The 57,671-nt window shown below is 39.9% G+C and carries 53 protein-coding genes and 1 riboswitch; of the genes, 34 read left to right on the forward strand and 19 right to left on the reverse strand.

Annotation, left to right across the window (positions count from 1 at the left end; genetic code table 11):
• Window positions 1-58 precede the first annotated feature (58 nt).
• Entirely contained in the window at window positions 59-1,006 is a 948-nt protein-coding gene (locus PSF27_RS00005) for an aminoglycoside 6-adenylyltransferase (RefSeq protein WP_272680607.1), read from the reverse strand.
• A gap of 277 nt (window positions 1,007-1,283) precedes the next feature.
• Here PSF27_RS00005 and PSF27_RS00010 point away from each other — a divergent pair, with 277 nt between their 5' ends.
• From PSF27_RS00010 to PSF27_RS00030, 5 genes are all read left to right on the forward strand, one after another.
• Entirely contained in the window at window positions 1,284-2,129 is an 846-nt protein-coding gene (locus PSF27_RS00010) for a hypothetical protein (RefSeq protein WP_272680608.1), read from the forward strand.
• 332 nt (window positions 2,130-2,461) lie between these two features.
• Window positions 2,462-3,502, forward strand: a complete 1,041-nt coding sequence (gene nadA, locus PSF27_RS00015; RefSeq protein WP_272680609.1) for a quinolinate synthase NadA — start codon at window positions 2,462-2,464, stop codon at window positions 3,500-3,502.
• Window positions 3,503-3,566: 64 nt separating this feature from the next.
• Entirely contained in the window at window positions 3,567-4,289 is a 723-nt protein-coding gene (gene pnuC / locus PSF27_RS00020) for a nicotinamide riboside transporter PnuC (RefSeq protein ID WP_206085314.1), read from the forward strand.
• Between the two features lie 352 nt (window positions 4,290-4,641).
• Entirely contained in the window at window positions 4,642-5,697 is a 1,056-nt protein-coding gene (aroG, locus tag PSF27_RS00025; RefSeq protein WP_272538835.1) for a 3-deoxy-7-phosphoheptulonate synthase AroG, read from the forward strand.
• A gap of 216 nt (window positions 5,698-5,913) precedes the next feature.
• Window positions 5,914-6,876, forward strand: a complete 963-nt coding sequence (locus PSF27_RS00030; protein ID WP_272680610.1) for a hypothetical protein — start codon at window positions 5,914-5,916, stop codon at window positions 6,874-6,876.
• Between the two features lie 44 nt (window positions 6,877-6,920).
• Here PSF27_RS00030 and PSF27_RS00035 read toward each other — a convergent pair whose 3' ends face one another.
• From PSF27_RS00035 to modE, 4 genes are all read right to left on the reverse strand, one after another.
• Entirely contained in the window at window positions 6,921-7,667 is a 747-nt protein-coding gene (locus PSF27_RS00035; RefSeq protein WP_272538833.1) for a hypothetical protein, read from the reverse strand.
• Window positions 7,668-7,828: 161 nt separating this feature from the next.
• A complete protein-coding gene (gpmA, locus tag PSF27_RS00040) occupies window positions 7,829-8,581 on the reverse strand; it encodes a 2,3-diphosphoglycerate-dependent phosphoglycerate mutase (protein WP_206085318.1) in 753 nt (250 codons plus the stop codon).
• 319 nt (window positions 8,582-8,900) lie between these two features.
• Window positions 8,901-10,379 (reverse strand): molybdate ABC transporter ATP-binding protein ModF, encoded by a 1,479-nt coding sequence (gene modF, locus PSF27_RS00045; RefSeq protein ID WP_206085319.1) that lies wholly within the window; start codon window positions 10,377-10,379, stop codon window positions 8,901-8,903.
• A 140-nt stretch (window positions 10,380-10,519) separates the two neighbouring features.
• The gene (gene modE, locus PSF27_RS00050; protein ID WP_272573434.1) at window positions 10,520-11,308 is read right to left on the reverse strand and encodes a molybdenum-dependent transcriptional regulator; all 789 of its coding nucleotides are present in this window, start codon (window positions 11,306-11,308) and stop codon (window positions 10,520-10,522) included.
• A gap of 231 nt (window positions 11,309-11,539) precedes the next feature.
• Here modE and PSF27_RS00055 point away from each other — a divergent pair, with 231 nt between their 5' ends.
• Window positions 11,540-11,692 carry an AcrZ family multidrug efflux pump-associated protein gene (locus PSF27_RS00055; RefSeq protein WP_004256731.1) on the forward strand — a complete coding sequence of 51 codons (153 nt, stop codon included), beginning with the start codon at window positions 11,540-11,542 and terminating at the stop codon, window positions 11,690-11,692.
• Between the two features lie 414 nt (window positions 11,693-12,106).
• Here PSF27_RS00055 and PSF27_RS00060 read toward each other — a convergent pair whose 3' ends face one another.
• Window positions 12,107-12,469: a hypothetical protein gene (locus tag PSF27_RS00060; RefSeq protein WP_272680611.1), complete on the reverse strand. Its 363-nt coding sequence runs from the start codon at window positions 12,467-12,469 to the stop codon at window positions 12,107-12,109.
• 244 nt (window positions 12,470-12,713) lie between these two features.
• On the opposite strand from PSF27_RS00060, the gene modA reads away from it, so the two are divergent.
• From modA to modC, 3 genes are read left to right on the forward strand one after another with little or no spacing between them, the layout of a single operon-like run.
• Window positions 12,714-13,496: a molybdate ABC transporter substrate-binding protein gene (gene modA, locus PSF27_RS00065; protein ID WP_272538842.1), complete on the forward strand. Its 783-nt coding sequence runs from the start codon at window positions 12,714-12,716 to the stop codon at window positions 13,494-13,496.
• 25 nt (window positions 13,497-13,521) lie between these two features.
• The gene (gene modB / locus PSF27_RS00070; RefSeq protein ID WP_206085323.1) at window positions 13,522-14,211 is read left to right on the forward strand and encodes a molybdate ABC transporter permease subunit; all 690 of its coding nucleotides are present in this window, start codon (window positions 13,522-13,524) and stop codon (window positions 14,209-14,211) included.
• Window position 14,212: 1 nt separating this feature from the next.
• On the forward strand, window positions 14,213-15,280 hold the full coding sequence (gene modC, locus PSF27_RS00075) for a molybdenum ABC transporter ATP-binding protein ModC (RefSeq protein WP_206085324.1): 1,068 nt from the start codon (window positions 14,213-14,215) through the stop codon (window positions 15,278-15,280).
• 102 nt (window positions 15,281-15,382) lie between these two features.
• On the opposite strand, the gene PSF27_RS00080 is transcribed toward modC, so the two are convergent.
• From PSF27_RS00080 to PSF27_RS00090, 3 genes are all read right to left on the reverse strand, one after another.
• Window positions 15,383-15,958, reverse strand: a complete 576-nt coding sequence (locus PSF27_RS00080) for a LemA family protein (RefSeq protein WP_206085325.1) — start codon at window positions 15,956-15,958, stop codon at window positions 15,383-15,385.
• A gap of 16 nt (window positions 15,959-15,974) precedes the next feature.
• Window positions 15,975-16,991, reverse strand: coding sequence for a hypothetical protein (locus tag PSF27_RS00085; protein WP_272680612.1), 1,017 nt, complete (start codon window positions 16,989-16,991; stop codon window positions 15,975-15,977).
• A 294-nt stretch (window positions 16,992-17,285) separates the two neighbouring features.
• The gene (locus PSF27_RS00090; protein ID WP_206085327.1) at window positions 17,286-18,104 is read right to left on the reverse strand and encodes a pyridoxal phosphatase; all 819 of its coding nucleotides are present in this window, start codon (window positions 18,102-18,104) and stop codon (window positions 17,286-17,288) included.
• Window positions 18,105-18,345: 241 nt separating this feature from the next.
• Here PSF27_RS00090 and pgl point away from each other — a divergent pair, with 241 nt between their 5' ends.
• Entirely contained in the window at window positions 18,346-19,332 is a 987-nt protein-coding gene (gene pgl, locus PSF27_RS00095) for a 6-phosphogluconolactonase (RefSeq protein ID WP_206085328.1), read from the forward strand.
• Between the two features lie 175 nt (window positions 19,333-19,507).
• On the opposite strand, the gene bioA is transcribed toward pgl, so the two are convergent.
• Window positions 19,508-20,776: an adenosylmethionine--8-amino-7-oxononanoate transaminase gene (gene bioA, locus PSF27_RS00100; protein ID WP_272680613.1), complete on the reverse strand. Its 1,269-nt coding sequence runs from the start codon at window positions 20,774-20,776 to the stop codon at window positions 19,508-19,510.
• 93 nt (window positions 20,777-20,869) lie between these two features.
• Here bioA and bioB point away from each other — a divergent pair, with 93 nt between their 5' ends.
• The 5 genes from bioB to uvrB all read left to right on the forward strand — a co-directional run bounded on the left by bioB (window position 20,870) and on the right by uvrB (window position 27,143).
• Window positions 20,870-21,907 (forward strand): biotin synthase BioB, encoded by a 1,038-nt coding sequence (gene bioB / locus PSF27_RS00105; RefSeq protein WP_206085330.1) that lies wholly within the window; start codon window positions 20,870-20,872, stop codon window positions 21,905-21,907.
• Window positions 21,907-23,064, forward strand: a complete 1,158-nt coding sequence (gene bioF / locus PSF27_RS00110) for an 8-amino-7-oxononanoate synthase (protein WP_272680660.1) — start codon at window positions 21,907-21,909, stop codon at window positions 23,062-23,064. The genes bioB and bioF overlap by 1 nt, the downstream gene beginning before the upstream one ends.
• The gene (gene bioC / locus PSF27_RS00115) at window positions 23,042-23,827 is read left to right on the forward strand and encodes a malonyl-ACP O-methyltransferase BioC (protein ID WP_272680614.1); all 786 of its coding nucleotides are present in this window, start codon (window positions 23,042-23,044) and stop codon (window positions 23,825-23,827) included. Before bioF ends, bioC begins: the two co-directional genes overlap by 23 nt.
• On the forward strand, window positions 23,820-24,494 hold the full coding sequence (gene bioD, locus PSF27_RS00120; protein WP_206085333.1) for a dethiobiotin synthase: 675 nt from the start codon (window positions 23,820-23,822) through the stop codon (window positions 24,492-24,494). The genes bioC and bioD overlap by 8 nt, the downstream gene beginning before the upstream one ends.
• Window positions 24,495-25,124: 630 nt before the next feature.
• Complete coding sequence (uvrB, locus tag PSF27_RS00125; RefSeq protein WP_206085334.1) at window positions 25,125-27,143, forward strand: excinuclease ABC subunit UvrB; 2,019 nt, start codon at window positions 25,125-25,127, stop codon at window positions 27,141-27,143.
• Between the two features lie 587 nt (window positions 27,144-27,730).
• On the opposite strand, the gene PSF27_RS00130 is transcribed toward uvrB, so the two are convergent.
• Window positions 27,731-28,639 carry a gluconeogenesis factor YvcK family protein gene (locus PSF27_RS00130; RefSeq protein WP_206085335.1) on the reverse strand — a complete coding sequence of 303 codons (909 nt, stop codon included), beginning with the start codon at window positions 28,637-28,639 and terminating at the stop codon, window positions 27,731-27,733.
• Between the two features lie 303 nt (window positions 28,640-28,942).
• Here PSF27_RS00130 and PSF27_RS00135 point away from each other — a divergent pair, with 303 nt between their 5' ends.
• The 8 genes from PSF27_RS00135 to PSF27_RS00170 all read left to right on the forward strand — a co-directional run bounded on the left by PSF27_RS00135 (window position 28,943) and on the right by PSF27_RS00170 (window position 36,720).
• Window positions 28,943-29,440, forward strand: coding sequence for an RNA polymerase sigma factor (locus PSF27_RS00135; protein WP_206085336.1), 498 nt, complete (start codon window positions 28,943-28,945; stop codon window positions 29,438-29,440).
• A gap of 2 nt (window positions 29,441-29,442) precedes the next feature.
• On the forward strand, window positions 29,443-30,372 hold the full coding sequence (locus tag PSF27_RS00140) for a FecR family protein (protein WP_272680615.1): 930 nt from the start codon (window positions 29,443-29,445) through the stop codon (window positions 30,370-30,372).
• Between the two features lie 121 nt (window positions 30,373-30,493).
• Window positions 30,494-33,163 (forward strand): TonB-dependent hemoglobin/transferrin/lactoferrin family receptor, encoded by a 2,670-nt coding sequence (locus PSF27_RS00145; protein WP_272680616.1) that lies wholly within the window; start codon window positions 30,494-30,496, stop codon window positions 33,161-33,163.
• Window positions 33,164-33,564: 401 nt separating this feature from the next.
• Window positions 33,565-33,705: riboswitch (molybdenum cofactor riboswitch) on the forward strand.
• On the forward strand, window positions 33,695-34,675 hold the full coding sequence (gene moaA, locus PSF27_RS00150; protein ID WP_206085340.1) for a GTP 3',8-cyclase MoaA: 981 nt from the start codon (window positions 33,695-33,697) through the stop codon (window positions 34,673-34,675). Its footprint overlaps the riboswitch before it by 11 nt.
• 26 nt (window positions 34,676-34,701) lie before the next feature.
• Window positions 34,702-35,178 carry a cyclic pyranopterin monophosphate synthase MoaC gene (gene moaC / locus PSF27_RS00155; RefSeq protein WP_206085341.1) on the forward strand — a complete coding sequence of 159 codons (477 nt, stop codon included), beginning with the start codon at window positions 34,702-34,704 and terminating at the stop codon, window positions 35,176-35,178.
• Window positions 35,178-35,423, forward strand: a complete 246-nt coding sequence (moaD, locus tag PSF27_RS00160) for a molybdopterin synthase sulfur carrier subunit (protein ID WP_272680661.1) — start codon at window positions 35,178-35,180, stop codon at window positions 35,421-35,423. The genes moaC and moaD overlap by 1 nt, the downstream gene beginning before the upstream one ends.
• A 2-nt stretch (window positions 35,424-35,425) precedes the next feature.
• Entirely contained in the window at window positions 35,426-35,878 is a 453-nt protein-coding gene (moaE, locus tag PSF27_RS00165) for a molybdopterin synthase catalytic subunit MoaE (RefSeq protein WP_206085343.1), read from the forward strand.
• Between the two features lie 134 nt (window positions 35,879-36,012).
• The gene (locus tag PSF27_RS00170; protein WP_206085344.1) at window positions 36,013-36,720 is read left to right on the forward strand and encodes a Bax inhibitor-1/YccA family protein; all 708 of its coding nucleotides are present in this window, start codon (window positions 36,013-36,015) and stop codon (window positions 36,718-36,720) included.
• A gap of 177 nt (window positions 36,721-36,897) precedes the next feature.
• Here PSF27_RS00170 and PSF27_RS00175 read toward each other — a convergent pair whose 3' ends face one another.
• The 5 genes from PSF27_RS00175 to cecR are packed head-to-tail and all read right to left on the reverse strand — an operon-like array spanning window position 36,898 to window position 42,647.
• On the reverse strand, window positions 36,898-38,004 hold the full coding sequence (locus PSF27_RS00175; RefSeq protein ID WP_206085345.1) for an ABC transporter permease: 1,107 nt from the start codon (window positions 38,002-38,004) through the stop codon (window positions 36,898-36,900).
• Window positions 38,005-38,012: 8 nt separating this feature from the next.
• Window positions 38,013-39,152: an ABC transporter permease gene (locus PSF27_RS00180; protein WP_272680617.1), complete on the reverse strand. Its 1,140-nt coding sequence runs from the start codon at window positions 39,150-39,152 to the stop codon at window positions 38,013-38,015.
• Window positions 39,149-40,888 carry an ATP-binding cassette domain-containing protein gene (locus PSF27_RS00185; protein ID WP_272680618.1) on the reverse strand — a complete coding sequence of 580 codons (1,740 nt, stop codon included), beginning with the start codon at window positions 40,886-40,888 and terminating at the stop codon, window positions 39,149-39,151. The genes PSF27_RS00180 and PSF27_RS00185 overlap by 4 nt, the downstream gene beginning before the upstream one ends.
• Before the next feature lie 10 nt (window positions 40,889-40,898).
• Window positions 40,899-41,894: a secretion protein HlyD gene (gene hlyD / locus PSF27_RS00190; RefSeq protein ID WP_206085348.1), complete on the reverse strand. Its 996-nt coding sequence runs from the start codon at window positions 41,892-41,894 to the stop codon at window positions 40,899-40,901.
• Window positions 41,895-41,954: 60 nt separating this feature from the next.
• Window positions 41,955-42,647 (reverse strand): transcriptional regulator CecR, encoded by a 693-nt coding sequence (cecR, locus tag PSF27_RS00195; protein ID WP_272680619.1) that lies wholly within the window; start codon window positions 42,645-42,647, stop codon window positions 41,955-41,957.
• A gap of 281 nt (window positions 42,648-42,928) precedes the next feature.
• On the opposite strand from cecR, the gene rhlE reads away from it, so the two are divergent.
• From rhlE to PSF27_RS00245, 10 genes are all read left to right on the forward strand, one after another.
• Complete coding sequence (rhlE, locus tag PSF27_RS00200) at window positions 42,929-44,269, forward strand: ATP-dependent RNA helicase RhlE (RefSeq protein WP_272680620.1); 1,341 nt, start codon at window positions 42,929-42,931, stop codon at window positions 44,267-44,269.
• Window positions 44,270-44,791: 522 nt separating this feature from the next.
• A complete protein-coding gene (locus PSF27_RS00205; RefSeq protein ID WP_206085351.1) occupies window positions 44,792-45,601 on the forward strand; it encodes a DeoR/GlpR family DNA-binding transcription regulator in 810 nt (269 codons plus the stop codon).
• Between the two features lie 84 nt (window positions 45,602-45,685).
• Window positions 45,686-46,366, forward strand: coding sequence for a D-allulose 6-phosphate 3-epimerase (gene alsE / locus PSF27_RS00210; protein WP_206085352.1), 681 nt, complete (start codon window positions 45,686-45,688; stop codon window positions 46,364-46,366).
• A 15-nt stretch (window positions 46,367-46,381) separates the two neighbouring features.
• Window positions 46,382-47,314: a ribokinase gene (locus tag PSF27_RS00215; protein ID WP_206085353.1), complete on the forward strand. Its 933-nt coding sequence runs from the start codon at window positions 46,382-46,384 to the stop codon at window positions 47,312-47,314.
• A 94-nt stretch (window positions 47,315-47,408) separates the two neighbouring features.
• Window positions 47,409-48,377, forward strand: a complete 969-nt coding sequence (locus PSF27_RS00220; protein WP_306803617.1) for a substrate-binding domain-containing protein — start codon at window positions 47,409-47,411, stop codon at window positions 48,375-48,377.
• Between the two features lie 78 nt (window positions 48,378-48,455).
• Window positions 48,456-49,970 (forward strand): sugar ABC transporter ATP-binding protein, encoded by a 1,515-nt coding sequence (locus tag PSF27_RS00225; protein WP_306803618.1) that lies wholly within the window; start codon window positions 48,456-48,458, stop codon window positions 49,968-49,970.
• 179 nt (window positions 49,971-50,149) lie between these two features.
• The gene (locus PSF27_RS00230; protein WP_375084316.1) at window positions 50,150-51,028 is read left to right on the forward strand and encodes an ABC transporter permease; all 879 of its coding nucleotides are present in this window, start codon (window positions 50,150-50,152) and stop codon (window positions 51,026-51,028) included.
• An 84-nt stretch (window positions 51,029-51,112) separates the two neighbouring features.
• Window positions 51,113-51,877 carry an SDR family oxidoreductase gene (locus PSF27_RS00235; RefSeq protein WP_206085357.1) on the forward strand — a complete coding sequence of 255 codons (765 nt, stop codon included), beginning with the start codon at window positions 51,113-51,115 and terminating at the stop codon, window positions 51,875-51,877.
• A gap of 224 nt (window positions 51,878-52,101) precedes the next feature.
• The gene (gene dusC / locus PSF27_RS00240) at window positions 52,102-53,043 is read left to right on the forward strand and encodes a tRNA dihydrouridine(16) synthase DusC (protein WP_206085358.1); all 942 of its coding nucleotides are present in this window, start codon (window positions 52,102-52,104) and stop codon (window positions 53,041-53,043) included.
• Between the two features lie 149 nt (window positions 53,044-53,192).
• Window positions 53,193-53,441 carry a GlsB/YeaQ/YmgE family stress response membrane protein gene (locus tag PSF27_RS00245; RefSeq protein WP_004256598.1) on the forward strand — a complete coding sequence of 83 codons (249 nt, stop codon included), beginning with the start codon at window positions 53,193-53,195 and terminating at the stop codon, window positions 53,439-53,441.
• A 75-nt stretch (window positions 53,442-53,516) separates the two neighbouring features.
• Here the strand turns inward: PSF27_RS00245 and sseA are convergent, their stop codons facing one another.
• Both sseA and PSF27_RS00255 read right to left on the reverse strand, forming a co-directional pair.
• A complete protein-coding gene (sseA, locus tag PSF27_RS00250; protein WP_272680623.1) occupies window positions 53,517-54,356 on the reverse strand; it encodes a 3-mercaptopyruvate sulfurtransferase in 840 nt (279 codons plus the stop codon).
• Between the two features lie 37 nt (window positions 54,357-54,393).
• Window positions 54,394-54,555, reverse strand: a complete 162-nt coding sequence (locus PSF27_RS00255) for a hypothetical protein (protein ID WP_206085360.1) — start codon at window positions 54,553-54,555, stop codon at window positions 54,394-54,396.
• Between the two features lie 240 nt (window positions 54,556-54,795).
• On the opposite strand from PSF27_RS00255, the gene dinG reads away from it, so the two are divergent.
• Window positions 54,796-56,913, forward strand: coding sequence for an ATP-dependent DNA helicase DinG (dinG, locus tag PSF27_RS00260; protein ID WP_272538816.1), 2,118 nt, complete (start codon window positions 54,796-54,798; stop codon window positions 56,911-56,913).
• Between the two features lie 90 nt (window positions 56,914-57,003).
• On the opposite strand, the gene dps is transcribed toward dinG, so the two are convergent.
• A complete protein-coding gene (gene dps / locus PSF27_RS00265; RefSeq protein WP_206085362.1) occupies window positions 57,004-57,507 on the reverse strand; it encodes a DNA starvation/stationary phase protection protein Dps in 504 nt (167 codons plus the stop codon).
• Window positions 57,508-57,671 lie beyond the last annotated feature (164 nt).

Consider the following 57,671-nt stretch of genomic DNA (forward strand, 5'->3'; position numbering starts at 1 on the left):
AAAATACTGACCTAATCAAAAACACCGCATTCCCTTGCTGTGCCTTATTTAAAAATGACTACTTTTCTGGTAACAATCCGTTGTCCAATAAAAAACCAATCACTAACTCTTGCATTTTTTCAGCCATATCACGCATATCGTCATAACTCTGTAATTTCGCGAGACTTACACTAACTTCAGCAAAACAGCGTATTAAACACTGTAATGATAACGCCGCTTTCTCTGCTGTACCGCAATTAAAAATGATTTCTAGCGCTTGAATATATTTTAATGGCATCCATTCATGGTACTTACGGCCCTTATACCAAACATGCTCACCTTGGATAGAAACCAGATGCTCAATCAGCGTCAGAAAATACTGCTTCATATCTGCGCTTCGTGACCACGCCACCCATAACTCATCACGTGTTAATGCAATCGCCACTTGGTGGGCTTCATGCCAAAAATCGGTAACAATCTCAGCAAATTCACAGGCGCTCAAGGGGACGGGTATTAAAGAGGTTGGATTGGCATTTTCAGGTAGACTATCAGTGATCCCCGTTTTATCTAATAAAACAGCAAAGCCCCGTGAAAATGTGGCATCTAACCCCTCACGCTTCATTTTTTCTAGGCGTTCAGGCTCAGCGAAAGTAAAATCCACTTTTCGGCCTTCTTCATAGATGACTAAGCAGGTTGGCCAATCAGGGGCATCATCTTCCAAGTTAAGTAAATGAAGTGCAGCGAGTGGTTTGCCAAAGTTATCAATCCAATGCTTTTGTTGAAAGAGTTCTGTCACGCCATGGCCGATTAATTCGATATCAATATCGGAATAACTGTCGATATCTTGTTCCCGACCTCGCGAACCTGTTAATACCACGGCTTCAATTCTCGGGTCGAGTAGTGAAATAGAAATTATTTTATTTATTAACGATGCAGGTGATTCCATAACTGGCCTATTCAATATAACAGGATGCGCTAAGATACCGATAAAGGGACAGAAAAGCGAAGGATCAAATGTAAAATGCATGAAAATTGCACTTAAATGACAAAATTTCTTTACAAGTGAGTGAAAAGCGTCGGAACTTAGTGATGTTAGCAACTAATAGTACATTATGTTAAAAGTCGGTAACCAAGGAAAAATAGAACAGTGATGGAAAGTTTAATATAATTTCCATTTTTATGAATGCATCTTGAGTTATTATGCTTATATTTTAAAATTATTATTTTTTCTTTTTTATATTAAAATAAAATTTGTATTTTATTTCTTATGAAATTATTATTCATTTTTTTTAAAGGGAGTTAAAATGGAAGGGAATAAATTGGAAGGGAATAAATATTTTTTAGATTTAAAGAAAAATTATCAGTATATAAATGAAAAAATCAGAAAGCTTCATTTAGGACTGAATTCATTAACTGAAAAAATAGTAATAATTGAATCTAAGCATCAAAATATATTTGATAACAATAGTTATCAAAACAAAATACAACTAACCTATGTGGAATATATTCAATCTAAAAACTATATAGAAAAAATTAAAGATTATATTCATACCGTTAAGGGGGCGCTAGATAAATACCAGAAACTACAAGATGAACTGAGGTTTTACATTGAAAACCCATCAGAGATAAAAAATATTACACCCAATATCGCAGAGGATTATACTGATGTAGCAAATAGTATACGTAATTATCCATTCATTGGTTCTCAATTTAATAGGCTGTTATTCAAATTTGATTATAATATTAGCCAGTTAGTTATAGATGCTAAAGAATATACACTAACTTTTCACTCTTCTGTCGCTGATTTAAGGTATGCAGCACATGATGTATCTTATGCAATAGATTATTTACAACATGATGATGCATTAGACGTGGGCGATGATATTAATAATCCTGAAAATGATAACGTTGACACTGTTACAGATAATAAACAAAAAGCTGATATATTGAGTGATAAGTTAATGCAAAATGATATGAATAAAAAAGAAGGAGTCAGTAATCAAGATAATATAAAACCGGAACGGCGTAGTGATGATGGTCATTTAGCAGAGAGTATGGTAGGTTTTTTACGTGGGCAGCCCTCGTCCTTTCAGGCAGTAAGCTATTTTGATGTTATAACATCAATTTTACCGCCGATGCCAATATATTAATATTCTATCTGCCTATACTAGAAGTAGGCAGATAGCCATTGTTTATTCGATGCACCTACAACGTTAACTTGTTCTATTTTGTATGTACAGATGCTCCGTTCATTAAACAGCTAGCTATCAATCAAAGAGTGGTCATCTTTCGTTTTTATGTATAAAAATCCGTTAAGAAAAATGGATAACGGTGAAAAATGATGCTCAATAAGTAAAATGAGTGGAGACATCTTGAACGAAGTGGAGTATCTTGTTTAGTATATAAAACAAAATTGCTTTATTTTTCGGTTTTAAACTTAATTAAAGTCATAAAATCGATTTATGCTAAACAGGGGCAAGAAATGAGCGTTTTTATCGATTTTGAACAGTCAGTTTACCCATTCCCACCGAAACCTGCGATATTAAGCTCGGATGAAAAAGCGTTTTATCGTGAGCAGATTAAATCATTACTGATTGAAAAAAATGCCGTTATCGTTGCACACTACTATACCAATCCTGAAATTCAAGCACTAGCAGAAGAGACTGGTGGGTGCGTCGCAGACTCGTTAGAAATGGCACGTTTCGGCGCTAAACATTCTGCATCAACATTGGTGGTTGCTGGCGTAAAATTTATGGGTGAAACCGCCAAAATACTCAGCCCAGAAAAAAACGTTTTGATGCCAACATTGGACGCTCAATGCTCCCTTGATCTTGGTTGTCCAGAAGACGAATTTATTCGCTTTTGTGATGCTCATCCAGATAGAACAGTGGTGGTGTACGCCAATACGTCAGCTGCGGTAAAAGCCCGTGCAGATTGGGTTGTGACCTCCAGTATTGCCGTTGAGTTAATAGAACACCTTGATAGCTTAGGTGAAAAAATTATTTGGGCACCCGATCGCCATCTTGGGCGCTATGTACAGCAGCAAACTGGCGCAGATATTCTGTGCTGGGAAGGCGCATGTATTGTACATGATGAATTTAAAACACAGTCCTTGGAAAAAATGAAGGCGCTTTATCCTGAAGCTGCCGTGTTGGTTCATCCTGAATCACCTCAAGCCATTGTTGATCTTGCCGATGCAGTAGGCTCCACAAGTCAATTAATTAAAGCTGCACAAGATTTACCTAATCCATCCATGATTGTGGCAACGGATAAAGGGATTTTTTATAAAATGCAGCAGGCTTGCCCTGAAAAAGCCCTATATATTGCGCCAACCGCAGGAGAGGGGGCAACATGTCGAACATGTGCTCATTGTCCTTGGATGGCGATGAATGGCTTAAAAGCGATTGCAGAGGCATTAGAAGGGAATTCACAGAGTCATCAAATACATGTTAGTGATGATTTACGTAAAAAAGCGTTATTACCGCTGAATAAAATGTTAAATTTTGCACAGAGTCTAAAATAACCCGCATAATTTAAATGCAATACTGAGCAATATAATATTGACTAACCTTTAAAAGGATTTCGGGATGGATTTTTTTAGTACAGCCAATACGTTAGTACAAATTCCTCTATGGGGTTCCGTGTATGATTTATCGTATATTGAAGCCGTCGGGACAATAGCAGGCTTGCTTTGCATCTTATTGGCAAGTTTAGAGAAAACGATTAATTATCTGTTTGGTTTAATTAACGTTTCTCTATTTGCTGTCATTTTCTTTCAGATTCAATTGTATGCGAATTTACTTTTACAGATATTTTTCTTTGTCGCTAATATTTATGGTTGGTATGCATGGAGCCGTGTGAATAGCTCTCAACAAGCGGAATTAAAGATCCGCTGGTTAAGCCTACCAAAAGCCTCTGTCACCCTAGTGCTTTCGGTATTAGCAATTCTCTATCTGACTTTTAATATTGATGTGGTATTTGGTGTGCTTGCGACTTGGGCGGTTGAGATCTTGAATATGCTTGGTGCCAATTTGGCGATGCCAACCATAGAGCCTGATGCATTTCCGTTCTGGGATTCGACAATGACCATTCTTTCTGTGGTGGCGATGATCTTAATGACGCGTAAGTACGTTGAAAACTGGTTATTATGGGTGATCATTAATGTGATAAGCATTGTGATTTTCTTTATCCAAGGGGTATACGCGATGTCGTTGGAATACCTTATTTTGCTGGGTATAGCCTTAAATGGCTCCCGACTTTGGATAAAATCAGCAAAAGATAATGGTTCATCGCCTTTATCTCGTCCATAACCTGAAAAAAAACAGAAAACGGCTAAAGTAATATCCTCGTTATTTAGCCGTTTTACTTATTTTTAACGCTGTAAAATGCGAATTGATCCTACTTATTGTGCTAAATATTCATATTTCTCCTCATTTTATAATCAGCCGTAGATAAATCCCTTGTTTCTGTGTGCGCTAAGCTGTTTACAGATGTTCGCTGAACGGTTAGATTAAAAATTCGATGCCGATTATCTTTTAAGTTATCAATTCATCTTTTAAGTGCAGTGAGCGAGCTCATAGGTCTATTTTGTGCTCTAGCTTGGGATAAATTAGGTATGCAAATCAACAACAGTAAAAAATAATAAACATTGGATATACAGGTATGAACTATCAGAACGATGACGTCAGAATTAAACAAATAAAAGAATTATTACCCCCTATTGCTCTGCTTGAAAAATTTCCAGCAACCGATAAAGCTGCGTTTACCGTTCATGAAGCACGCCTTGCTATTCATAATATCCTAGAAGGGGATGATGACCGCTTAGTTGTTATTATTGGCCCTTGCTCAATTCATGACACAAAAGCTGCACTAGAATATGCTGAGCGCTTAAAAAAACTACGTGATGAGTTAAAAGACTCCTTAGAAATCGTTATGCGTGTTTATTTTGAAAAACCGCGTACCACAGTTGGTTGGAAAGGGCTAATCAATGATCCACATATGGATCGTAGTTTTGATATTAATGAAGGCTTGCGCATCGCACGTGAGTTATTATTAACAATTAATAGTCAAGGCTTGCCGACGGCGGGAGAATTTTTAGATATGATAACTCCGCAGTACGTGGCAGATTTGATGAGTTGGGGGGCAATCGGAGCAAGAACAACAGAATCACAAGTTCATCGTGAGCTTGCTTCTGGATTATCCTGTCCTGTGGGCTTCAAAAATGGAACTGACGGCACGATTAAAATTGCGATTGACGCCATCAACTCAGCACGTTCAGCACATAGTTTTTTGTCCGTCACTAAATGGGGACATTCGGCTATTGTTAATACCAGCGGGAATCCAGATTGCCATATCATTTTACGTGGTGGAAAAGAACCAAACTATAGTGCGGAGCATGTCAAAGCGGTTAAAGAAAGTTTAGTTAAGGCTGAACTTGCTCCAAACATTATGATTGACTTTAGTCACGCCAATAGCTGCAAGAAATTTGAAAAGCAGATGGAAGTTGCTCTTGATGTTTGTGAACAGATTCGTGGCGGCACGTACACAATCAGCGGTGTCATGATTGAAAGTAATTTAGTTGAAGGTAATCAAGATTTAGAATCTGGCCAGCCTTTAGTTTACGGACAAAGTGTGACAGATGCGTGTATTGGTTGGGATGATACAGAAAAAGTATTACGCCAGTTATCAGAAGCTGTGATAGCGCGTCGAAATAAATAAGTTATTCAATAAGATTAAATAAAAAACCTATTCATATTATTAGAATAGGTTTTTTATTATTTATTCATAAAACCTCTTAGTTTACTTAATTATCATTATCATCATTTTTTTGTTTTTATATTATACTAAAACTAAATTTGTCATTCTTAGTTTTATGGCGTACTTTTAATTTTCCGCTAGATGGCTTTTAAAATGTAAATTTAAAAGGAATTTAAAATGAGATATAATGAATATAGTTATGCTAATTATAAAATAAATACAATGAGAATAGCGAACGATTTGCATGCAGAAGTGGTTGGGCTAATTGATGAGTATAATAAATATAAAAAAGAAATAACTTTAAATAGTAGTAAGCTTCGAGATTTGGTGATTGAAAAACCTGATATTTATGATGATATTAAGCATGAAAATATTATCCTTATGTTAATGTATCAATATGAATTGAATTCTTTTATACCAACGTTGCAAGAACAAATTGAAGAGTTAGATATGTTATTAGTTAAAATTGAAGCATATCAGAAATCACCTAACGATATTAAAGTATTTGAAAAATTTATCTCAGATAAAAAAGATATATTAAAAAATACGCTAAAATTAGCACCGCAAATTAGTCTGGATGATATTGCTAATCTTAATGGAGGAAAAAATGAGTTTCAGTCAATATTTCAAGATTTCAATGAGAGTAGCTATGAATTAAATAATAAAATAAATCAAACGAAAAACTCCATTGATAGCTTATATTATAAAAATTGCTTTTATGAAAACAATAAAAGCTATGGTGGTTATAATTATATTCGAGAGTTTAAAGGAAATGAGGAGTATATAAAATATCTTGAGGGTGAAGTTGTTAATCTTAATAATAATTTGGAAAATAAAGAACTAGATGAAGATAAAATTAGTGAGATAAAGGCTGAGATTGAAGACTATAAAGAATACAGTAAGATATTATTAGAAAAAAATAGCGAACTTAAAGTTTATTTTGAACAAGCAGGCATTAGCTTACAAGATAAAAATGTAAATATTTTAAATGTATTTGAACTTACAACAAATGATGTTACAGAACAATTAACGCTCTCTCTTGCAGGGTTTAAGGTTCTAGATGCTCATGCTATTAATGATGCTGCAATAAAAGTAGAGCCCATTAAACCATTTATACCAATGGTGCCACAAGTAAATTAAGTGAATCATGGTCAGCTTGTTAGCTGACCATGATTTTTTGTTTTTTATTGATTTTTTGGGATCTTTTCGAGAAATGCTTTTAAATTAGCTTGTTCTTCAGGTGTTGCATTTGCTGGTGTCGCAGTTAATTGCAATGGCCCCTCTGAGGTTTGAATATCAAAGAACACTTTCCCTTTCTCACCTTTCACATAAGTAACGTTTTTTAGTGGAATGCGATAACAATGCGCAAAAATATTTGGGCGAATATAAAACTGCGCGTCTTTAACAGCTAAATAGAGGTTATCACTTGCTTTTTTACCAAAGTAACCAAGAAAAATGGTCAGAACAAATAAAAACATCCCCAAACTTTGGCTCAATAAAATAAAGGCAATGCTGATGATCCCAAGGGAAATCACAACAATGCGGTTATTACGTTTATTAAATTCAACCTTCTCAGTAAAGCCGACATTAAGGCTGGTATCAAATGGCTCTAATTGACGATAACGCCAGCGTGTGGCAGAAAAAATCATTCCCATGGCAAAAACAATGGTGATTGGCATTAAGGCTACACTACTAATGATAGCGAGAACGATTGATAATTTGGGCTTATAGGCCATCACCATCATGCTAACAATTTGGATTGGAAAGCTGACGCAAGCAATGATCATTAAGGTTTTCATCAGTTCATGATTGGCGGCACCATTTGAACCATCAATAACCAGTTCACCTGCATTGATCATATACAGAAGTGAACCTAAAATACTGGCGCTGAGCACCAGGCCAACCCAAACATAGATATTAAATTTATTCATTTCGTTGTTTTATCAACCTTTCAAAAAATTTTCCCTATGATAGTCGGTTATTTGAATTTCTGACACCTTGAGTTGGTAATTTTTGTAGGAAGGAGAACAAAGGATAATAAAAAAGGGCTAAGCTTGCGCTTAACCCTTTCTCGGTAATATAAAGTGAATACTTACTTCGCTTTACCTTGGTTCGCTACCGCAGCTTGTTTTGCTGCGATTTCGTCTTGGTTACCTAAGTAGTAACGTTTGATTGGTTTCATGTTTTCATCGAACTCATAAACCATAGGTACCGCAGTTGGGATGTTAAGGTTCAGAATTTCATCTTCACCCATGTTATCCAAGTATTTCACCAGTGCACGCAGTGAGTTACCGTGTGCAGCAATAATGACTTTCTCACCGCTTGCAACGCGTGGCTTAATTACTTCTTCCCAATAAGGAACAACACGGTCGATAGTGGTTGCTAAGCTTTCAGTCACAGGTAATTCGCTTTCTGATAGTTTTGCATAACGTGGGTCGTGACCTGGGTAACGCTCATCATCTTTAGTCAGATCTGGTGGAGTGATGGCGAAGCCACGGCGCCACAGTTTAACTTGCTCGTCACCGTATTTTGCCGCTGTTTCTGATTTGTCTAAACCTTGCAGGGCACCGTAGTGGCGCTCATTCAGTTTCCAGCTTTTTTCAACTGGCAGCCATTGTTGCTCAACTTGATCAAGAATGTTCCACAGAGTATGGATAGCGCGTTTCAGCACAGAAGTGTAAGCAAAATCAAAGACAAAGCCTTCATCTTTCAATAATTGGCCCGCAACTTTTGCTTCTTCGCGGCCTTTATCAGATAACTCAACATCCGTCCAACCTGTGAAGCGGTTTTCTTTGTTCCACTCACTTTCACCGTGTCTTACTAAAACCAGTTTAGTTACAGCCATAGCTAAAACTCCTATCAGTACATTCTAATTAGAAATGAATTGTTGCTGACCTACATTATAGGGATAGTCAACTTGAACGCCAGTAGCAACTTGTTTTTTATCCCTATCAATGTGAAAAACAAATACGACACCAATAGTGATATTTGTTTTCTTGGTTAATTAATTTGTCGATACAGTAAATTTAACTCTAATTGAATCGATACAGCAAGCGATAAAATCACTGTTTACATATTCTTATGATGGATATCAAGCAAAGCATCTTGCGACTTTATGAAAAGCTATCAGCAACTTGGTTTATTTGCCAAATTACTGACACTTTTTAGCTGCGGATAACCTCTTCAATATCGTAGCGATATTTCCCACTCTCAGGAACGAAGGTTAACCGATGAGTTATACAGTCTGGCGCATCTTCCTGATGGTGGGTAACAAATAGCAATTGGGTATTACCTTGCTTGAGCATCACATCAATAAAGCGCAAAACGAGTAATCTATTCAGTCCATCAAGCCCTTGCAATGGTTCATCTAGAATGAGCATCGCTGGATGTTTGACAAGTGCTCGCGCGATTAAAACTAACCGTTGTTGGCCCCATGAAAGGCTATGGAAAGGTTGTTGCGCGGTTTGAGACGGAAACCCTAACAACGCTAACCATTCATACGCTAATTGTATCTGGCGATCCGATGGTGTTTGGTATAAACCGATGGAATCATGGAAACCAGAAATAATCACATTGAGCACACTAGTCGCGACGCGATACTCTTGGTGAATACTGTTACTCACATAACCGATGTGGCGCTTAATGTCCCAAATGGTTTCTCCGCTGCCGCGGCGGCGGCCAAATAAAGTTAAATCATTGCTATAGCCTTGTGGATGATCACCTGTGATTAAGCTTAATAAGGTGGATTTCCCCGCGCCATTTTCACCAATAATTTGCCAGTGTTCACCAGGGTTAACATGCCAAGTTAATCCATGCAAAATGGGCTTGTCGTTATAACTGATGACACCATTATTTAAAATGATACGAGGGGTTGTATCATCCAGCTTTTCGTCGTTGGTTGGGTCTTCTGTATCTGGAATGGACAGCTGCTTAATTTTTTCACTGTGCTGTAACTGGCTGATTAGGGTGTTAGCAAGTACTGACTCTCTATCACCAGACATCGTTAATTTACAACCCGCTACTACGCCCATATTTTCAATATAATCTGGAAGTTCATCAAAGCGGTTTAATACTAAAACTAACGTTAAACCTTTTTCAGACAAACTGTAGAGTAGTTCGCTCAAGTTGCTACGCGAATAGACGTCTAAACCATCAAAGGGCTCATCTAAAATCAGTAGGTCAGGATTACCCATTAATGTCTGGCATAACAGAACTTTACGTGTTTCCCCTGTAGAAAGATATTTAAAACGACGAGAAAGTAAGTCACGGATGCCGAATCGTGCGGCGAGTTCTAAGCAATATTCATTGTCTTTATGGTTAAATTGAATGATTTCAGCAGCGGTATAACCAGTATCTTCCTCGTCATCACTGAGCAGGTCGGTATTATTACGTTGCCACTCTTCACTAATGATTTTTTGTAGCTGTTCAAACGAAAGGCGGACAGGAGCGTTAAAGGTATTTTTGACAACACCAGAAAGTGGTTTGAGCTCGTTGGAAAGAACGCGAGCCAGTGATGATTTACCACTGCCGTTAGAACCAATAAATGCCCAGCTTTCACCTTTGTTAATATTGAGTTGTGGAATATCAAGCGTTTGTGTTTCACTGAGCTTAAAGCTGCTATGTTGTATTGTTATTGCGCTCATCAAGCTTCCTTATCATGAATATTTACCTTGTTATCTAACAGGAATAATCAGGATTGAGGATAAAGTCAACAATTGAGCGAGGAGGGCGAGAGAAAAAGGTGAATGCTTACTTACTTTTTCAAGCAAGTAAGCCGATTTATTTAGCAAAGGGTAGCGACAATCACTTGGTCTGCATTGAAAAGTGCAGTGATCGTATCGTTAACTTGCAAAGATAGAGCATCAACATCACTATTTGGCAGGGTTGAACAGAGTGTTTCACCGCCTGTTAGTGTGACGATCACTTCGCTATTATCTTTACCACGTTCTAGTGCAGTGATTTTGCCTTCAAGACGGTTATCGAACTCGGTTTGGTTTGGTTGTTTGCTGAGCTTAACCCAAGGCGCTTTAATTAATGCGAGCACTTCTTTGCCTTCGACTAACCCTAAACGGTTAGCACTTTGCTCAGTCAGTGCGGCATTGATCACTGTACTGTTATCCGCTAAACGGATTTGAACGTGTTGTTGGACATGTGTATGGTCGCGAGCAATCAATGTACCGAAAAACTGGTTACGGGCACTGGTTTGCAGTGAAAAGCGCGAAATTGCCGCAAGTAGGCTATCAAGGGGTAAATTATCTTCCTTGAGAACATCAAAGGCTTTCTGTTGAATTTGTGCTAATAAATCATATAGCTGGAGCAGTCTTTCGCCGTAATGTGTTAATGTGGTGCCACCACCGCCTTTTCCGCCAGTTGCGCGATCAACCAGAATATCATCGGTGAGTTGGTTCATCTCATTGATGGCATCCCAAGCACTTTTATAACTAATACCTGCAAGTTTAGCGCCTTGGCTGATAGAACCGGTCGCTTTAATTTGTTTGAGTAGTGCGATACGGCGTGGATCAGCAAATAAGCTGCCCTGCAACTTAAGTGTGAGTAAGATTTCTGCCTGCATATTTTTCTCCCTTCCAGCTAGGTTGGTGGTGACAGAGTTAAAAAGCACGTTTAGTATGTCGTTAGTATAATATTTTGTCTAAAATAGTCTGCATTATAACGTGATTATGCGTTATTATTTTGATTTGATTTATAATCATTGTATTTATAATAGATGTATTGAGAGTCGAATTTTCCCTCGTCAGCGTATCTTGTAGGCTGGTGGGTACAGTATCACTGAAGAGGCTTTTTTATGTTAGAACTCATTAAAAGTTTAGGTTTTGCTCTGATGATGGTTCCAGTTGTGATGTTTTTAATCATGGGCTTGATTTATGGCTTAGGCGCATTCTTTAACTTACTGTCTAAAGCGCACGTACCACATCATCATAATACTGAGAACAAGTAACGCGTAGCGAGTACAGTTCGAATTGCTCATAGACCCCTTGATTGTCAATGTAATCAGGGGGTTTTATTTTGAAAGCGTAATGACGGCTATTTTTGATAAGCATCATCATAGTAGTCTGAAAACAGTTGTCGACAGCTCTGGGTATTAAACTGTTCTTGTTCTTCTGTTGTTTTTTTAGCAAAATTTTAGTGAAACCTTTCGAGCGCTTTAATAGGGCTTTGTTGATGGTTTTCAGTGAGTTGTTTGATTGCCTCAAGGACAAATAATCCGCAGCCCATTGGGCACATTTTGCTGAATATTCCCTTCAATGTAAGCGATGTCTTTTTCAGCGATATCGATTTTTTCTGTCGCCAAGCACTATTTCCCTTCGAATATCATCACTAAGCTTATTGTATGAATTAAAGACGGCGCATTTTATTGGGTTGTTTGGTGGAATATGTTGTGAAGTTGTAGGGTAAAGTGCAAATAAAATCCAATGATTGTTATCCACATTTCGAGGTCAATACCTTCTTTGCCTTCGATTTTTCCACTGAAGATATCACACAAAATATTTTCTGATTTATGGCCTAGCTCATCACGGCGTAACGCTAAATTATTCAATAAATCAATATCATCAAGATTACCTTGGCTGGCGGATTGAGTGAGTTCCATTAACCCTTGATGATCTATTTTTCCAATTAATAAATTGTGTAATTGTTCGGAGGAAATATGCTTTGAAGCAGATTGAGTTATCAGCACTATCGTTTCTTCTCTTAGCTTGGGATCACGATGAATCACAAATTCACCGTAAAAATTAAAATTTGAATTAAAAGTGCCGATAAAATATCAAGTGGAATATGCTTACTTCTATATAAAAACGGTGGAGTGGCCAGCGTGAAGAACTAACCTTTTTTTTAACATGTGACGGTAAGGTGCAGCAAAATTGCATCATTTCTTGAGCCAGCACACTTTTATACGTAGTTTAACTTTAAGTTATCGCTGTGTCCTGATATATATAGCGTGTTAACTAATACTATGGTGGATTAAAATGAAAAAAGGTTTGGTATCTCTTCTTGCTAGTGCAACATTAACGTTAACAATGGCAAGCAACAGCTTTGCCGCTGATAAAATTACCGTTTTCGCTGCTGCTTCTTTAACTAACGCGCTGAATGAAATTTCAGAACAATACAAAAAAGAATCCAATGTAGAAGTGGTGGCATCTTATGCATCGTCTTCCACATTAGCCCGTCAAATTGAACAAGGCGCACCTGCTAATCTGTTTATTTCTGCTGACCAACAGTGGATGGATTACGCTATCGATAAAAAATTAATGGTCGAAAATACACGCTACACCTTATTAGGTAATGAGCTAGTATTAATCGCACCAAAAGATTCAAAAATAGATAAAGTCGAAATTAACAAACAAACAGATTGGAAAAAACTGTTAGATGGTGGCAGATTAGCAGTTGGTGACCCTGACCACGTGCCAGTCGGTATCTATGCGAAAGAAGCATTAGGTAACTTAGGGGCATGGGAAACCGTTGATCCATTATTAGCACGTACCAATAACGTGCGTAGTGGTATGGCACTGGTTGAACGCCAAGAAGCACCTTTAGGTATTGTGTACGGCTCTGATGCTGTCGCCAGCCAAAAAGTAAAAGTGGTGGGTATTTTCCCTGCAGATTCACATAAACCTGTTGAATACCCAATGGCTATCGTTAAAGATCAAGACAATAAAGCGACTCGTGACTACTACGAATACCTGAAAACCCCAGCGGCTTCTGAAGTGTTCAAACGTTACGGTTTTGATCCACGTACTAAATAAAAACTAAGAGAGTGTTTCGTTGCAGATGTTAAGTCCTTATGAATGGGAAGCAATTTACCTGAGCCTCAAAGTATCCAGTGTCGCTGTGATCCTCAGCTTACCCCTCGGTATTTTAACGGCTTGGGTATTGGTTCGCTGTAATTTCCCAGGTAAAACACTGCTCGATAGTATTATCCATCTACCACTGGTGCTGCCACCCGTGGTAGTGGGCTATTTATTATTGATCAGCATGGGAAAACGCGGTTTTATTGGTGAATGGCTGTATAACTGGTTTGGTTTTAGCTTCACGTTTAGTTGGCGAGGTGCAGCACTTGCATCTGCGGTGGTGGCTTTCCCCTTAATGGTGCGGGCTATTCGCTTGGCTCTCGAAGCGGTAGACCGTAAACTCGAACAGGCCGCGAGAACACTAGGGGCAACGCCTTTACGTGTCTTTTTTACGATCACGATCCCTCTTTCTTTACCGGGTATTATCGTGGGTACTGTGCTGGCTTTCGCTCGTTCTCTGGGTGAATTTGGTGCCACTATTACTTTCGTGTCTAATATACCAGGTGAAACCCAAACGATTCCCCTTGCTATGTATACCCTGATTGAAACACCTGGTGCGGAAGTTGATGCTGCCCGTTTGTGTATTATTGCCATCGTTTTAGCTTTGATTTCATTATTAATTTCAGAATGGCTAACCCGTTGGGGTAAAAAACGTTTGGGGGTAGCGTAAGATGTTAGAACTCGACTTTTTCCAAAAGTTAGGGGATTTGCAATTAGAAGTGAATACCCAGCTACCCACTGAAAGTATTACTGCCGTTTTTGGATTATCGGGGGCAGGCAAGACCTCTTTAATTAACGTGATTGGTGGGCTAACGAAGCCCAACAAAGGGCGCATAGTGTTAAATGGCCGCACCTTAGTGGATATCGAAAAGAAAATTTGTTTGCCGCCTGAACAACGCCATATTGGCTATGTGTTCCAAGATGCTCGGTTATTTCCGCATTATCGTGTCAAAAATAATTTGCGTTATGGCATGGCCTCAACAATGAAATCACGTTTTGATGACATTGTTGAGTTATTGGGTATTGAACAACTCCTTAATCGCTATCCGATAACGTTGTCGGGTGGGGAAAAACAGCGTGTTGCTATTGGTCGTGCATTGTTAACGGCCCCTGAAATTTTATTGATGGACGAGCCGCTGGCTTCTTTAGACTTACCGCGTAAACGTGAGTTATTGCCTTATTTAGAAAAACTGTCTCAAGACGTTAAAATTCCCATTCTGTATGTAAGCCATAGTTTAGATGAAATCCTGCGCTTGGCGGATAAAGTGATTGTGATGGCAGACGGGAAAGTTAAAGCGTTTGGGCCACTTGAAGAAGTATGGGCGAGCAGTGCGTTGCGTCCTTGGCTACAAAAAGAAACATTAAGTAGTGTCATCAGTGCGACAGTGCATAGCCAGCATCCAGATTACGATATGACAGCAGTGGTTGTCGGTGGTCAAAAGTTATGGATCCCGCGGGTTGATAGCCATCAAGGTGCAGAATTACGTATTCGTGTCGATGCTTCTGATGTTTCATTGGTGCTAGAAAAACCGTCAATTAGCAGTATTCGTAATATTCTTTCTGCAGAAGTGGTTGAATGGATTGAAGATGGCGAGCAAATTGATGTGAAACTGGATTTAGGCGATGAGCACTATTTGTGGGCTCGTATTACGCGCTGGGCTCGTGATGAGCTGTCAATTCGTAAAGGCCGCAAGGTGTATGCGCAAGTTAAGGCTGTGTCGTTGTCACGTCATTTATAATCTTAAATCATGTGGTTAACAGAAAGCCACATACAACAGTATGTGGCCAAGATGGTGGTATTTATTCGTTATCCGTGCTGACTGAAAGTGATACATTCATAATCAAAAGGAGGGCTTAAATCCAATCGCATTCGCAGACTCTTCATGATCAAACGGCATGGCTGGGTTTTTCTTTGTCATTATATTGTTAATCATACTGTTAGGGAAAACCTCTATGGCTGTATTGAAGGTTGCCACATTACTGTTGTATATACGAATTGCAGCCCCTACGTTGTCTTCTTGTTCTGAGATTTCATTCGCCAAATCACGATAAAGTTGAATTGACTTTAAATCAGGGTAATTTTCTACGGCGACATTAAAATGACTTACCGCATTTTTAAAATCGTGCTGAAAATCCTTTAATGTGTCAGGTGTTACATCATTGGCTGAACGGTTTAATTTCGCGGCTGCGGTACGCATTTGAGTTAAACTATTGAGCAATGATGATTCATATTCTTTATGGTCTTTTACCAAACCTTCAATTTTAGGAATAATTTGTGTTTTTTGACGCTCTTGAGTGATCACATCAGCCCAAGATTGGCGAAGCCGATTGTGTTTTTGAATAATACTGTTGTGGATGAGGATCGTTGCGAGTATAGCAATAGCGATGATGACTATAAAAATTAAAAATCCACTCATGGATGATTTCCTTATTTTAAAAATTATTATTAGTATATTTTATGATATTTTGATGTAGCGTCATTAGTTTCTCTAGTTTCGGTAACTTATTTTTTTCACTAATTTCATCAGAAAATTCAGAAATACTTTCCAGATTATAATAATATTTTCCACTAATAACATCGTCATCAGAGAAACTAATACACATTACACCCTGTTGGTTTATTTCAATATTGAGCTTTTTAAATGTATTTCGTGCATTCAGTAATAATTCAACGATAGTTGGTTTTAACCATTTAGATAATTCTAACTCATTCATCGCACCAAGTTTGAAATATTTAGAGAATTCGATTGATGAAGCTTTATATTTTGTTGCATGGGGTACGATACCGCTTGAGATAACTGCTATATTTTTAAAATATGAGTAGTCGGTCATGATCCCATAACGGTAATAATGGTCATAACGGGTTTTCTTCGTTGTTGTCGTGTTACCTTTGCTGTCGGTTGTCGTTTCTTCGGTCTCAACTTCATCAACAAATTCAAATTTATAAAAACTGAATGCTGGTACTGTGTCTGAAAGTGTGGGGTATTCATACATTATTTGCCGTGAATAGTTGCCTCGGTTAAATTCGACAAAATTTTCAAGGTTATTATGCGCTATACCTGAATTAAGTGGCTGAGGATGAATCCCATAATCTAACAACGCAATACCAGTGTAGATTTTGTGACTGATTTTCTTCATTCTGGATCTTCTAAATAGGCATACAGACAAGGACATCAGAGTTATGGCAGCACTGGCAACTAGGATATAGGAATGGTATTCCCCCCACGTTTTATCATAGTCGGAATAATAGGTGATATATAGCACCCAGAGAAAAACACTAAAGCTCAAAGAAGCAAGGGTATACAAAATACCATTTTTATACTTGAGTGGTTGGCCAAAGTTCTGTACTAACTTTAGTGCCTTATTGAAATCATCGTGATTTATTGCATTGTTGGCGATGTATTCAATTTCTTTAATGATTTTTCTGACAGAAGAATTATGTTTTAGCATTTTTAAATTATTATATTTATGAGTCCTAAAAGCATTATCTAAAAAAAAGAGGCATTAATATACAAATATAAAAAGATTGAAAATAATGGAGATTGAGGAATATAAGTAAAAATAATAAAGATATGGGTTAAAATACTTCTCTTTTCCCAGAGGCGATAAAGATGCAGAATAAAATAGTATTATTTATTATTTTTAAGCTTTTGTTGTTTTCTTCTTGATGATTAATTTTCAGAAATGACCTAAAAAATAAAAAGAGAGCATTGCTCTCTCTTTTTATACAAAAACGTTTAAATATTATAAAACGTATTTGCGGATCACTTCAGCGATACCAGGTTCGGTATTTTCGCGAGTGACCAGTTTGGCTTGCTGCTTGATTTCATCGACAGCGTTGCCCATTGCGACGCCGAGGCCTGCGGTGGTAAGCATGCTTAAGTCATTGAAATTATCACCAAAAGCGACAACATTTTCCATTGTCATACCTTGGGATTCAACCCACTCTTTTAAACGTTGGCCTTTACTATTTCCTTTACGACCCACATCCACCTGATCCATCCAAGACCATTCACAATCTAAGCCAAAATCATTTTCGATTTCGTTGACGACTTGGTGTAACTGCTCTTTATTTTGTGAGCTAACCGCAAATTTCCAAATAGAATCATAGTTATGCATCACATCCGCATAGTCTTCAACAAACTCAATGGTTGGACGTTGTGCGGCGGGTAATGAATCAGCCCAATTTAATGTGCGCGTAATACCTTCAGTTTTTGCGTTATATAACATCGCGTTATCCACATACATTAAATGTTGGATATCGGTTCCGCGTAACTTATCAATCATTTGAGTGACTGAATCGAGGGTCATTGGATTTGATTTGAGAACTTTTTTCCCGAGATAGTCATAAAGGTAAGTACCGTTACAGCAAATAGCAGGAGTATCCAGATCAAGCGCTTGGTAAAAAGGGTGAATGGCGACATGGTGACGGCCTGTCACGATGATCACTTTGACGCCTTGGCGGCGGGCTTCTTGTAGGACAGCTAACGATTCAGGCAGGATCTTCTTTTGATGATCAAGCAGTGTTCCATCGAGATCGAGCGCAATAACGCGGTATGACATAAACGGCTCCACGTGATTTTAGAAGTGACCTATAGGCGAGCTATAGGAATGAGGTCATTTTATCATCATAGCTGATAATAGTAACGAACTGAACCGTTTTAGTTTAACGATGTTGGTTTAAGGTAATAGCGGCATTGGCGTTAATTACTCACAGTAATTTAAAAAATATAAGGTATAGTGGCCTAATACATTTAGGTTATCGATGCGGCTTAGCATTTTTGTCATGAATTAAGGAGTTCAGATGGAACAGGTTGTTTATATTGCAAGTCCCGAAAGTCAGCAAATTCATGTGTGGTCAATGAATGAAGTGGGGGAGTTGACGCTTCTGCAAACTGTGAAAACACCAGGACAGGTGCAACCAATGGTGCTAAGCCATGATAAAAAGCACCTGTATATTGGTGTGCGCCCAAATTTTCGCGTCGTAACCTATGAGATTGAAACGAAAGGCACGTTACGCTTAAAAGCAGAAACATCAGTACCAGGTACACCTGTACACTTATCCCTTGATAATACAGGTAAATACTTGTTTGTGCCTTCCTATCATCAACACAATTTATCTGTGTTATCGATGAATCAAGATGGTGTACCGAGTCAAGTGATCCAAGTGATTGAAGGCTTGCGTAACCCTCATTCATCTCATGTCGATGCAGATAATCAGCAACTTTGGGTGCCTTGTTTAGGGGAAGATCATATCCGCTTGTTTGATCTGAATGAGAAAGGGTATTTAACGGAAGCAACAGCTGACCAAATAACAACCGCGCCAAATTCAGGCCCTCGCCATTTGGCATTCCATCCAACGGAGAAAGTTATTTACTGTGTAAATGAACTGGATTCAACCATTGGTGTTTACCGTAAGTTCACCCGTTATCGTACAATGCAAACATTGGCAAACTACCCTGCAGGCAATGAAAGCCAACGTTGGGCTGCCGATATTCATGTGACGCCAAATGGTCGCCATTTATATGTCAGTGAGCGTTCAGAAAGCTACATTAGCCACTATATTATTTCTGATGATGGCTGCGAACTCACGTTAGAGGCGCGTTACCCAACCGAGGTACACCCAAGGGGCTTTAATATCGATGCAACTGGGCGTTTTTTAATCTCCAGCGGGCAAAAATCCGACCATATTTCAGTGTCAGAGATTGACGGGATTACTGGGAAGTTAACAGAGGTGGGGCGTTATTCTGTAGGTAAAGGCCCTATGTGGGTACTGTCTTTCATCCTTTAATCTCCGTCATACTTCGAGTTATAGCTGTGTTGGCTTCACGCGGGTACCCTAGTCACATACTTATGTATACTCCTAGGGATACCCTTGTTTGCCGCCTAGCTATAACTCAAATTATTTAGGAGATTATCTGTTTAAAAATCTGTTTAAAAACAAAGCATTAAGTTTGTTTTATTGATTACCCTAAGACTTTGGCCATGGTATCGGTGACCTTAGTGAGTTGCTCAGGGGTGATGATATACGGTGGCATAATATAAATTAATTTGCCAAATGGGCGTACCCATACGCCATTTTCCACAAACACTTTTTGTAAAGCGGCGGTATTTACAGGCTGCTTCATTTCAATCACGCCAATAGCGCCAAGTACACGCACATCTGCAACAGCAGAGTGTGAGGCTAAGGGCAGCAGTTCGGTTTTGAGTTGTTGTTCAATATTGGCAATCGTTTGTTGCCAAGGGCTATTAAGCAACAGAGTTAGACTTGCATCGGCGACAGCACAGGCTAGGGGGTTACCCATAAAGGTCGGGCCATGCATAAAACAACCCGCTTCACCGTTGCTAATCGTTTCTGCGACGTGGCGTGTTGTGAGCGTCGCTGAAAGCGTCATATAACCGCCTGTTAATGCTTTACCTAAGCACATAATATCTGGTGATATATTGGCGTGATGACAGGCAAACAGTTTTCCTGTACGCCCAAAACCTGTAGCGATTTCATCTGCAATGAGCAAGATCCCATATTCATTACATAACTGGCGCACACCTTTCAAATACTCAGGGTGATAGATACGCATTCCCCCCGCGCCTTGTACGATCGGCTCTAAGATGATCGCTGCAATTTCACGATGATTTTTAGTTAATTCACGAATTAAAGGCTCAAGATCACTTGGCTCCCATTCATCATAAAAACCACATTGTGGGGCATCCACAAAGATATGCGGTGGCAAATAGCCTTTATACAGACCATGCATGGAGTTATCTGGGTCACAGACCGCCATCGCACCAAAGGTATCCCCATGATATCCATGGCGTAATGTTAAAATTCGTTGACGTTTTTCACCTCTAGCTTGCCAATATTGCAGCGCCATTTTAAGCGCGACTTCGACGGCAACAGATCCTGAATCGGCCAAAAATACACACTCCAGTGGATCAGGAGTCATGGCGACTAACTGCCTGCATAAATTCACTGCGGGTGGGTGGGTTATTCCGCCGAACATCACATGAGACATCTGATTTAATTGGCTTATGACTGCTTGGTTGAGTTCAGGATGGTTATAGCCATGAATCGCTGACCACCACGAGGCCATCCCGTCAATCAATTTTTTTCCATCTGCCATTTCGAGCTCAACCCCTTGTGCTGCAACGATTGGATAGGCTGGGATAGGGTGACTCATTGAGGTATAAGGGTGCCAAATGTGTTGGCTATCAAAAGCAATATCGTGACTATTCATTATTACCCATTGTAAACTTTTTTAGATAATTTTAGTTGACATGATAACCACAATATTTAAACTGGCAACAATTTTTTCAACTGGAGTGTCTCCATGAACACATTAAAACAGTGGACAATAAAACAAGCTAATGAACTGTTTTCAATGCCTTTTTTTGAGTTGTTATTTCAGGCGCAACAAACACATCGCCAACATTTTGACCCGCAGCAAGTACAAGTCAGTACCTTGTTGTCTATTAAAACAGGCGCATGTCCCGAAGATTGCAAATATTGTGCGCAGAGCGCTCGCTATAAAACAGGTTTAGAAACAGAACGTTTGATGGAAGTTCAGCAAGTGCTTGAATCAGCAAAAAAAGCTAAGCAGGCCGGGTCTACGCGTTTTTGTATGGGGGCCGCGTGGCGCAATCCAAAAGAGCGTGATATGCCTTATCTTGAAATGATGGTGAAAGAGGTGAAATCCCTAGGGATGGAAACCTGCATGACTTTAGGGATGATTGATAACTCCCAAGCCCAGCGCCTCGCTGAGGCGGGTTTAGACTATTACAATCATAACCTTGATACATCCCCTGAATATTACGGCAATATTATCACGACGAGAACATACCAAGACCGTTTGGATACTTTGGGCAATGTTCGAAATGCAGGGATAAAAGTGTGCTCAGGCGGTATTTTAGGCTTAGGTGAAAAAGTTAGCGACCGTGCCGCTTTGCTGGTGCAATTAGCCAATTTACCAAAACCACCAGAAAGCGTACCAATTAATATGCTAATGAAAGTGGAAGGCACGCCAATGGCAGACAATGAAGATGTCGATGCCTTTGATTTTATTCGTACTATTGCAGTGGCTCGTATCATGATGCCGACGTCATATGTACGTTTATCGGCAGGTCGCGAGTATATGAATGAGCAAACTCAAGCGCTCTGTTTTATGGCTGGGGCAAACTCAGTTTTCTATGGCTGTAAGTTACTCACCACACCTAATCCAGATGAAAACAAAGATTTAGCACTGTTTAGGAAACTGGATATTAACCCAGAGCGTATTGATACGGATGAAGGGGATAACCAGCAAGCTGCGAAATTGGCAGAAACATTGTTAACCGCTGATAACGCAAAGTTTTATAATGCAGCAGTATGATGAGCTGGCAAACTTTCCTACAAGACCAGATCGAACAGCGCAAACGTGCCTCGATCTGGCGTCAACGTCAATGTATTGAAAGATCTGATGGTAGAGAGCTATACCAAAATGGCGAAAAATACCTAAATTTTTCGTCTAATGACTATTTAGGGTTATCTCACCATCCTGAGATTATTGCTGCATGGCAACGTGGTGCAGATATCTATGGAATTGGGAGTGGCGGTTCAGGGCATATTACTGGGTATACCCAAGCGCATGTTGCACTTGAAAGTGAACTGGCACAGTGGTTGGGTTACTCAAAAGCACTGTTGTTTATTTCCGGTTTTGCAGCAAACCATGCGGTGATCACGGCGTTAATGACAGCAAATGACCGCATATTAGCCGATAAACTCAGCCATGCATCTATTATAGAAGCCTCAATACATTCAGGGGCTCAATTAAGACGCTTTTACCATAACAATACATCCTCTCTTGAAAATTTAATTAATAAGCCAGCTTCAGGGAAAACCCTTGTGATTAGCGAGGGGGTTTTTAGTATGGATGGGGATAGCGCCCCACTGAATACCTTGCAGGATATTGCAAAAAAACACAGTGCGTGGCTAATGGTTGATGATGCTCATGGTATTGGTGTTTGCGGCTTTCAAGGGAGAGGGAGTTGTTCGGCTTATGGCATTAAACCTGAAATTTTGGTGGTGACATTTGGTAAAGCGTTTGGTTTAAGCGGAGCTGCCGTGCTTTGTGATGACCAAACCGCGGATTTCTTGGTTCAATCAGCACGCCATTTAATTTACAGCACGTCTATGCCACCCGCGCAGGCGGTTGCATTATTAGAAGCAGTTAAACAGATTAAGTTGGCAGATAAACTGCGTGAAACTCTTCAGCAGAATATTGAATACTTAAGGAAAAATGCCAACTTTAAACAAATGAAATTTGCTGACTCAACCACAGCCATCCAACCTTTAATCATTGGTGATAATGAGACATGCCAACGTGCTGCAGCATTTTTACGCCAAAAAGGGATTTGGGTTCAAGGGATCCGCCCACCAACAGTTCCGCCAGGCAGTGCAAGGTTGAGGATCACGTTGAGTGCAGTACATCAACAAAACGATCTTGATAAATTATTGGAGGCTTTAGATGACTTCGATCATTTGTCATGACAAACAAAAAATTGCGGCGGCATTTGGCCGAGCAGCGACAAGATACGATGCTATCGCTAACTATCAGCAGACAGCAGGAGAGCAACTGCTCAATAAATTGAAATCGACCCTCTTTGCAACGCAGGTTAACATGCCTTTACGGGTATTAGATGCGGGTTGTGGTACGGGTTTTTTTAGTCAAAAGCTGAAACATCAAGGCCATACAGTCACTGCACTGGACTTATCTTCTGGCATGTTAGATGTCGCCAAAAGTAAGAATGCAGCAGATGAATATTTGTGTGCTGATATAGAGTCGATCCCGACTCATTCAGCGCAGTTTGATGTGGTTTTTTCCAATTTATCCATTCAATGGTGTGAAAACTTACATGGTGCATTGAGTGAGCTATACAGAGTAACAAAGCGTGGTGGTGTGATTGTTTTTACGACGCTCGCAGAGCATTCGCTTAATGAATTATCCAAAGCTTGGCAGCTGCTTGATGAATATTCTCATGTGAACACCTTTTTGAGTCCACAAGCTATCACCTCGAGCTGCCAAACATGGCGCCATGAGCTGTCTTTTCAAAAAGATACGTTGTATTTCCCTGATTTAATTAGTCTATTGAATTCACTTAAAGGGATTGGAGCGACCTATTTGACCGAGGGACGCCAAACAGGGCTAATGACTCGTAAGCGCCTTCAGCAGTTAGCTTTAGCTTATCCGATGGCTCATCAAGGGCTACCGTTAACTTATCAAACCGTATTTGGAGTCATCTATCGTGACTAAAACTTATTTTGTAACAGGAACGGACACTGAAGTTGGAAAAACCGTGGCAAGTTGCGCTTTATTGCAAGCCGCTAATGCTCAAAAGTTTAACACTGTCGGTTATAAACCTGTTGCCTCAGGGAGTGAACAAACACCAGAAGGGCTGCGCAATAACGATGCTTTATTATTACAAGCGAATAGCCGAGTGAAATTGCCGTATTCATCAGTCAACCCCATTGTTTTTGAAGCCCCTACTTCACCGCATATCATCAGTGAAAAAGTGGGAGAGCCTATTGATTTTTCGGTTATTAATCAAGGGTTGTTAGAGGTTCAGAAAAAAGGGGATTGGGTGTTGGTTGAAGGGGCTGGTGGGTGGTATACCCCATTATCCACCGAAAAAACCTATGCAGATTGGGTTATTGAACAGCAACTTCCCGTTATTTTAGTGGTGGGTGTGAAATTGGGTTGCATTAATCACGCATTATTAACGTTAGAGGCGATTAATACCGCTGGTTTATCTGTGGTCGGCTGGATTGCCAATGAAATTGAACCCGCAGGTATTTATCAAGCTGAATATCTTGCAACACTCAAACGCATGATTAACTCACCTTGTTTAGGGATCTTACCTTATCAGCCCCAACTTAATGAATCCACGTTAGGTCAATATTTGGATCTTACGTTATTGTGAAATAAATAAAGGGCTTAACATTATTGTTTTAGGCCCATTTCCCCCTCTAATAAATGATCAATTGTTAAATGCTTTGTTGATCTTGTTTAACGTTCTTAACCTATTTTTTGTCAAGTTTTACCGTAGAAATAGTCTGATGATCGAACTAAAACAGATAAAATCTCTTTTTTTAAACGGATACTACGTAAAAATTTTTTCATATAACTGCCATCGTTTTGTCATTTATTCAATGTTTAACAAATTTTACTCATGACGAGAAAGCATGAGCCCTAAGGGCTTCAAGAGTTATCCACCATTTCTGTGGATAACCTTGTGTATTAACATTATAAAACAACTTCTATGCTAGGCGGCAAGCGGCTTTGCCTTTATTTGATGTGATTCTGGACTTTGAGATAATTTTATTTAAATACAATAGGTTAAATAAAATCAAGACTTCAATCTATATTTGCGATAGGGCGATAAAAACCAATAGCATAAAATATAACGTTTTCCAAAGGTCAAGCACTATTTTGGGGATAACATTTTTATAAACTCATTGGAACGTCGGATAGAGAAAATATTAAATTCAGGACTTGAAGCTGTTTTTTTATCCAGTATTATAGAAAAAGAGACACGTTACGAGGCGGTAATATGAGTAAGGATTTTAAGCTGTATTCTGATTTTCAGCCAGCGGGGGACCAACCTGAAGCAATTCGTCAATTACGCGAAGGGCTGCAAGATGGCTTAGCGCATCAAACGTTATTGGGAGTAACAGGGTCAGGGAAAACCTTTACGATAGCTAATGTTATCGCAAAAGAAAATCGCCCAACCATGTTGATGGCTCATAACAAGACCCTGGCGGCACAACTTTACAGCGAAATGAAAGCTTTCTTCCCAGATAACGCAGTAGAGTACTTTGTTTCTTACTATGATTATTACCAGCCTGAAGCCTATGTGCCTAGCTCTGATACATTTATTGAAAAAGATGCCTCTGTAAACGAACACATTGAGCAAATGCGCTTATCTGCGACTAAGGCCTTACTTGAACGTCGTGATGTCATTGTGGTGGCTTCTGTCTCAGCTATATATGGGTTAGGCGACCCTGATAGCTACTTAAAAATGATGCTGCACCTCACCGATGGCATGATCATTGACCAACGCTCTATTTTAAGGCGTTTAGCTGACCTGCAATACAGTCGTAACGACCAAGCTTTTACCCGTGGTACTTTTCGCGTTCGCGGGGAAGTGATTGATATTTTTCCTGCAGAATCTGACGAATACGCGTTACGTGTCGAGCTGTTTGATGATGAAGTTGAACGTCTATCTCTCTTTGATCCACTGACGGGGCAAATTCAACACCGTGTGCCTCGCTTTACGGTTTACCCAAAAACACATTACGTCACACCAAGAGAACGTATTTTGGAAGCGATGGAGCATATCAAAGAAGAGCTGGTGGATAGGCGAAAAGTGTTGTTAGAAAACCACAAACTGGTGGAAGAACAGCGTATTACTCAGCGTACTCAGTTTGATTTAGAAATGATGAATGAACTGGGTTACTGCTCAGGGATTGAAAACTATTCACGCTATTTATCGGGTCGTGCTCCAGGTGAACCACCTCCGACATTGTTTGATTATTTACCTGCGGATGGCCTACTGGTGGTGGATGAATCTCACGTGACCATTCCTCAAATTGGGGCGATGTACAAAGGTGACCGTTCCCGTAAAGAGACCTTAGTTGAATATGGTTTCCGTTTGCCTTCGGCATTGGATAACCGACCAATGCGTTTTGAAGAGTTTGAAGCTTTAGCACCGCAATCTATCTACGTATCTGCAACTCCAGGCAAATATGAGCTAGAAAAATCAGGCAATGAAGTTATTGAGCAAGTGGTTAGGCCGACAGGCTTACTGGATCCGATTATTGAAGTGCGCCCTGTGAGCACGCAAGTAGATGATTTATTATCTGAAATCCGTATTCGTGTGCAGAAGAATGAGCGTGTATTAGTCACCACGTTGACCAAACGAATGGCGGAAGATTTAACAGAATATCTGGAAGAACATGGGGAGCGTGTTCGTTACCTTCACTCAGACATTGATACGGTTGAACGGGTAGAAATTATTCGTGACTTACGATTGGGTGAGTTTGATGTGCTTGTTGGTATCAACTTATTAAGGGAAGGCCTCGACATGCCAGAGGTGTCTTTAGTGGCTATTTTAGATGCAGACAAAGAAGGTTTTCTGCGTTCAGAACGTTCTTTGATCCAGACAATAGGCCGTGCAGCACGTAACTTAAACGGTAAAGCGATCCTTTACGGCGACCGAATCACCAATTCGATGGAAAAAGCGATAGCAGAAACCGAACGCCGTCGTGCAAAACAAATGGCATTCAATGAAGAACATGGCATCGTACCGCAAGGGTTAAACAAGAAAATTGGCGATATCCTGCAGATAGGTCATAAAGTTGGCGGGAAAGGCAAAGGGCGCTCAAAAGATAATGCCAAGAGTGAGACATCAATTGATATACAAGGTATGTCGACGAAAGAGTTGGAACGACGTATTTCGCAACTTGAGGCACAAATGTATAAGCACGCACAGGACTTGGAGTTTGAAGCGGCAGCGCGAGTGCGTGATGAGTTGCAAGAGATACGGTCTCAGTTTATCGCCAATTCCTAATCTTCTTTATCTTCTTCATACTTCGCGTTGTGGGGGTGTTGGCTGCGCTCAATCACTCGGGTCACATACTTATGTATGCTCCCCGAGATGCTCTCACTTGCCGCCTACCCACAACGCAAATTATTTTGAAGATAAATTGTCATTTTATTTCATTATGTAGGGGGGTAGGGGCAATCACTCGGGTCACATACTTATGTATGCTCCTTGGGATACTTTCATTTGCCACCTAGCCACAACGCGAATTTTCTACATACTTCACGTTGTGGGGGTGTTGGCTGCGCTCAATCACTCGGGTCACATACTTATGTATGCTCCTTGGGATACTTTCACTTGCCGCCTACCCACAACGCAAATTATTTTGAAGATAAATTTTCATTTTATTTCATTATGTTGGGGAGTAGGGGCAATCACTCGGGTCACATACTTATGTATGCTCCGCGAGATGCTTTCACTTGCCGCCTAGCCACAACGCAAATTATTTTGAAGATCAATAGGATTGGTATAGAAATATCTTTAAAATAGAGAACAAAAAATTGGCTTGAGTAGCATTCCACCTCTGGGAGCCAAAGGTGGGATAAATTAGGAAATTACAATAGCGGGACGGTTTCTTCGATGGCTTGTAGGAGCAGCTTTCTATCGTGGCGATAAGGGATATCATCCGCTTCGAGGACGCGCTGGATAATCTTACGGTCACTGCTAATATCACTGGTTTGTGTGCGTGGGCCAAGGATCAACGCATCAATCTTTTTGCAGCCAATATAGTTTTCCATCATCTGCAATTTCTCAGGTAAAGTCAGATTAGCGGCTGAAGAGCCCACTTCCTTACCTAAATTACCAATATAAATCATTGGGGATTTGCATTCACGCAAGGCAGTGGCAATCTCGTCCAGTAGTAATAATGGCATTAAACTGGTGAAGAAACTACCAGGACCAATGATAATCAAATCCGCTTGGTGAATAGCTTCTAACGCTTCACGTGTGGCCTTAACGCGAGGGTATAGGCGTAACTCTTTCGGAATTTCGCGCAAGGCATCCACATTGACCTCGCCATAGACCTCATTACCCATCTCATCAATCGCCATCAAATCAACAGGGGATTCTGACATTGGAATGAGTTGCGCATCCACTTTGAGCATATTGCGAATTAAATTAATGGCCTCGAGTGGCCTAACACTCAGGTGATCTAATGATTTTAGCATTAGGTTACCTAAGTTGTGGCCAGAGAGTTCTCCATTACCGCCGAAACGGTATTCAAACATTGCTGAAGCAATTGATGGTTCAGTGATTAACTGATTCAAACAGTTCCGCATATCGCCCCAAGCAATCCCGCCTTCGGAACGACGAATTCGACCTGTAGACCCGCCATTATCTGTGGTGGTCACAATTCCAGTTAGGCGAGGGCCTAAAGAGGAAAGGGAAGACATTACGCGACCTAGCCCATGCCCGCCGCCAAGGGCAACAACATGTTTCAGGCTCGCCAGACTACTATTTGGCATAGTGTTCCTATATCAATCAGTCAATATTCGGCAAATAAACAGTCACTACTTAGTGCTTTTTATCTGTGGTTTGCAGTGTTTACAGAGCCGAACGTATCAAAAATGAAATCTAAAATAAATTGGGCGTTAATCTACCATAAAACATCATTGTTCGCTGAGTTACTGTGATAAAAAACAATAAAAGGCAATATTCCAGATTTACCTTAACCTCTTAGCAAAAAAACACCTGAATGTTTCCATTTTGAATATTTACCTATATAGTGTAAATAATTCTCATTTTCATTGTTTGTGTTATGGCTCAATATGTCTGATTCTGAGTTGCAACGCTTGTTTGCACGCCATTCTTCCTCATTATGTCGCTACCTCAACATGTACCTTAAAGACCATAGTTTGAGTATGGATATTGTGCAGGAAAGTTTTGTACGGATGGCTGAACTGATGAAGCACTCAACGATTCAAGATTTTGACGCTTATCTTTATCGGATTGCGAAAAACCTGATGATTGATCACTTTAGGGAACAAAAAGCACGCCCTTCAATGGTTATCAGTGATGAGCAATGGCAAGAAATACCTGCACAAGTAAAAAGCCTTGAAGCAACAGCAATAAGAGAGCAGCAACTTAGCCAGATACAAGCCATTATTCAAACATTGCCCAAGAGAACACAGGCTATTTTTCGTTTGCACCGAGAAGAGGGATTGACTCAAACCGAAGTGGCTCAATTGTTGAATATTTCGCTCAGTACTGTTGAAAAGCATTTAGCCAATGCATTGGCTGTTCTGATTCATCAATGGAAGGATTAATCATGAAATCAACAACATCTCCATCTGAAATCGAAAACACAGCGGCGATGTGGGTCGTCAAGACCACTCAAAGAGAGCTGGATGCACAAGAAAATAGCGAGTTTCAGCATTGGGTGAATGCATCGAAAGAGCATGCCAATGCCTATTATCGTGCAAGGCAAATTTGGGCGTTAACTTCCTATAATCAACAGCCTAGAAAAACAGAGAAACCAATTAAAGCCACAAAAAGTTTTGTGAAAGTTTCCGTCGCAGCCAGTGTTTTAGTGTGTGGTTTGGTGACTTTGATTTGGTGGGGTGAAAATCAAGAACAGATTGATTACCAAGCCAGAATTGGTGAAGTTCAACATATCATATTGCCCGATGGCAGCCAAGTCGACCTCGATAGTGGTGCACAATTACAGCTAGTTTTTGACGGGCAATATCGACAAGTCAATTTGCTCCAAGGACGCGCCTATTTCTCTGTTGCACCTATCACTGGTAGTGAACTGCGTCCTTTCCAAGTTAAGGCGAGAAATGGTGTAACTCAAGCGCTGGGAACAGAGTTTGCCATTGATAATGAAGGGGATAATGTTGGTGTAAGTGTCTATCAGCACAGCGTTAAAATATCGCTATTATCAGGACAAGAATTGACGGTAAAAGCAGGCAGCTTTACGCAATACCAGCAGCAAATTTTACCCACAATACCACTTGCCAAACAAGCGTCAGAAGGATGGCGTGAAGGCCAGATTATTTTTCAACAGCAAACGCTTTCTGAGATTACCGCTGAAATTAATCGTTACCATAAAAAGCGAATTATTATTTTAGCTAGCGACAGTAAGGAAAAACTAAGCGGCGTATTGCAAATTAACACACTAGAAAGTGGACTTAAGTACCTTGTGTCATCAAAAGGACTCACGATTTATGAAGTACCATTTTTCACATTAATCTACTGATAGATAAATAAATTATTATTTTTCACAAGTATTTAAATTATTTTTACGGGTTTCTTTCATTTCCACGTCTTAACCTAAGTGATTATGATTTTTATTACCATTATCATTTTAGGGATGGGAAATGACTCAAAAAAAGCACCAATATAAAACAGCCACACTCTGTGTTTACCTTGTATTAAGAGCACTACCTGCATATTCATTATTTAACATTGCTCATGCCAGTCAATCAATAACTGTAACCCAACAGAAAATTTCATTTTCGATTGGAGCAGGATCGCTTGAGAACGCATTGTTGCAATTTGCCCAACAGGCAAAAGTTGAAATCATTATTAATAGCCAAGAAATGAACGGCTTAAAAAGCCAAGGCATCAAAGGGCAGTTAACCTTGCAAGAAGGATTGCAGCAACTTGTTGGCGAAAATCCAGTTCAGGTCCAAATACACAATAATCGTATTTCTATTCATCGGGTAATTAATTCCTCCACAAGTGAAAACGTCATTAAGTTAGATAATATTACGGTGACAGCAAGCCAAATACAGCAAGGAGATTGGGTCTACAGTAGTCCCTCATCGGTGAGTGTGATCAGTAAAAAACAAATTGAAGACAGGCCACCGAAACATATTGCTGACGTACTAGAGCTTACCACCGGCGTGTATTCCAGTGTCAGCCAGCAAGACCCGTCGCTATCAGTGAATATTCGTGGGATCCAAGATTATGGGCGTGTGAACATGAATATTGATGGAATGCGGCAAAACTTCCAAAAAAGCGGCCATGGGCAGCGTAACGGCTCAATGTATATTGATTCTGAGTTGCTATCTGGTGTTGAAATTCAAAAAGGAAACAATAGTGGTATGGGGAGTGGGGGAACGCTTGGCGGAGTTGCCACATTTCATACGGTAAATGCATCTGATTTTTTATCGAAAGATAAGACATTTGGTGGAAAATTACATGCCAGTACAGGGACGAATAATACTCATTTTATCGGTAGTAGCGCATTTGCCTTGGGAAATGAAAAGGGAGATTTACTGTTTGCTGCCAGTGAACGCCGCTTAGGTGACTATAAACCAGGGACTCACGGGAGTATTGGCGACATTCGCATCAACAATGATGCAGGGCATTATGACGAATTAGTGCGTGGTTTAAAACATACCCGAATTAATGATAGCAATTACCAGATGACCTCATATTTGGCGAAAGCAGGTTGGAATCTCAGTGAGTCACAACGCTTACAATTCAATTATTTAGAAACCAAAGTGGCGACACCTAATGCAGGTACATTAACTAATTTGGCGCAAACGTGGCCATATAAACTTGGATGGAAAAGCAGTGGGTTTAGTGATGTGACAACCCAGAACTATTCCCTTGATTATACGCAGTTTAGTGGCAGTCCATGGAGTACAGAATTTAAAGGGAAAGTGTATTTTGTTGATACGAAAGATGACACTGAAACTTATTCAACGAGCCAAATTTTTAATAATGGCTATCAGATGGATACTCGGGTTAAAACATTCGGGGTGCAACTCGAAAATCATTCAGAGATTGAATTTAATCATAATAATTTATTAAAAGCGCATTATGGTTTTGAAACTTTCCAAGATAAAGCTAGCAGCACCTCAACACGAGAAACCGCATCAGGCGTAACACCAGATGGAAAACGTACGTTGAGCTCATTGTTTACTAATTTAACTTACGAATATGACGATTGGTTAACATTGGAAGGGGGAATGCGTTACGACTACTATACCCTCAAAGGGCAAACCAGCATGCGTTATGCCATCTTCCCTTATACAAAGGAAAATCCATGCACAGGTAGACGGTTACGTGATTGCCCAAGCACGCTGTATACAGAACATTGGAATGTTGATAAATCGGAAGGTGCGTTTTCACCTAATGCTCGTCTGGCTATTCGCCCAGGTGTCGAGTGGATGGAGTTCTTTACCAGTTATGGTCGTTCTTGGCGTCCACCTGCGATTACCGAAACACTCACCACAGGCAGCGCTCACAGTTCTTCAACACAGTTTCCTAACCCGTTTTTAAAAGCGGAACGCTCAAATGCGTGGGAAATCGGGGTGAATCTGAATTACCCCCAGCTGATGCTTGAAGAGGATCGATTATTGGCTAAAGTGGCTTATTTTGACACGCGGGTTGATAACTATATCAACCTTGCGATTAACCGAACTAAGCCAGGACTGGTTAACCCAAGTATGGGGAATGCTGCGTACAGCAATAACTTAAATACGACACGTTTTAGAGGGTTTGAATACCAACTCAACTATGATGCAGGGTTTGTTTATGCAGATTTAACCTTCACCCATATGATTGGTAAAAACACATTCTGTGCTAACCGTGCGTGGTTAGGTGGCGTCTTGAAATTCCCAGAAGGTATTGGCCCTGGTAATTGGTATGCAGAGCCCGATGAGCAAGCAGACAATTATGTTAACTGCGATAGCGGCTCCATCTTTGGTAGTGCAGCAAATCTGCCAGGTGATAGAGGTTCATTCACACTCGGTGGACGTGCTTTTGATAGAAAACTGGATGGCGGAATGGTTATCCGTTTCACACCAGGTTTCCAAGACTATTCTGCACAAACCAATTACCCTTATTTAGCGGACTGGCCGAAATATACCCTCGTCGATTTATACGCAAGTTATTCAATTACGGATAATTTAATTATTCGCGGTAACGTGGAGAACTTAACCAATCGGGCCTATGTGGTGAGCTACGGGGAGAGCTTAGCGAATACATTAGGTCGTGGAAGGACGATATCTGGTGGGGTTGAGTTCCGTTTCTAAATACGTTCAATTACTTGGGGCAAATGCTTTCGTTTTTGATTGGGATAATGCTTAGCAAAGTATTGAGTGAAAAATACGAAGCGATTGGTAACGATATTTATAACGGAAACAATGAGATGGGGAGCTTGCTCCCCATTTTAGATCTACATCAAGAAATGTTTAATTAAATAATAAGAGATGTTAATCATTTAAAGTGAAATTGTATCTTTGGCTAGGCTCTTTTTAAGAAAATTGTCTATGATAATAAGAACTTCGGAGATTATCGCTAATGTTCCGTAAGTCGTTGTATATTATATTATATATCGAATTCAGGTTCGCTTTTTCATATTCTATACGCTAGAATCCTTACAGAAATTAAGTGAACAGAGTGGTTTGTTTTCGTTATTAAATTAGCGGCTTTGTTCCAAATAAAACTCCTAGCCTTTGCGTCTAAGTTTGTTTTCACAAATATGATGCTCTGGCCGTGGCCATAGAGTCACCAGGGTGCAAGATAGAAATGTCTGCATCTCCCGTATTTGGAAAGGTGTGATTATGCAGCAACTCGTCGATCAATTTGACCGAAAATTTTACTATCTTCGGCTTTCTATAACAGATGTTTGCAACTTTCGTTGCACATACTGCCTGCCTAATGGTTATCAACCAAGTGGCCGCCATGAATTCCTCACTCTGGATGAAATTCGCCGTGTCAGCAGCGCATTCGCTGAATTAGGCACAGAAAAAGTGCGTATTACAGGCGGTGAACCTACCATGCGCAAAGATTTCAGTGAAATTATTGCCACCATTCATGAAAATGCAGCGATTAAAAAAATCGCAGTTACCACCAATGGTTATCGCATGGCGAGAGACGTTCAATCGTGGAAAGATGCAGGCCTGAATGCAATTAATGTCAGTGTGGATAGCTTAGACCCACGACAGTTTGCGGCAATCACTGGGCAAGACAAATTCTTCCAAGTGATGAAAGGGATAGATGCTGCCTTTGAGGCTGGCTTTGAAAAAGTGAAAGTCAACGCTGTGTTGATGAAAAATATCAACGACATTGGTCTGAAGTCATTCTTAAATTGGATTAAGCACCGCCCAATTCAACTGCGTTTTATTGAGTTAATGGAAACAGGGGATGGCAGTGATATTTTCCAACGTTTTCATGTTTCTGGCGAAACGATTCGCGACCGTTTAATTGAAGAAGGTTGGTATCGCCTTCCTCGTTCTCGCAATGACGGCCCTGCTCAGGTCTTTAGTCACCCAGATTACCAGGGTGAAATAGGCCTTATCATGCCGTATGAAAAAGACTTTTGTCAAAGCTGCAATCGCCTTCGTGTATCTTCTTTAGGTAATCTCCATTTGTGCCTGTTTGGTGAAAATGGCATTCCTCTACGTGATTTGTTAGGGGATGATAACCAAAATGAAGCGCTAAAAGCGCGGATACAGCGTGGTTTGCATCACAAACGCGAAACGCATTTTCTACATATGGGTGATAGCGGTATTACCCCTAATTTGTCCGTTATTGGCGGTTAATTCTTTTAAGATTTTCAGGAGAAACTATGTCCCAACTGACTCACCTCAATGCGTCGGGCGAGGCGCATATGGTTGATGTTTCAGCTAAAGCTGAAACTGTCCGTGAAGCTCGTGCAGAAGCTTATGTCACCATGAACCCCGAAACCTTAGCCATGATTGTTGATGGCAGTCACCATAAAGGGGATGTGTTTGCAACGGCACGTATTGCGGGCATCCAAGCCGCTAAAAATACATGGCAGTTAATTCCATTATGTCACCCTCTGTTGTTAACTAAAGTGGAGGTTGTTCTTGAAGCAGAACAAGCACATAGCCGTGTTCGCATCGAAACATGCTGCCGTCTAACGGGTAAAACTGGTGTGGAGATGGAAGCACTGACTGCAGCCTCGGTGGCGGCATTGACCATTTACGATATGTGCAAAGCGGTACAAAAAGACATGGTCATCGGCCCTGTTCGTTTGTTAGAAAAAACAGGCGGTAAATCTGGACATTTTAAGGTGGAATGATGATTACAGTATTATTTTTTGCACAAGTTCGCGAATTAGTGGGAACAGATAGACTTGAAATAACGGAAAAATATCAAACAGTTGAGTCTCTACGTCTTGCTTTGTCGCAAAAAGGTGATCGCTGGGCTTTGGCGTTAGAAAGCGGAAAATTACTGGCAGCAGTTAATCAATCATTTGTTTCCCTCGAACATTCACTGGCGGAAGGGGATGAAGTCGCCTTTTTCCCACCAGTAACAGGGGGATAATGATGGAAAATACCCATATTGCCGTCCAAACACACAACTTCAGTGTTGGTGAACAATATCAATGGCTTGCAGAGTGTGATAGCGATGGAGCCGTCGTGACTTTTACAGGTAAAGTTCGTAATCATAACCTTGGTGATACTGTTGCGGCCTTAACGCTTGAGCATTATCCAGGTATGACAGAAAAAGCCTTAGCAAACATTGTAGTAGAAGCAAGAGAACGTTGGCCTTTGCAGCGTGTGAGTGTGATTCATCGCATTGGTACTTTGCAGCTAGGTGAGGAAATTGTGTTTGTTGGGGTGACAAGTGCGCATCGCAACGCAGCATTTCAAGCCGCTGAGTTTATTATGGATTACTTAAAAACCAAAGCACCATTTTGGAAAAAAGAGACGTTGCCAGATAACGAACGCTGGGTTGAAGCGAAAGAAAGTGACGAAACGTCCGCAAGCCGCTGGTAATCGCACTTTTTCCTCCGAAAAATACGAATTTGCCGAATGGTAATGTCATAATAATGTGTTAGACTTTGGTTAATTTTCTCCGATTGCAGTATTTTTACTGTGTCGATTTTTATTTTAGCAAAAGGGTAACCATCATGGGTCAGTTTGATCAACGTAATGATTCTCTTGTCCAGAGGGCCGAAACTGGCGTTCAGGCATTTATGTCGCAAGTCTATGGTTGGATGACCGTCGGTTTGCTGTTGACAGCATTTGTAGCTTGGTATTCAGTCAGCAGTGGCTTGTATTACACCATTGCGACTAACAAAATTTTATTCTTCGGGATGATCATTGCTGAACTGGGTTTAGTGATGGGTATTTCCTTCTTACTGCAAAGAATTAGCGGAATGATGGCGACGGGCATGTTTATGCTCTATTCATTGTTAACGGGCTTAACTATTTCTGTCATTCTTGCCGCGTATACTGGTGAATCTGTCGCAGGTACCTTTGTTATCACTGCGGTCATGTTTGGTGCATTAAGCTTCTATGGCTACACCACTAAGCGTAGCTTAACAGGAATGGGTAACTTCCTGTTTATGGCGCTGATTGGTATCGTTGTGGCTTCCTTAGTTAACATCTGGCTACAAAGCTCAATGATGTACTGGGTGATCACTTACGGTGGTGTGTTACTGTTTGCTGCGTTAACGGCTTATGACACTCAAAAGCTGAAAGAAATGGGTGCTCAAATTAATGAAGATGACAGAGAAACAATGCGTAAATACTCCATTATGGGGGCGCTGTCTCTGTACTTAGACTTCATCAACTTGTTCCTAATGTTACTGCGTATCTTCGGTGACCGTCGCTAACAGCGAGTGAAACATTCATCACTAGAATGTTTTAGTGAATAAAATTCAAAACCCTTGTTACTTCGGTAGCAAGGGTTTTTTCATAGTAATCGTACTAAAAAATATAATTTTCTTATTATTTGAATGCCAAGCCTGAGTTTAATTAGGCTGCCAAATCGACAGATATTCATCATGGCATTAGGCAATTTTCTTTCTAAAGAGATAATACGCCGCAGAACTGGTGATAATAGCAATAATCAGCAATGGCCATAAACTTTGGAAAACCACTGAAAAATCTGCGTCTTTAAGGTAGATTTGTTTAGTGATTTCAGTGAAATGACGAATTGGGTTAACCCAAGTGATATCTTGTAGCCAAACGGGCATGTTCTCGACTGGGGATATATAACCAGAAAGCAGTACGGCAGGCATCATAAAGACAAACACCCCAATGAAGGCTTGTTGCTGCGTTGAGCACAGCGCTGAAATTAACAAGCCAAAACCCACTAGCGATAGACCATAAAATATCATAGTGGCGTAGAACAGCAGCAGTGAACCTGCAAATGGAATCTGATAACAAAAAATCCCGATAACTAACACAAGGCTTGCTTGGGCTGTCGCCACAATTAATGCAGGCACAGCCTTACCAATAAAAATCTGCCATGTTGTTAATGGGGAAACCAGGAGTTGATCTAGCGTCCCTTGCTCCCGTTCTCGCGCAATGGAAAGGGAGGTCACAATCAGCACGCCAATCGTGGTAATCAGCGCCACCAAAGAGGGCACAATAAACCACTTATAATCTAAGTTTGGGTTGTACCAATTACGAATAACCAACTCACTATTATTGGGTTTGATTTGGTTTTGTGTTAACTCTTGTTGATATTGCATCACAATCTGTTCGACATAATTTGCCGCAATTTGTGAACTGTTTGAGTTGCGACCATCAAGTAACAGCAGCATATTAGCAGGAGTATGTGAGGCGATATCTGCGCTAAAGTTTTGGCTAAAACGCACGGCTAACAGTGCCTTACGGTTATCGAGTGTGTCGCGAACTTCATGTTCACTTTTGACGAGCAACACGTGGGAAAATGCACTGGCTTTAGCTAACCGCTGGGTAAGTTCAACAGAATGTTTGCCGCCATCTTGGTCAAAAATTGCAATGGTGGTATTTGTGACTTCTAGTGTTGCCGCAAGTGGGAACAAAATCATTTGGAAAATCACAGGTAAAATCAAAATAATTCGAGTTTGTGGCTCTTGTAATAATGATTGTAACTCTTTCATAATTAAGGTGTATAAGCGATAAAGCATAGTGCACCTCAATCCAGTCGACGGCGAGTTTTCAGCGCCGTTAGGCCAATAAATAAGATTGCTGATGCAACCAATAATAAGAAATCGACCAGTAACACCCAGTAAATATCCCCTGCAAGGAACAACGTTTGCAAGCTGCTGACAAAGTAACGTGCGGGGATAAAATAAGTTACCCACTGAATGATGGCTGGCATGCTATCAATCTCAAAAATAAATCCAGACAGCATAATTGCAGGTAAAAATGCGGCATTTAATGCTACCATTGCTGCATTAAATTGGTTGCGGGTAATGGTGGATATTAATAGCCCCATGCCAAGGGCCGTAGCAAGATATAGGCTCGTGATAACAAACAGCACCAATAATGACCCGCGGTATGGTACGCCCAGAACAAAGGTTGTAACGAGCATGCAAAGTACCATTACAAAAGAGCCAAGAACTTGGTAAGGTAATAATTTTGAGAGTAATAATTCAGTGCGAGTGATTTGGGTTGAAAGTAAGGCTTCCATTGTGCCGCGTTCCCACTCCCTGGCAATAACCAGTGATGTTAAAATTGCGCCAACCACAGTGATAATAATGCTAATTGCTCCTGGAATAATAAAATGTTGGCTTATTGCTGCCTCATTAAACCAGTAACGCATATTGAGCTCGATTAATGGCGAAACTGTGTTTGCCTGGTTTTCACTTTGTTGCTGCTGCCATATTTGCCAGACACCTTTGGTGTAGGCTTGAACAAAGTTTGCGGTGTTTGGTTCGCTCCCATCGGTAATAATTTGTATCGCTGCATGTCCTTCAGGTTGCAGCAATTGTGCTGAAAAATTTACTGGGATCACGATAATTCCACGAATTTCACCTGCTTGCATTTTGTCGATTAACGCTTTTCGGTTATCACTGATAGTGGCGTCAACAAAAGGAGAGCCCGTAAAGGTATCAACGAGCTCTCGTGCAGGCTGGCTTTGTTGCTCCATTAAAATGCCAAGACGCAATTTACTTGAGTCTAAGTTAATGCCGTAACCAAAAATAAATAGCAGCATCAATGGGATAAGTACTGCAATTAGAGCACTACTGGGGTCGCGTACTATTTGCTTGGTTTCTTTCCAGCACAAGGCTTTTAGCCGACGCCATGAAAAAGAAGAGGCGGCATGATTCATTTAGCCTCCTGTTGTTTGTCGTAATTCATTATAAGTTCGATAAATGCATCTTCCATGGAGGGGTCTGGGTTATCACGAGTAGCAACTTGTTGTTTTAGCTCGTCAGGTGTGCCAGCTGCGATAATTTTACCATGGTAAACAAGCCCTATTCGGTCGCAATATTCTGCTTCATCCATAAAATGTGTGGTGACCATCACGGTCACGCCTTTATCCACCATCCCATTGATATGTAGCCAAAATTCACGACGAGTTAATGGGTCGACGCCTGAAGTGGGTTCATCCAAAAATAAAATATCGGGCTCATGCATGAGTGAGCAGGCAAGGGCAAGGCGCTGTTTATAACCCAAAGGAAGGGAGTCTGTAATTTGATTGATAATTGGCTTGAAGCTAAAGGCATCCACCATTTCTTGGATCTTAGCCGACTGTTTTTTATGATGTAATCCATAAACTCCCGAAAAAAACTTTAGGTTTTGCCCCACTTTTAGATTCCCATAGAGGGAAAATTTCTGCGCCATATAACCAAGGTGCTGCCTGGCTTTATTTGAGCTGGTTTTTAAATCCATACCCAGCACTAAAGCATGTCCCTCAGTGGGCTTCATCAGGGCGCACATCATTTTAAAGGTTGTCGATTTTCCTGCGCCATTGGGGCCTAACAGCCCAAAAATTTCACCGCGTTTGACTTGAAAATTGACGTGATCTGTCGCTGCAAAATCCCCAAATTTTTTGGTGAGATTACGCGCTTCAATCACCGTTTCCTGAGGGTTTGGTGGAATTTGTGGCACAATGGCGGCTAACTCTGAACGGTGAGAAGGGCCGCCGCCAAGAAGGTCAATGAACGCATCTTCAAATCGAGGTTGTGCGGCAATTAGCTTGTTTTCTTGCATATTGAGCGCACTTAACAGACTTTCTTGAGATGCGCCAGGCTTTAGAATCAAGCGAACATAGCGGCCTTGGATAACGCCATCTGTCGTTTCAGGAAGCACTAATGCATTTTGTAATACAGTGCGCTTTTGTGCAGCTGGAACCTCAAGTAAATAGGAGCGCCCCGCCATTTTTTGTGTTAATAACTCAGGTTTGCCAGAATAGAGTAATTGCCCTTTATTAAGAAGCAGTACCTCTTTACATTGTTGGGCTTCATCAAGATATGAAGTGCTCCATAATATTAACATTCCATCATCGGCAAGGGTGTGAACCATCTGCCAAAGTTCACGCCTTGCAATAGGGTCAACGCCAACGCCTGGCTCATCCAATAATAACACTTTGGGCTTACCAAGCAGTGTACAGGCTAAACCTAGCTTTTGTTTCATTCCACCTGAAAGTTTGCCTGCAAGGCGTTGCGTAAAAGGAGAAAGGTTAGTGAATGACAGCAACTGTTGATAGGTTTTTTCGCGCTCTTCGCCAATAACACTGCGCAAATCTGCGTATAAGTCCAAATTCTCTTGAACCGTTAAATCCTCATACAAACCAAACTTTTGAGGCATATAGCCGAGGTTTGCACGCACTGCAATACTGTCTTGAATAGGGTCTAACCCCATCACACGAATATGCCCAGCATCAGGTTTGAGTAGCCCTGCGAGCATACGCATTAATGTCGTTTTTCCTGCGCCATCAGGGCCAACTAACCCTGTGACAGACCCACCGTTGATATCCATTGTGAGACTTTCAACTGCAGGAGAATCTAAGCCGTTAAAGCTTTTTTCGACGCCTTTAAGACTGATGCTGTAATCATCACTCATGACTATTTTTTTACTTCTTGTTATTTGCAAAGTAAATGGTGACAGGCATGCCTTGGCGTAAAGCATCATCTGCATCATCAACAATAATACGTAAACGATAAACCAAATCGGTTCTTAAATCAGGTGTTTGTACACTTTTAGGCGTAAATTCAGCCGTTGGAGAAACAAAGCCAATTGTGCCATGGTATGGTTGATTAGGGCGGCTATCTGTATAGAGGGTAACTTGCGATCCAGGAACAGCGTTGCCAAGGTGTGGTTCACTGATATAAGCGCGTACCCAAACTGGGTGAGTGAGGGTAACACTAAAAATACTGTTTCCTGCACCAACATTAGTGCCTGGTTCAATGGCGCGGGTTAAAATAGTGCCATTGGATGGGGCAATTAGCACGGTGTCTTGTAAATCTAGCTCAGCCTGAGCAACAGCAGCTTCTGCTTGTAACCACTCCCCTCTAGCCGCCGCAATTTCTTCTTGGCGGAAGCCACTTTGGTATTGATTCAATTTGTCTTGGGCGGCTTGAAGAGCTGCAAAAGCTTGATTGCGGTTATTTTTTGCATTATCGAGATCATTGGCAGAAATGACACGAGAAGCTGCTAGGCCTTGTTGGCGTTTATAAAAGTTATCTGCATATTGCCAAGCCGCTTGCCGTTGGGCAACTTCAGCTTCAACTTGGGCAATTTCTTGGGTGCGGTAGCCACTTTCTTTTAGCATTAATTGGGCTTTGGCGCTTTCTCGCACACCTTTAGCTTTATTTAAAGCATTAATGTAAGGCGCATCATCTAATTGACCAAGTTTATCACCGATCGCAATGCGCGCGCCCTCATCAACAGTTAAGGACACGAGCTTGCCAGGTACTCTGAAACTTAAGTTAACCGTTCGTACATCAACATTGCCATATAACGTTAATGTTTTATCTTGTTGAGATTGATAGTAATAATAACCAGAAACTGCAGCACCGATTAATATAACAATAATAAAAACAAAAATAGAACGGCTTTTATTGTTCATCGTTCACCCTAGTTAATCGACAAGAAATGATTCCACTTTAATCAATTAATCATATCACTTTTAAATTTGTTTGCGATGACGTAATCCCGCTAATAATATATTTGTGTGTTCAATAAGAACTTGATTAATAATTTTAAATTCATTTTCATTGATATGTTTCCACCCCGTTTGGCGTAATAAGGTTTCACGAGCGATACGAAATGACAACGTTTCACCTAAAATGGCGTGGGTATGAATAAGTGTTGTGAGGTGATTGGGGTCAGCCCCGATATAAACAGCAATTAAGCGGTTTAAACGAGAATGGATAGGGCCTAAAGCTTGCTCATGAATAATGGTATAAGCTTCGGTGGGGTTAAGTTGTTCTCGCGCTAAAATACGAGAAAAACTTAAGTTTTTCTTTTCAAGCTGAAAGTAATTATACGTTACCACTGTTTTTTGTAACAAATCGAGTGCTTCTTGGGGCGTTTTTTCATTAGCGGATTGATTTAAAAAGCGATCAATGGCAAGAAATACATCATGGAAACTGTCTTTAATATTTTTTGCAATCATCTTCGCGACAGCTAAATAAAGCCCTTCTTTAGAGCCAAAATAGTAGGAAATTGCGGCGATATTTTGCCCTGATGCTTGCGCAATCTTGCGGGTGGTTGCCCCATCAAGCCCTTGTTCTCCATAAACATCCGCAGCTGTAAGTAGTAGTTGTAACTTTGCGTTTTCTCCCCGCAAGGTTGGTGACGAATTTATATTCATAAACATTCCTTTAAATCAGAATTAAATCATACTTTATAAGCTCTAAGTGGCTCTTTATGTTTAAAAGGGGTCATAAACGACAACTCATAGTGTTGTATAAGTATATATACTATATAGAGGGAATTTTATATTAATTTATTACCCAAACTAAATTAATATATTTATCACCATCAAATAATGTTAGAATTTTGCAATGTCGCACGGCAGTTTGCGCTTTTTTCTTCTGACTCACTTCCCCCAGAACTGCCACAATCAATTTGAAGCGGTGAAGCTCGGAGTAATTTAATTTGACAACTTTTTCAGACCTCGCGTTAAACGAGGAAATTTTGCTTGCCATTAATGAGTTAGGCTATGAAAGTCCAACGCCTATTCAACAACAAGCTATCCCCGCAGTGCTTGCAGGAAACGACCTTCTTGCGAGTGCACAAACTGGAACAGGTAAAACAGCAGGCTTTACACTGCCTATTTTACAAAAGCTGGTTTCTAACCCTCGCGGTAATAATCGTAGACCAATCCGTGCACTCATTTTGACGCCAACGAGGGAGCTTGCGGCTCAAGTTGCTGAAAATGTAAAAGAATATAGCCGTCACTTGCGTATTCGTTCATTTGTTGTTTTTGGTGGTGTGAGTATCAATCCGCAGATGATGAAATTGCGTGGTGGGGTAGATATTTTAATTGCTACGCCAGGCCGTTTATTGGATTTAGAGCACCAAAATGCGGTTGATCTTTCTCAGGTCGAAATGTTTGTATTGGATGAAGCTGACCGCATGTTGGATATGGGCTTTATTCACGATATTCGCCGTGTTATCAATAAATTACCGAAAAAACGCCAAAATTTATTGTTTTCAGCAACATTTTCGGATGACATTAAACAGCTAGCAAACAAGTTACTGAATAATCCCGTAACTATTGAAGTTGCCCCTCGAAATTCAGCATCTGAGCAAATAACGCAATACGTTCATTTAGTGGATAAAAAGCGTAAAGCTGAGTTACTGTCATTTATGATTGGTCGTGATGACTGGCAGCAAGTTCTTGTTTTTACAAGAACAAAACACGGAGCAAACCGTTTAGCTGAACATTTGAATAAAGATGGTATTAAAGCGGCGGCTATCCATGGTAATAAGAGCCAAGGTGCACGAACACGCGCTTTAGCGGACTTTAAATCAGGGGATATCCGTGTTTTAGTGGCAACTGATATTGCTGCTCGCGGCCTCGATATTGAGCAGCTGCCTTATGTGGTGAACTTTGAATTACCAAATGTTGCCGAAGACTATGTACACCGTATCGGCCGTACTGGCCGCGCAGATGCAACTGGTATGGCGGTATCATTAGTGTGTATTGATGAGGCTAAACTGCTTAAAGATATTGAAAAACTGCTGAAAAAATCGATCCCATTGATGGCGATTGACGGTTATGAACCCGATCCATCTATTAAAGCAGAGCCGATTCAAAAAACACCACAGCGCAATGAACGCCGCTCTGGTGATAGAAACCATGGCAACAATACTAAGTCTCCACGTCGTAGTCATTCACCAGCTGCGAAAGCCAGTGGTAACAGAGGTTCAGCATCTACATCACCGTGGAAAAGTGCCCAGAAAAAAGTGAGTCAAGGGCGTAAGGATAGCTAGTTACATCAAAAAATGATGTGGCTATTAGTAACATAATGAGTGCACTAAATTTTAAGGGAGTAAGGCTTGGCTTTATTCCCTTAAAATTCACCTTTTATTCTATTGTTTAAACCAATCATTCGATTGATGCCAATCTTCCCAGCTTAATATTAATTTCAGCACGATACTATCTCAGTGATCATCAAATTGAGATGTACAGCATAAGATAACAATATTTTCACAAAATCCCTTTCAAATTTTAATAAAACAAATTAATTTCATCAGTGAATTATCAAAACGGGCATAAACGGGTTTATGCGGGTAAATACGGGCTTTTGTATTTTTCTTTGTATTTGCCCGTATTTGACCGATATGCAAACTATTAAGCGATACAGCATCGCTAAGTTAGGGGGAATTTGTGTTTTCTGAGAGAAAAATCACAGAAAATGGCTTTTTCCCCTGATCCTAACGTTATGAGAAAAACGGCTCAGTAATCATGAATTGATACGGCTATACTCATCCCCATATTGAAAGGGGACAAATATGCTACAACTCGAAAGACATAATGCTATTGTTGCCCTCATTCAAGAACATGGTGCAATGCGTGTTAATGATTTGGCCGAGCGTCTACAGGTATCTCGGGAGACGGTGCGGCGAGATTTAACAGACCTTGAACATCAAGGAATGGTGAATCGAAGCCATGGTGGGGCGTTGTTATCAAATAAGCTAAAAACGTCGTTGATACCCTATTATGCACCTCAAGAAATGCCACCTTCAGTAAAACAAGGCGCATTTCGAGTTCGAACGGCGTTAAATATAGAAAATAAAACACGCATGGCGAAAGTTGCGTTGGATTTTATTCAACCACAGCAAATTATTTTATTAGATGGTAGCAGCAGCAGTTGGTTCTTAGCTAGGCAACTTCCTGAGTTTGAATTAACAGTTGTAACGCCTTCTGTTGCGATTATTCAAACGCTGATGCCGCGGACATCGACGCGTGTCGTCGGGTTAGGTGGGGAATTTTCTGTTGCAGAAGAAGCTTTTTTTGGTGAAACGACAATCAAACAAATTAATGAACAGAATGTCGATACACTATTTTTTTCCTGTCAAGGAATTGATAGAGACAGAGGCATTTATGCGGATAGTGAAGCTCATGCAGCACTCCTTAGGCAAATGTTTTTAATATCGCGTCGAATTATTTTATTAGTTGACCAAAGTAAGTTTGGAAAGATAGGAACAGCTCGAGTTTGTGGATTTGGTGATATTGATCTATTAATTACTGAAAAATTTGATGACCCATTATTCCAAAAAGAAATGACGTGGCATAACGTTAAAGTTATTACGATTAATTAAACTTATAATTAAATAATAAAACTCTGAATTTATATATGTCAGAGGCAGCATTGTATTAAATAAAATATTTATTAGGATGAAAAGATGAAATACTTAATTTCACCGTCTTTAATGTGTATCGATATGATGAAAGTATCTGAGCAATTATCATTTTTAAATGATAATGCGGATATGCTGCATGTGGATATAATGGATGGGCATTATGTCAAGAACTTGGCATTGTCAGTTGATTTTATTCGACAAATCAAACCTTATACACAGCTACCCATTGATGTTCACCTCATGGTAGAACACCCAATGGATTTTATTGATGATTTAATTTCTGTTGGAACTGACAGTATTTCTTTGCATGCGGAAATTATAAGTTCATATGCATTTAGAGTGATTAGTCATATTCGTAATAAGGGCAAAAAAGTTGGGATTGTTTTAAATCCTGCGACAAGTATTGAGGTGTTAAATCCTTATATTCATTTAATTGATAAAGTAACTGTGATGACGGTTGATCCAGGTTATGCAGGGCAAGCGTTTATTCCCGAAATGGTAGAAAAAATCTATGCTTTGAATCAGAAAAAAGCAGAAGGGAATTATTCATTCTTAATTGAGGTTGATGGTTCTTGTAATAAAAATACGTATAAAGCCTTATTAAAAGCAGGTGGGCAAGTTTTAATTATGGGAAGTAGTGGGTTATTTAAAAAAGGTATTCCGCTATCTGAAACATGGCAAACGATGCAAGAAGATATTCTCACCTCACTGAATTATGCTTAGTTTTAAGGATTAATTATGGCAGGAAAAGTATGTGTATTTGGCTCGTTTAACTTTGATATGGTTGCCAGAGTATCTCGTTTCCCATTTCCAGGTGAATCACTTGTCGCAAACAGCAGTATGACAAGTGCAGGTGGAAAAGGAGCAAACCAAGCAACGGCGGCTTTAAAATCAGGTGCAAATGTCCATTATATCGGAAAAATAGGTGAGGACGCTTTTGGGCAATATGCACGTAGGCATCTAAAGTCAGTTGGTTTTAATGCCGTTACCTTATTGGTAACGAATGAAATTTCAACTGGAAATTCACTCGTTTATGTCGCTGAGCGTGATGGTGATGCTGAAAATATGATAGCCGTTGACCCCGGCGCAAATATGACAGTGACAGACGATGAAATCACCCAATGTGAGCCAACAATTTCTTGTGCTGATGTTGTATTAGTGCAATTAGAAAATAATTTACAAGCTATTGAGCGTGTGATTGCTATTGGCAAGGCGAATAATGCTTTTGTCATTTTAAACCCAGCGCCTTGGCAGCCAGTGACGAGTGAGATGTTACAACAGGTTGATTTAATTACACCTAATTCAACAGAGGCATGGCTAATTACAGGGTGCAAAGTGGAAGACTATGAAAGTGCGAGCCAAGCTGCTGACTTAATCCACGCTAAAGGATGTAAAAATGTCATTATCACAATGGGTTCGCTTGGCGCATTGTTATCTGATGATGAAGGGAAAATGATTATTCCGTGTTTCCCTTCACAACCTATTGATACGACTGGTGCTGGAGATGCATTTAATGGTGCGTTAGCGGCGAGATTAGCAATGGGAGATTCAATCCGTTTTGCGACCCGTTTTGCATCTGCCTATGCGGCTGTGAGTGTTGAAAAGCTAGGGGCTGGCACGTTACCTGATTTATCTGAAGTAGAAGAAAGGTTACTCGCTCAGTCTATTTAATCAATTAAATTTAATAATAAAGGCATTAGGAAAATTTAGTTACATAGTTATCAAAATAATAGAAAGCACCATCCCTACATATAAGGTAAATATAATGAAAGCTATTAATAAATTATTGCTTTGTACTATTGTTGTCTCTGCATTTTCAACAGGTTTAGCTAATGCTGAAGATAAAATAAAAATTGGTTTTGCGAATAGAACATTAAATGGCGCATTTTTTAATGGGCTTGATCAATACATGCAAAAGCATGCTAAAGAAAAAGGTTATGAAATAATCACGACAGATGCACGCGGGGATTTAAATAAGCAAATCTCAGATGTAGAGGATATGTTATCTCAAGGAATTAATTATTTAGTTTTAAATCCACAAGATCCAGAAGCAGGTATTCGTATTACGAATATGGCAAAAAATAAAGGTATTCCAACCATTATTTTAGACAGTGATATTCCACTAAGTGCTCCTGTCATAACACGTGTTCAGGCTGATAACGGAAAAAATAATGTCTTAATGGGAGAGTATGCAGTTGATTTATTTGGTAAAAATCAAATGAACTGTGTCTTTATCAGTGGGAATCAAGGTAATTTAGTCGGTGAAGCTCGTCGAGCAAACTTTGTTCGTGGTGTGATGGAAGCGCAACTTAGAAAATATAACCAAACAAATCTAACAGTGTTAAGCCAAGGTTGGGGAAATTGGGACCAGCAAGGTGGTCTTAAAGCGATGGAAGATTTGCTCGTTGCACAGGGAGATAAAATTAACTGCGTTTATACCGAATCTGATGAAATGGTCTTAGGTGCAGTTTTATCTTTGAAAGCCGCAAACAAATTAGATAACGTGAAAATTTTCTCGAATGATGGATATAAAAAAGCACTTGAAGCGATTTCACGTGGTGAATTGCAAGCAACATCTTCAAATAACCCAGATACACTAACATCTGCTGTTATCGATGTTATTGCTAAGCATAAAGCAGGCCAAACAGAATTCCCTGATTATTCTTACATCACGCCAGTTGTCATTAATAAAGATAATGTTAAGAAATATTATGATGAAAAAGCACTGTATTAATTAAGTGCGTGAGGTGCGGTAATAGAATACCGCACCTCTAAAAATCTATCATAGTTAATAAAGCAAAAGGTATTTATGATGGAAGAATATGCAATTGTGACAAAGGGTGTGAAAAAAAGTTTTGGTGGGGTTCATGCCTTAAAAGATATTAACCTTAAAGTTAAGCGGGGTGATATACATGCAATTGTAGGTGAGAATGGAGCCGGAAAATCAACATTAATGAAAATTCTATCTGGCATATATACAAAAGATAGTGGGCAAGTTTTTATTAATGGTGAAGAAGTGAACTTCACGACACCAAAGCAAAGCAGACAACATAAAATTGGTATTATTTACCAAGAACTTGCTATTTCACCTGAGCTAACTGTCGCCGAAAATATTTTTCTGGGGGACCTTGGTTTTGGGAAAGCGACTATAAACCGAAAATTATTAAATAAACGTGCTAGTCATGTTTTAAAAAATTTAGGTTTTGATATTGATCCCACCGTTAAGGCTAAAACACTGAGTGTTGCATATCAACAAATGGTTGAAATAGCGAAGTCATTGGCTCGAGATGTTAATATTTTAATCTTAGATGAGCCTTCAGCTGTACTATCTGAGCGTGAAATTAATATTTTATTTAGCCAATTGAAATTTTTAAAGGCACAAGGTGTCACTATTTTATATATTTCCCATCGGTTAGAAGAAATATTTAGAATTGGGGATGCAATTACGGTTATTAAAGATGGGGAAACGACGAAAGAACTGGATCCTAAAACGTGTACAGAGGACGATATTATTACAGGTATGGTGGGGCGAAGTTTTGAAAATCTATACCCAGTTAAAAATACGCCAAATAATGAGATTGCTTTGCAGGTTGAAAATTTATCCACTAAAAGCTTACTTAATAATATTAATCTTTATGTTAAAAAAGGTGAAATTGTAGGCCTAGCTGGGCTCGTCGGCTCAGGACGCACGGAAATTGCAAGATGCTTATTTGGCATCGATAAAATAATGTCGGGTAGAATCATTAAAGATAATAAAGAAATTATTATTCACCACCCAAGTGATGCAATGAGCAAAGGTATTGGATTAGTTCCAGAAGATAGAAAAATTCAAGGCGCAATTTTATCTAGACCTATTCGTGAAAACATTAGTTTGACAAAGTTACGCTCTATTTGCCAATTAAAAGGTGTTATTCGGGTTAGTAAAGAACGGGCATTAGCGAGCATCTTTAAAGATAAGTTAAAAATTAAATTTAACAATATGGATGACCCAATTTCGAGTTTAAGTGGTGGGAACCAACAAAAAGTCGTTATTGCCAAATGGCTAAATACAAACTGTGATGTATTAATCTTAGATGAACCCACTCGAGGTGTTGATGTTGGCGCTAAAGTTGAAATTTATCACTTAATTAATGAATTAGCGCAAAAAGATTTTTCAGTAATTGTTATTTCATCGGAAATGATTGAAGTCATTTCGCTTTCTCATCGTGTTTACGTTATGAGTGAAGGGCGAATTACCGCTGAGTTACAAGAAAATGAACTATCAGAAGAAAATATCATGCGTCACGCTATTGTCAAACATGAAAAAACAGCTGCAATGGCAAATTAACTCATTTTTAAATGTAGCGCTGTAATCTAAGTTACAGATAAAAATAAAAAGGATACACCATGGAAATATTAGAAAACTCAAATTTGAGTGTGGAAAATAAATCGAACAATCAACCATCTTTATTAAGAAAAATAGCAAAGTTGATCGGCGAGAATTCAACACTACTTGTTTTTATTATCATGCTTGTTGTTGCGGGTTTTTTATCAGATCGGTTTTATAGTGCCGATAATATTACTAACGTATTAAGGCAAAGCGTTCCTCTCGGGCTAGCTACACTAGGTATGCTATTTGTTATTTTAACAGGGGGAATTGATCTATCCGTTGGTGCAATTATGGCCTTAGTTTCTGTGGTTGTTGCATTAATGATCCCTGATATTGGTCTATGGCCCGCATTAGCCGTTGGTATTATTATGGCAACCATTATTGGTGCTTTTGCAGGTATTTTAGTGACCTGGTTTAATATCGCACCATTTATTGCCACATTAGCAATGATGACAATTGCTCGGGGCTTAGGATTGATAATATCAAAAGGACAGCCTGTATTTATTGATGACCCTGCATTAATCGAATTTGGTACTGGTTATTTATTTGGGATTCCTTTACCTGTTTACGTATTTGGTATCTTTATTTTACTAGCTCAATTTTTATATAAGCATACGGTATTTGGTCGTTTAGTGGTTTCAATTGGTTCAAATGAAACGGCAACACGCTTTGCAGGTATTCGAGTTAATTATTACAAGTTAGCTGTTTATGCACTAAGTGGGTTAGCCTGTGGGATTGCAGGAATTTTAGCCACAACAAGAACAGGTGTTGGTTCTCCAGTATTAGCGGTTGGTTTTGAATTAGATGTTATTGCAGCGGTAGTTGTGGGTGGTGCAAGTTTAGCGGGTGGTCGAGGCACTGTTATTAACACGATTATTGGCGTTTTAATTTTAAGTATTATTTCTAATTTGATGAACCTGATGAATATCTCTGGTTATAACCAACAAGTGGTTAAGGGCATCATTATTATTATTGCTGTGATGCTGGAAAGTATTAAATCAAAAGTAAAATTGTAAGAACAATAGGTAGTGAGCTAATAAATAGAGCTTATTTCCTGTAAAAAAATAAGCAAATAATTATCCATTATGGAGAGTGCGATTATGAGTAGTGATATTTTTTCTTTAAAGGGGAAAGTTGCCATTGTCACTGGTGGTAAGCAAGGTATTGGAAAAGTTGTTGCACAATATTTAGCGAATGCAGGTGCTGATATTGCTATTTTTGATCTTGCTGATGCCAGTGATATCGCTGAGCAATTAGAAAAAAATTATCATATCAAAGCAAAAGCCTACCGCTGCAATGTGGTAGACCCTGAAAATGTGAAGGCGTGCATTGAGTCCGTTGGAATTGATTTTGGTACCTTAGATTTATTATTTAATAATGCAGGGATTTGCTTGCATAAACCGGCAGTTGATTGCGCCCCTGACGAGTGGCGTAAAATTGTTGATGTTAATTTAAATGGTGTTTTCTTTGTTGCTCAAGCATTTGCTCGTTATCTGATTAAAAATGATAAACCAGGTAGTATTGTGAACACAGCATCGATGTCTGGGACTATCGTGAATATTCCACAAGAGCAAGCGTCCTATAATGCATCAAAAGCGGCTGTCGTGCATTTAACCAAATCTTTAGCAGTTGAATGGAGCCAGCTTGGTATTCGCGTTAATTCAATTAGCCCTGGCTATATTCGAACTGAAATGACGGCGACGGTAAGACAAGATTGGCAGGATGAATGGGTTAAAATGATCCCATTTAAACGAATGGGAACACCTGAAGAGCTTGCTGGTGCTGTCATTTATTTATTATCTGACGCTGCAAGTTATACCTCTGGTGCTGATTTAATAATCGATGGTTGTTTTACTATCGTTTAATTGTTCATATTTTGAATGAAAAACACCTCAGTAAGTTATACTTATTGAGGTGTTTTTTTGTCATTGCAAAGCATGCTCATTTTTATACTTATTTAGCCAAGAAAATGTATTATAGTCAGCTCAAATTCGTGCCTTTATTTTCCATGTGAACATATTGAGCTATCCCATGGCCAATATGGCCTGTAAAAATTGATTTTTACCTTTGTTGTTTTTGTGAGCCATTTATGCGTGTTTTATTAGCTCCGATGGAAGGAGTTTTAGACCCCCTTGTTCGCTCTTTATTAACTGCGGTCAATGATTATGACCTTTGCATCAGTGAATTTGTGCGAGTTGTTGATACGTTATTACCAGCAAAAACATTTTATCGTTTATGCCCTGAACTCAAATATCAAAGTCGAACATTATCGGGAACCCTTGTGCGCGTTCAAATACTTGGCCAGCACCCACAATGGTTAGCTGAAAATGCTTATCGAGCCATTGAATTAGGGTCATGGGGGGTTGATTTAAATTGTGGTTGTCCTTCAAAAACAGTTAATGGTCACGGTGGTGGTGCAACGTTATTAAAGCAGCCAGATTTAATTTACCAGGCAGCAAAAGCGATGCGTGAAGCTGTACCAAAAGAACTCCCAGTGTCAGTTAAAGTGCGTTTAGGTTGGGATAGTATTTCATTCGCTCATGAAATTGCGGATGCTGTTCAACAAGCTGGGGCAACAGAACTAACGATTCATGGACGTACAAAAGAAGATGGTTATAAAGCCGAGCGTATTAACTGGCAAGCTATTGGTGAAATTCGCCATCGATTATCAATTCCAGTAATAGCGAATGGTGAAATCTGGGATTATGACAGTGCTCAGCGTTGTCTTGAAGTAACAGGCTGCGATGCTGTTATGATTGGCCGAGGTGCACTTAATACCCCAAACCTTAGCCGTGTCATTAAATATAATGAAATTAAGATGCCTTGGGAGCAGGTTGAATCTCTACTACTGAAATACACGGAACTCGAAAAGTTAGGTGATACAGGTCATTACCATGCTGCTCGGATTAAACAATGGTTGGGTTATTTACGCAAAGAATACCAAGAAGCCGATGAATTATTTTCACAGGTTAGGGCGTTGAAAAATGCAGAACAAATTGCAGCGGTAATTATGCGAGTTGTTAACCATTAATTGTAAACAATCCTGTTTAGTTACTATTTTTATTTGCGAATTTCGCTTATAAGGTCTTTACTTAAACTATATGGTAGGTATATCTAATACCTATGATTGCATGCTTTTTTAGCTACTGTTAAATAAAACCTAGTCTTGGGAGGCTTTAGATGGGCGTGATTGCGTGGATTATTTTTGGTTTGATAGCTGGTGTTTTAGCTAAGTGGTTGATGCCTGGCACTTATCATATGGGGTTCATTATGACGACGGTGCTAGGGATTGTTGGGGCAGTCGTTGGTGGTTATATCAGCACGTTTTTTGGCAAAGGTAAGGTTGATGGTTTTAACTTTGGTAGCTTTGTCGTTGCGGTGATTGGTGCCATTGTTGTGCTATTTTTAGCAGGGATATTTGCAAAATAGTCCTTATAGACCAAAAAACTTTCTTAAATAAGCCACTTAAATATGAGTGGCTTATTTATTATATAAGCTAAAAAATCAAGGTTCTATTGGTAAGCCATTATCTTGGCCCCATTCTGCCCATGAGCCGTCATATAGACGTATATTATCGTTACCTAATAGTGTTAACGCCATAAGAACGACAGCGGCTGTCATTCCTGAGCCACAAGTAGTTATTGATGGAGCTTGAATGTCTACGCCTTGCTCTGTAAAGATAGCTTTTAGGTCTTCAGGGGATTTAAATTCGCCATTCGCAACTAACAAGTCCCATGGAACATTTTTACTTCCTGGAATGTGCCCCATGCGTAAACCTGGGCGAGGTTCTGGTGCCTGTGCTAAGAAGCGGGGGGCTGCTCGAGCATCAATAATTTGTATTTGACCTTCGTTAACAACATCAAGAACTTGCTGTTGGTTTAACGCGTTTGTATCTTTACGGGATGCTTTAAATTGCTTGCGTGTAGGAGGTGTCACTTCACCCGATTGTGTTGCAAAGCCTTCAGCTTTCCAAGCTTCGATGCCTCCAGCAAGGATTTTTACGTTTTTGCATCCCATTGTTGTAAATGTCCACCAAGCGCGTGGTGATGAAAATAAATTATTCTGTGAATAAATAATAACTTGAGTGTCATTATCAATTCCCATTGAACCAACTGCTTGGCTAAAGACTTCTGAACTTGGCAGCATATGCGGTAGGTCGCAAGTTTTATCGGCGATTTCATCTTGGTGGAAAAATTGCGCGTTTGGAATATGCTCTTCTAAATAGTGCTGTCGGCAATCATAAGGGGCAGTTGGTGGTGGAGATGAAGCATCAAGTACAATGATATTGCCATCAGATAGGTGTGTATTAAGCCATTGAGGGGTTACAAAATAATCGTTGTACATAAGTTATCTCCGTCCTGGGTTGATAAACCACTTTATACTATTGAACTTGGTTTGGTGCAGGTAGTAATGATGGTGATTGTGGTTGCCCCTGTTCTATCGGGGTTGTGGAGCGAGTGTAGATATTCATCCCTGCAAGGACGATGCCGCCTACGGAACCAAAAGCGCATAATGCGCAAAGTGCGATAACAACCTTTTTCATTTTTTATAGCCTGCGTAGAAATAAGAACCCAAAGTATAACTGGATGAGTGTTGCAAACAAGTTAAAAGCGATTTTTTCTGCCTCTGAGTTGGTGTTTTGCAAAAGGCTTCCCAATTTTTATGTATAATGGGTTTTAATACAGTAGTTTTGCGAAGCGGTTGGCAAAAGTTATTTTTCGTGTTTCCCTGCCGTTGTGGTTTTCGTTACCTTACATCTCACATTTGGTCATCAACGTAATTTATGTCCCTATCAAACAAAATTAAAGAGCAAATAACCCAGTGGTATAAAGGGTTGTCATCACAAATTGATGGGTTTGTTTCCCGAGCGCCGCAGCGCCAAATGATAGCGGAAGTCGCTAAAAACTTAGCGGATGACGGTGGACGTCATTTAGTTATCGAAGCGCCCACTGGGGTAGGAAAAACGCTTTCTTATTTAATTCCAGGTATTGCAGTGGGTAGGGAAGAAGGGAAAACGCTCGTTGTTAGTACAGCGAATGTGGCATTGCAGGATCAAATTTTTAGTAAAGATTTGCCGTTACTGAGCAAAATTATCCCAGATTTAAAATTTACGGGTGCATTTGGGCGTGCACGTTATGTTTGCCCGAGAAATTTAGAGGCTATTTGTGCCGCAGAAGGTGAACAAATTGATTTAATGTTACTGGTGGAAGATAAAACGGAGATAGCCAATAGCGAAGAGCGGGCAATTTGTCAGCAATTACGTAATGACTTCAATTCCTTTATATGGGACGGTTTACGGGATCACCACAAACGGGCTTTTCCAGACAGCTTGTGGCGTAAAGTTAGCACGGACAAAATGAATTGCTTAGGTCGTAATTGCCAGTTCTATCAACGATGCCCATTTTTTATTGCAAGGCGTGAAATTGAAGATGCTGATGTCGTCGTGGCTAATCATGCTCTAGTGATGGCGGCGATGGAAAGCGAATCGGTGTTACCTGATCCTAAAAAATTACTATTAGTTTTGGATGAGGGGCACCATGTACCCGATGTAGCACGTGATGCTTTAGAGGTTGAAGGTGAAATCACATTAGTGCAATTGAATGCGCAAGTGGATAATTTTATGAGTCATGTGGGGCAATATTTAGCGCAGTTTCGGCCAGTGAAGCCCCCTAAATTGGCCAACCCAGACAAGTTACAACAGCATGCTGAAAAGCTGCGTGAGGCATTTCGTGATTTTTCTTTATTAGCAAATGCAGTATTGCCTGAAACCTCAAAAGAAAGTGAGTATCTTTTCCCGCTAGGTGTATTGCCTGAGGCAATGCAACAGTGTTGCCAAGACCTTTTTAAACAAACAGATGCATTAAAAGGTTTAGCTGAATCAATATTGAATGACTTGACGGAGCAAACTGCAAAACAAGACATTGTACGTTTACACCGTTCTATATTAACAACGAGTAGAGCGATGGGCTATTTTGAGAATATGGCAAAACTTTGGCGATTAGCCGCGCTTGAACAAAGTTCAGGCGCGCCAGTTTCGAAATGGTTAAGTCGCCGCTATGAAAAGAATCAGTCGCGTATTTTTATGCATTGCGCGGGCATTCGAGTGAGTGAACAACTACAACATCTATTGTGGCGTAATGTGCCTCATATTGTCATTACATCAGCAACACTTCGCTCCTTAAATAGTTATTCAAGGTTTATGGAATTAACGGGGTTATCGGAAAAAAATGATGACCATTTTGTGACGTTGTCTTCGCCTTTTAATCATGTTGAGCAAGGGAAAATTATTATTCCTCAAATGGAATATGAGCCCACAATAACCACTGAATCGCAACATCTTTCTGAAATGGCAGCATTTTTTCGTGAGCAATTCACCCAAGGTAAGCACCGTGGTGTTTTGGTGTTATTTAGTAGCCAAAGGGCAATGGAAGGGTTTCTTGAACATGTAAAAGACTTGCGCTTGCAATTGTTAGTTCAAGGAGATCAGCCACGTTATCGTTTGGTTGAAACTCACTGTGAAAGAATTAGCAAGGGGCAAGCAAGTGCGTTGGTTGGTTTACAGTCCTTCGCAGAAGGGCTTGATTTAAAAGGTGAGTATTTAACACAGGTGCATATTCATAAAATTGCATTTCCGCCTGTGACCAATCCAGTTATCGTGACTGAAGGGGATTGGTTAAAATCGTTAAAACGCTATCCGTTTGAGGTGCAAAGCTTGCCAAGTGCTTCATTTAATTTAATTCAGCAAGCAGGGCGTTTAATCCGTAGTCATGAATGTTACGGTGAAATTATTATCTATGATAAACGCTTACTGACAAAAAATTATGGTAAACGTTTATTAAATGCTTTACCTGTTTTCCCAATAGAACAACCTGAAATGCCTAAGGTAATAAATAAAAAGTAGAAAGCATTAAATATGTATTAGGTTATAAACAGTAAAAGGCCACAATTAAGTGGCCTTCAGGTCAATTATAATTGACTCTATGGTATGACATTACTCAATATTTGCTTCTAAAAACCAAAGGAATTTATCCATATCACGAGATGCAGCGGTAAACATATCTGCAGTATCTTCATCCTCGACTTCATCAATAGCTTTACGAATATCATTTGCGACAACAGCATAACGGTCTGCGAGCGCTTTTAAATGGTCTTGTACGCTGTGGATATTAATTGGGTAAGCTTCTAATGAAGTAAAGCGGTTAACTTCTTGTGTTGTCCCAATCGCGACCCCTCCTAATTGGACAGCACGCTCTGCAAACTCGTCTAAATGTTCAACTAAAGTGGTTCTAAAACCATCTAACATTTCATGGACAGCAATGAAATTGCGACCACGCATATTCCAGTGAGCTTGTTTTGTCATTAAAGAGAGATCCGTAAAGTGAACAACCATAACATTTAAAATGCCAATGGTTTCTAATTTTACGCTATCTTCCAAGTCGTTACGTGTATATAAAAGTTCAGTTGAAGATGTTTTAAATAATTTAGCTGTGCTCATGGTTCATCCTCTTTTTAAATATTGAAACTGGTTGATAACCTCATCTGTTAATAAATATAAAGTAATCGGTTTAATTTGTCATAGTGTAATAAACGATTAATTTAATAGGCCGATTCGATATGGTTTATTCCACTTGATTTTATTGTGGCTGCTAGGGATTTATT

This window comes from Providencia sp. PROV129, from assembly GCF_028482245.1.
Lineage (GTDB): Bacteria > Pseudomonadota > Gammaproteobacteria > Enterobacterales > Enterobacteriaceae > Providencia > Providencia vermicola.

What these genes read in the sequence shown, in the direction of transcription:
- PSF27_RS00005 (WP_272680607.1), bottom strand. Translation starts at nt 1,006, where the DNA reads ATGCATTTTACATTTGATCCTTCGCTTTTCTGTCCCTTTATCGGTATC.
- PSF27_RS00010 (WP_272680608.1), top strand. Translation starts at nt 1,284, where the DNA reads ATGGAAGGGAATAAATTGGAAGGGAATAAATATTTTTTAGATTTAAAG.
- nadA (WP_272680609.1), top strand. Translation starts at nt 2,462, where the DNA reads ATGAGCGTTTTTATCGATTTTGAACAGTCAGTTTACCCATTCCCACCG.
- pnuC (WP_206085314.1), top strand. Translation starts at nt 3,567, where the DNA reads ATGGATTTTTTTAGTACAGCCAATACGTTAGTACAAATTCCTCTATGG.
- aroG (WP_272538835.1), top strand. Translation starts at nt 4,642, where the DNA reads ATGAACTATCAGAACGATGACGTCAGAATTAAACAAATAAAAGAATTA.
- PSF27_RS00030 (WP_272680610.1), top strand. Translation starts at nt 5,914, where the DNA reads ATGAGATATAATGAATATAGTTATGCTAATTATAAAATAAATACAATG.
- PSF27_RS00035 (WP_272538833.1), bottom strand. Translation starts at nt 7,667, where the DNA reads ATGAATAAATTTAATATCTATGTTTGGGTTGGCCTGGTGCTCAGCGCC.
- gpmA (WP_206085318.1), bottom strand. Translation starts at nt 8,581, where the DNA reads ATGGCTGTAACTAAACTGGTTTTAGTAAGACACGGTGAAAGTGAGTGG.
- modF (WP_206085319.1), bottom strand. Translation starts at nt 10,379, where the DNA reads ATGAGCGCAATAACAATACAACATAGCAGCTTTAAGCTCAGTGAAACA.
- modE (WP_272573434.1), bottom strand. Translation starts at nt 11,308, where the DNA reads ATGCAGGCAGAAATCTTACTCACACTTAAGTTGCAGGGCAGCTTATTT.
- PSF27_RS00055 (WP_004256731.1), top strand. Translation starts at nt 11,540, where the DNA reads ATGTTAGAACTCATTAAAAGTTTAGGTTTTGCTCTGATGATGGTTCCA.
- modB (WP_206085323.1), top strand. Translation starts at nt 13,522, where the DNA reads ATGTTAAGTCCTTATGAATGGGAAGCAATTTACCTGAGCCTCAAAGTA.
- modC (WP_206085324.1), top strand. Translation starts at nt 14,213, where the DNA reads ATGTTAGAACTCGACTTTTTCCAAAAGTTAGGGGATTTGCAATTAGAA.
- PSF27_RS00080 (WP_206085325.1), bottom strand. Translation starts at nt 15,958, where the DNA reads ATGAGTGGATTTTTAATTTTTATAGTCATCATCGCTATTGCTATACTC.
- PSF27_RS00085 (WP_272680612.1), bottom strand. Translation starts at nt 16,991, where the DNA reads ATGCTAAAACATAATTCTTCTGTCAGAAAAATCATTAAAGAAATTGAA.
- PSF27_RS00090 (WP_206085327.1), bottom strand. Translation starts at nt 18,104, where the DNA reads ATGTCATACCGCGTTATTGCGCTCGATCTCGATGGAACACTGCTTGAT.
- pgl (WP_206085328.1), top strand. Translation starts at nt 18,346, where the DNA reads ATGGAACAGGTTGTTTATATTGCAAGTCCCGAAAGTCAGCAAATTCAT.
- bioA (WP_272680613.1), bottom strand. Translation starts at nt 20,776, where the DNA reads ATGAATAGTCACGATATTGCTTTTGATAGCCAACACATTTGGCACCCT.
- bioB (WP_206085330.1), top strand. Translation starts at nt 20,870, where the DNA reads ATGAACACATTAAAACAGTGGACAATAAAACAAGCTAATGAACTGTTT.
- bioF (WP_272680660.1), top strand. Translation starts at nt 21,907, where the DNA reads ATGAGCTGGCAAACTTTCCTACAAGACCAGATCGAACAGCGCAAACGT.
- bioC (WP_272680614.1), top strand. Translation starts at nt 23,042, where the DNA reads ATGACTTCGATCATTTGTCATGACAAACAAAAAATTGCGGCGGCATTT.
- uvrB (WP_206085334.1), top strand. Translation starts at nt 25,125, where the DNA reads ATGAGTAAGGATTTTAAGCTGTATTCTGATTTTCAGCCAGCGGGGGAC.
- PSF27_RS00130 (WP_206085335.1), bottom strand. Translation starts at nt 28,639, where the DNA reads ATGCCAAATAGTAGTCTGGCGAGCCTGAAACATGTTGTTGCCCTTGGC.
- PSF27_RS00135 (WP_206085336.1), top strand. Translation starts at nt 28,943, where the DNA reads ATGTCTGATTCTGAGTTGCAACGCTTGTTTGCACGCCATTCTTCCTCA.
- PSF27_RS00140 (WP_272680615.1), top strand. Translation starts at nt 29,443, where the DNA reads ATGAAATCAACAACATCTCCATCTGAAATCGAAAACACAGCGGCGATG.
- PSF27_RS00145 (WP_272680616.1), top strand. Translation starts at nt 30,494, where the DNA reads ATGACTCAAAAAAAGCACCAATATAAAACAGCCACACTCTGTGTTTAC.
- moaA (WP_206085340.1), top strand. Translation starts at nt 33,695, where the DNA reads ATGCAGCAACTCGTCGATCAATTTGACCGAAAATTTTACTATCTTCGG.
- moaC (WP_206085341.1), top strand. Translation starts at nt 34,702, where the DNA reads ATGTCCCAACTGACTCACCTCAATGCGTCGGGCGAGGCGCATATGGTT.
- moaD (WP_272680661.1), top strand. Translation starts at nt 35,178, where the DNA reads ATGATTACAGTATTATTTTTTGCACAAGTTCGCGAATTAGTGGGAACA.
- moaE (WP_206085343.1), top strand. Translation starts at nt 35,426, where the DNA reads ATGGAAAATACCCATATTGCCGTCCAAACACACAACTTCAGTGTTGGT.
- PSF27_RS00170 (WP_206085344.1), top strand. Translation starts at nt 36,013, where the DNA reads ATGGGTCAGTTTGATCAACGTAATGATTCTCTTGTCCAGAGGGCCGAA.
- PSF27_RS00175 (WP_206085345.1), bottom strand. Translation starts at nt 38,004, where the DNA reads ATGCTTTATCGCTTATACACCTTAATTATGAAAGAGTTACAATCATTA.
- PSF27_RS00180 (WP_272680617.1), bottom strand. Translation starts at nt 39,152, where the DNA reads ATGAATCATGCCGCCTCTTCTTTTTCATGGCGTCGGCTAAAAGCCTTG.
- PSF27_RS00185 (WP_272680618.1), bottom strand. Translation starts at nt 40,888, where the DNA reads ATGAGTGATGATTACAGCATCAGTCTTAAAGGCGTCGAAAAAAGCTTT.
- hlyD (WP_206085348.1), bottom strand. Translation starts at nt 41,894, where the DNA reads ATGAACAATAAAAGCCGTTCTATTTTTGTTTTTATTATTGTTATATTA.
- cecR (WP_272680619.1), bottom strand. Translation starts at nt 42,647, where the DNA reads ATGTTTATGAATATAAATTCGTCACCAACCTTGCGGGGAGAAAACGCA.
- PSF27_RS00205 (WP_206085351.1), top strand. Translation starts at nt 44,792, where the DNA reads ATGCTACAACTCGAAAGACATAATGCTATTGTTGCCCTCATTCAAGAA.
- alsE (WP_206085352.1), top strand. Translation starts at nt 45,686, where the DNA reads ATGAAATACTTAATTTCACCGTCTTTAATGTGTATCGATATGATGAAA.
- PSF27_RS00215 (WP_206085353.1), top strand. Translation starts at nt 46,382, where the DNA reads ATGGCAGGAAAAGTATGTGTATTTGGCTCGTTTAACTTTGATATGGTT.
- PSF27_RS00220 (WP_306803617.1), top strand. Translation starts at nt 47,409, where the DNA reads ATGAAAGCTATTAATAAATTATTGCTTTGTACTATTGTTGTCTCTGCA.
- PSF27_RS00225 (WP_306803618.1), top strand. Translation starts at nt 48,456, where the DNA reads ATGGAAGAATATGCAATTGTGACAAAGGGTGTGAAAAAAAGTTTTGGT.
- PSF27_RS00230 (WP_375084316.1), top strand. Translation starts at nt 50,150, where the DNA reads ATGCTTGTTGTTGCGGGTTTTTTATCAGATCGGTTTTATAGTGCCGAT.
- PSF27_RS00235 (WP_206085357.1), top strand. Translation starts at nt 51,113, where the DNA reads ATGAGTAGTGATATTTTTTCTTTAAAGGGGAAAGTTGCCATTGTCACT.
- dusC (WP_206085358.1), top strand. Translation starts at nt 52,102, where the DNA reads ATGCGTGTTTTATTAGCTCCGATGGAAGGAGTTTTAGACCCCCTTGTT.
- PSF27_RS00245 (WP_004256598.1), top strand. Translation starts at nt 53,193, where the DNA reads ATGGGCGTGATTGCGTGGATTATTTTTGGTTTGATAGCTGGTGTTTTA.
- sseA (WP_272680623.1), bottom strand. Translation starts at nt 54,356, where the DNA reads ATGTACAACGATTATTTTGTAACCCCTCAATGGCTTAATACACACCTA.
- PSF27_RS00255 (WP_206085360.1), bottom strand. Translation starts at nt 54,555, where the DNA reads ATGAAAAAGGTTGTTATCGCACTTTGCGCATTATGCGCTTTTGGTTCC.
- dinG (WP_272538816.1), top strand. Translation starts at nt 54,796, where the DNA reads ATGTCCCTATCAAACAAAATTAAAGAGCAAATAACCCAGTGGTATAAA.
- dps (WP_206085362.1), bottom strand. Translation starts at nt 57,507, where the DNA reads ATGAGCACAGCTAAATTATTTAAAACATCTTCAACTGAACTTTTATAT.